The sequence below is a fragment of the Pseudoalteromonas sp. GW168-MNA-CIBAN-0100 genome (assembly GCF_040309225.1).
In the GTDB taxonomy this organism is placed as follows: Bacteria; Pseudomonadota; Gammaproteobacteria; order Enterobacterales; family Alteromonadaceae; genus Pseudoalteromonas; species Pseudoalteromonas arctica.
In genome coordinates this window covers 1-40,936 of sequence record NZ_JBEOOL010000037.1, presented here as the reverse complement: position 1 = coordinate 40,936, position 40,936 = coordinate 1, and the positions used below count along the sequence as shown (strand labels likewise).

General features: G+C 39.6%; 38 protein-coding genes and 2 tRNA genes. 17 read left to right on the top strand and 23 right to left on the bottom strand.

Features of this window, described 5'->3' with window-relative positions:
* From AAEY62_RS17985 to AAEY62_RS17965, 5 genes are all read right to left on the bottom strand, one after another.
* Positions 1–69 (bottom strand) — tRNA-Gly (locus AAEY62_RS17985).
* Positions 70–283: 214 nt separating this feature from the next.
* On the bottom strand, positions 284–829 hold the full coding sequence (pgsA, locus tag AAEY62_RS17980; protein WP_032827134.1) for a CDP-diacylglycerol--glycerol-3-phosphate 3-phosphatidyltransferase: 546 nt from the start codon (positions 827–829) through the stop codon (positions 284–286).
* A 41-nt stretch (positions 830–870) separates the two neighbouring features.
* Complete coding sequence (gene uvrC / locus AAEY62_RS17975) at positions 871–2,694, bottom strand: excinuclease ABC subunit UvrC (protein WP_165726639.1); 1,824 nt, start codon at positions 2,692–2,694, stop codon at positions 871–873.
* A 9-nt stretch (positions 2,695–2,703) separates the two neighbouring features.
* Positions 2,704–3,354, bottom strand: coding sequence for a UvrY/SirA/GacA family response regulator transcription factor (gene uvrY, locus AAEY62_RS17970; RefSeq protein WP_002963136.1), 651 nt, complete (start codon positions 3,352–3,354; stop codon positions 2,704–2,706).
* A 108-nt stretch (positions 3,355–3,462) separates the two neighbouring features.
* Positions 3,463–4,614 carry a dicarboxylate/amino acid:cation symporter gene (locus tag AAEY62_RS17965; RefSeq protein WP_076924381.1) on the bottom strand — a complete coding sequence of 384 codons (1,152 nt, stop codon included), beginning with the start codon at positions 4,612–4,614 and terminating at the stop codon, positions 3,463–3,465.
* A 362-nt stretch (positions 4,615–4,976) separates the two neighbouring features.
* Between AAEY62_RS17965 and cysK the strand changes: the two genes are divergently transcribed.
* Entirely contained in the window at positions 4,977–5,945 is a 969-nt protein-coding gene (gene cysK / locus AAEY62_RS17960; RefSeq protein ID WP_024599813.1) for a cysteine synthase A, read from the top strand.
* Positions 5,946–6,086: 141 nt separating this feature from the next.
* Positions 6,087–6,521, top strand: a complete 435-nt coding sequence (locus AAEY62_RS17955) for a hypothetical protein (RefSeq protein ID WP_350635614.1) — start codon at positions 6,087–6,089, stop codon at positions 6,519–6,521.
* A gap of 76 nt (positions 6,522–6,597) precedes the next feature.
* On the opposite strand, the gene AAEY62_RS17950 is transcribed toward AAEY62_RS17955, so the two are convergent.
* On the bottom strand, positions 6,598–8,874 hold the full coding sequence (locus AAEY62_RS17950; protein WP_350635612.1) for an acyl-CoA dehydrogenase: 2,277 nt from the start codon (positions 8,872–8,874) through the stop codon (positions 6,598–6,600).
* A gap of 167 nt (positions 8,875–9,041) precedes the next feature.
* On the opposite strand from AAEY62_RS17950, the gene AAEY62_RS17945 reads away from it, so the two are divergent.
* On the top strand, positions 9,042–10,889 hold the full coding sequence (locus AAEY62_RS17945) for a M2 family metallopeptidase (RefSeq protein ID WP_350635610.1): 1,848 nt from the start codon (positions 9,042–9,044) through the stop codon (positions 10,887–10,889).
* A gap of 67 nt (positions 10,890–10,956) precedes the next feature.
* Here the strand turns inward: AAEY62_RS17945 and AAEY62_RS17940 are convergent, their stop codons facing one another.
* The 8 genes from AAEY62_RS17940 to AAEY62_RS17905 form a co-directional block, all read right to left on the bottom strand.
* Entirely contained in the window at positions 10,957–11,760 is an 804-nt protein-coding gene (locus AAEY62_RS17940) for a putative porin (RefSeq protein WP_350635608.1), read from the bottom strand.
* Between the two features lie 664 nt (positions 11,761–12,424).
* On the bottom strand, positions 12,425–13,219 hold the full coding sequence (locus AAEY62_RS17935; RefSeq protein WP_350635606.1) for a putative porin: 795 nt from the start codon (positions 13,217–13,219) through the stop codon (positions 12,425–12,427).
* A 199-nt stretch (positions 13,220–13,418) separates the two neighbouring features.
* Positions 13,419–13,793 carry a PH domain-containing protein gene (locus AAEY62_RS17930; protein WP_007377979.1) on the bottom strand — a complete coding sequence of 125 codons (375 nt, stop codon included), beginning with the start codon at positions 13,791–13,793 and terminating at the stop codon, positions 13,419–13,421.
* On the bottom strand, positions 13,793–14,701 hold the full coding sequence (locus AAEY62_RS17925; protein WP_007377980.1) for an ABC transporter ATP-binding protein: 909 nt from the start codon (positions 14,699–14,701) through the stop codon (positions 13,793–13,795). The genes AAEY62_RS17930 and AAEY62_RS17925 overlap by 1 nt, the downstream gene beginning before the upstream one ends.
* Positions 14,698–15,525, bottom strand: a complete 828-nt coding sequence (locus AAEY62_RS17920; protein WP_350635604.1) for an ABC transporter permease — start codon at positions 15,523–15,525, stop codon at positions 14,698–14,700. Before AAEY62_RS17920 ends, AAEY62_RS17925 begins: the two co-directional genes overlap by 4 nt.
* A gap of 143 nt (positions 15,526–15,668) precedes the next feature.
* Positions 15,669–16,850 (bottom strand): cystathionine beta-lyase, encoded by a 1,182-nt coding sequence (locus tag AAEY62_RS17915; protein WP_350635602.1) that lies wholly within the window; start codon positions 16,848–16,850, stop codon positions 15,669–15,671.
* Positions 16,851–16,859: 9 nt separating this feature from the next.
* A complete protein-coding gene (nudC, locus tag AAEY62_RS17910; RefSeq protein ID WP_350635619.1) occupies positions 16,860–17,780 on the bottom strand; it encodes an NAD(+) diphosphatase in 921 nt (306 codons plus the stop codon).
* A gap of 174 nt (positions 17,781–17,954) precedes the next feature.
* The gene (locus AAEY62_RS17905) at positions 17,955–18,458 is read right to left on the bottom strand and encodes a LabA-like NYN domain-containing protein (RefSeq protein ID WP_002962844.1); all 504 of its coding nucleotides are present in this window, start codon (positions 18,456–18,458) and stop codon (positions 17,955–17,957) included.
* 150 nt (positions 18,459–18,608) lie between these two features.
* Between AAEY62_RS17905 and AAEY62_RS17900 the strand changes: the two genes are divergently transcribed.
* Together AAEY62_RS17900 and AAEY62_RS17895 are read left to right on the top strand one after the other, a co-directional pair.
* Positions 18,609–19,232 carry a hypothetical protein gene (locus tag AAEY62_RS17900; RefSeq protein ID WP_350635600.1) on the top strand — a complete coding sequence of 208 codons (624 nt, stop codon included), beginning with the start codon at positions 18,609–18,611 and terminating at the stop codon, positions 19,230–19,232.
* Complete coding sequence (locus AAEY62_RS17895; RefSeq protein ID WP_350635598.1) at positions 19,232–19,975, top strand: DUF3307 domain-containing protein; 744 nt, start codon at positions 19,232–19,234, stop codon at positions 19,973–19,975. The genes AAEY62_RS17900 and AAEY62_RS17895 overlap by 1 nt, the downstream gene beginning before the upstream one ends.
* Positions 19,976–20,102: 127 nt before the next feature.
* On the opposite strand, the gene AAEY62_RS17890 is transcribed toward AAEY62_RS17895, so the two are convergent.
* On the bottom strand, positions 20,103–21,497 hold the full coding sequence (locus AAEY62_RS17890) for a DEAD/DEAH box helicase (protein WP_007377987.1): 1,395 nt from the start codon (positions 21,495–21,497) through the stop codon (positions 20,103–20,105).
* A gap of 200 nt (positions 21,498–21,697) precedes the next feature.
* Positions 21,698–22,537, bottom strand: coding sequence for an isopenicillin N synthase family dioxygenase (locus AAEY62_RS17885; RefSeq protein WP_165735700.1), 840 nt, complete (start codon positions 22,535–22,537; stop codon positions 21,698–21,700).
* 528 nt (positions 22,538–23,065) lie between these two features.
* Between AAEY62_RS17885 and AAEY62_RS17880 the strand changes: the two genes are divergently transcribed.
* Positions 23,066–24,268, top strand: a complete 1,203-nt coding sequence (locus AAEY62_RS17880) for a bifunctional alpha/beta hydrolase/OsmC family protein (RefSeq protein ID WP_002959964.1) — start codon at positions 23,066–23,068, stop codon at positions 24,266–24,268.
* A gap of 58 nt (positions 24,269–24,326) precedes the next feature.
* On the opposite strand, the gene AAEY62_RS17875 is transcribed toward AAEY62_RS17880, so the two are convergent.
* Entirely contained in the window at positions 24,327–25,094 is a 768-nt protein-coding gene (locus AAEY62_RS17875) for an alpha/beta hydrolase (RefSeq protein ID WP_350635595.1), read from the bottom strand.
* Positions 25,095–25,223: 129 nt separating this feature from the next.
* Between AAEY62_RS17875 and AAEY62_RS17870 the strand changes: the two genes are divergently transcribed.
* Positions 25,224–25,547, top strand: coding sequence for a hypothetical protein (locus AAEY62_RS17870; protein WP_002959968.1), 324 nt, complete (start codon positions 25,224–25,226; stop codon positions 25,545–25,547).
* Between the two features lie 72 nt (positions 25,548–25,619).
* Here AAEY62_RS17870 and AAEY62_RS17865 read toward each other — a convergent pair whose 3' ends face one another.
* The 3 genes from AAEY62_RS17865 to aspS form a co-directional block, all read right to left on the bottom strand.
* The gene (locus AAEY62_RS17865) at positions 25,620–26,216 is read right to left on the bottom strand and encodes a pentapeptide repeat-containing protein (protein ID WP_050482467.1); all 597 of its coding nucleotides are present in this window, start codon (positions 26,214–26,216) and stop codon (positions 25,620–25,622) included.
* 14 nt (positions 26,217–26,230) lie between these two features.
* Positions 26,231–26,461, bottom strand: coding sequence for a hypothetical protein (locus AAEY62_RS17860; protein WP_002959972.1), 231 nt, complete (start codon positions 26,459–26,461; stop codon positions 26,231–26,233).
* A 119-nt stretch (positions 26,462–26,580) separates the two neighbouring features.
* Positions 26,581–28,359: an aspartate--tRNA ligase gene (gene aspS / locus AAEY62_RS17855; protein WP_350635593.1), complete on the bottom strand. Its 1,779-nt coding sequence runs from the start codon at positions 28,357–28,359 to the stop codon at positions 26,581–26,583.
* Positions 28,360–28,606: 247 nt separating this feature from the next.
* Between aspS and AAEY62_RS17850 the strand changes: the two genes are divergently transcribed.
* From AAEY62_RS17850 to AAEY62_RS17835, 4 genes are all read left to right on the top strand, one after another.
* On the top strand, positions 28,607–29,455 hold the full coding sequence (locus tag AAEY62_RS17850; protein WP_350635591.1) for a DUF72 domain-containing protein: 849 nt from the start codon (positions 28,607–28,609) through the stop codon (positions 29,453–29,455).
* A gap of 13 nt (positions 29,456–29,468) precedes the next feature.
* Positions 29,469–29,966: a M48 metallopeptidase family protein gene (locus AAEY62_RS17845; RefSeq protein WP_182195991.1), complete on the top strand. Its 498-nt coding sequence runs from the start codon at positions 29,469–29,471 to the stop codon at positions 29,964–29,966.
* A gap of 70 nt (positions 29,967–30,036) precedes the next feature.
* Positions 30,037–30,918, top strand: coding sequence for a hypothetical protein (locus AAEY62_RS17840; RefSeq protein ID WP_182195994.1), 882 nt, complete (start codon positions 30,037–30,039; stop codon positions 30,916–30,918).
* The gene (locus AAEY62_RS17835) at positions 30,911–31,300 is read left to right on the top strand and encodes a hypothetical protein (RefSeq protein ID WP_350635588.1); all 390 of its coding nucleotides are present in this window, start codon (positions 30,911–30,913) and stop codon (positions 31,298–31,300) included. The genes AAEY62_RS17840 and AAEY62_RS17835 overlap by 8 nt, the downstream gene beginning before the upstream one ends.
* Before the next feature lie 84 nt (positions 31,301–31,384).
* Here AAEY62_RS17835 and AAEY62_RS17830 read toward each other — a convergent pair whose 3' ends face one another.
* Positions 31,385–32,074: a DUF3334 family protein gene (locus tag AAEY62_RS17830; protein WP_341603938.1), complete on the bottom strand. Its 690-nt coding sequence runs from the start codon at positions 32,072–32,074 to the stop codon at positions 31,385–31,387.
* Positions 32,075–32,190: 116 nt separating this feature from the next.
* Here AAEY62_RS17830 and cmoA point away from each other — a divergent pair, with 116 nt between their 5' ends.
* From cmoA to AAEY62_RS17805, 5 genes are all read left to right on the top strand, one after another.
* The gene (gene cmoA, locus AAEY62_RS17825; protein ID WP_182672922.1) at positions 32,191–32,916 is read left to right on the top strand and encodes a carboxy-S-adenosyl-L-methionine synthase CmoA; all 726 of its coding nucleotides are present in this window, start codon (positions 32,191–32,193) and stop codon (positions 32,914–32,916) included.
* 12 nt (positions 32,917–32,928) lie between these two features.
* Entirely contained in the window at positions 32,929–33,897 is a 969-nt protein-coding gene (cmoB, locus tag AAEY62_RS17820) for a tRNA 5-methoxyuridine(34)/uridine 5-oxyacetic acid(34) synthase CmoB (protein WP_350635585.1), read from the top strand.
* Between the two features lie 190 nt (positions 33,898–34,087).
* Positions 34,088–35,140, top strand: coding sequence for a phosphoribosylformylglycinamidine cyclo-ligase (purM, locus tag AAEY62_RS17815; protein ID WP_350635583.1), 1,053 nt, complete (start codon positions 34,088–34,090; stop codon positions 35,138–35,140).
* Complete coding sequence (gene purN / locus AAEY62_RS17810) at positions 35,140–35,787, top strand: phosphoribosylglycinamide formyltransferase (RefSeq protein ID WP_350635581.1); 648 nt, start codon at positions 35,140–35,142, stop codon at positions 35,785–35,787. The genes purM and purN overlap by 1 nt, the downstream gene beginning before the upstream one ends.
* Before the next feature lie 16 nt (positions 35,788–35,803).
* On the top strand, positions 35,804–36,538 hold the full coding sequence (locus AAEY62_RS17805) for a DUF3108 domain-containing protein (RefSeq protein ID WP_350635617.1): 735 nt from the start codon (positions 35,804–35,806) through the stop codon (positions 36,536–36,538).
* Positions 36,539–36,576: 38 nt separating this feature from the next.
* Here AAEY62_RS17805 and AAEY62_RS17800 read toward each other — a convergent pair whose 3' ends face one another.
* Positions 36,577–37,341, bottom strand: coding sequence for a class II glutamine amidotransferase (locus tag AAEY62_RS17800; protein ID WP_024591316.1), 765 nt, complete (start codon positions 37,339–37,341; stop codon positions 36,577–36,579).
* A gap of 324 nt (positions 37,342–37,665) precedes the next feature.
* Between AAEY62_RS17800 and fadE the strand changes: the two genes are divergently transcribed.
* Positions 37,666–40,122 carry an acyl-CoA dehydrogenase FadE gene (gene fadE, locus AAEY62_RS17795; protein ID WP_121954353.1) on the top strand — a complete coding sequence of 819 codons (2,457 nt, stop codon included), beginning with the start codon at positions 37,666–37,668 and terminating at the stop codon, positions 40,120–40,122.
* 737 nt (positions 40,123–40,859) lie between these two features.
* On the opposite strand, the gene AAEY62_RS17790 is transcribed toward fadE, so the two are convergent.
* Positions 40,860–40,936 (bottom strand) — tRNA-Asp (locus AAEY62_RS17790).

Here is a 40,936-nt window from a genome sequence, read left to right as displayed (position 1 = left end):
CGGTACACGAGGCTCGAACTCGTGACCTCGACCTTGGCAAGGTCGCGCTCTACCAACTGAGCTAGTACCGCATTTTATTTATCAATTATTTGAATTAACACATGATGATTTATGTGAACATTCAGGTAACTGATTAATTACCGTTTTGTTTATCTCGGGGGCTATGCCCTCTCAACACGGACGCATTCTACAGAGATTATTAAACGCGTCAATACAAAAAATGCTAGTTTTGAACTGTTTGCTTGTTTTTTATCTAAAACGGTGCGTTATTATACATTTAGAGTTAATTTTTAGTCAATTCACCCCATGCTGCACGTAAATATTGCATCATAGAACTCAAGGTTAAAAAGGTCGCAATGTACAGTAGTCCAAAACTTAAATAGTTCATCCACGTATCATATTGCCAAATCAAACCGATAATGGCTAACATTTGTGCAGCCGTCTTTATTTTACCCATATTTGATACAGCTACATTACCACGCTTACCCTGCTCTGCCATCCATTCACGAAGTGCAGATATGATAATTTCACGGCTTATTATAATAAGAGCAGGTATTGTCATATACATTGACTGGTACTGATCAGATAACGCTACCAGTGCAGCACATACCATTACTTTGTCAGCAACAGGATCTAAAAAAGCACCAAAAGGAGTTGATTGCTCAAGCTTTCTTGCCAAATAACCGTCTAATATATCGGTGATCGATGCAAGCCAAAAAATAAAGGCGGCAGCAAAAAAAGCCCAGCTATAAGGCAAATAAAATATCACCAAAAAAACGGGGATAAGAAAAAGTCTAAATGTTGTGAGTGTGTTTGGAATATTCCACATAACTACTTGGATATGTCTTTTTGCTATATTCGCATGTAGGGCTAGCCCTTGTCATGCAAATGGTTAAATATCTTCTCAGCCATGTCAGGGCTGATCCCAGGAACTTTCTTTAACTGTTCTATATTAGCAGCTTTTACACCCTGCATGCCCCCTAAATATTTTAATAATGTTTGGCGACGCTTAGAACCTACTCCATTTATTTCTTCTAGTAGTGATTGTGTACGTTGTTTTTGTCGTTTATTACGATGCCCTGCAATAGCAAAACGGTGAGACTCATCACGTATATGCTGAATCAAATGAAGCGCAGGCGCATCTGAATCCATCGGAATGGTTTTGCGTCCACCGTCAATCAATAGTGTTTCAAGACCGGGTTTACGACTCGTTCCTTTTGCAACACCGACTAATAAAGGCATTTTAGTGTGCGGCCAATTAGAAAAGTACTGTTCAGCGCGTCCTAACTGCCCCTTACCGCCATCAATAAAGATAACGTCTGGAATTTTGTCTTCGTCTACTAACTTGTTATAGCGCTTATTAAGTGCAAATTCCATTGCAGCATAATCATCGCCACCTGTAATACCTGTTACGTTGTAGCGCCTATACTCTTTTGTATTTGGGCCTTGTGAGTCAAATACAACACAACTTGCAACGGTGTTCTCCCCCATAGTGTGGCTTATATCAAAACACTCCATTCGGGTAATATCGTCAAGTCGCAGTGTTGCTTTTAATTGTGCATAACGCTTATTAATAGAGTCTTGGGTACTTTGTTTAACCGCAATACTGTTTAATGCATTTTTATTTGCGAGTTGTAGGTATTGCGCACGCTCACCACGAGTAACCACTTTAAGGGTTACTTTGCGCTCACTTATTTGTGTAAGCGCTTCGCCGAGTGCCCCGCTCTCTTCTATTTCAAACGGTAATATGATTTCTTTTGCAATACGCCCTGTTGCTCCTGGCGCTAAATAGTACTGTCCTAAAAATGAAGTCAATATTTCTTGCTCACTCGAATCTTTAGGTACTTTTGGAAAATAGGTTTTACTACCCAGTACTTTATGATCGCGGATCATTAATAAATGAATGCCGTTTAACCCGTTTAAATGCGCAAAACCGACAACATCCATTTCTGCAAAGTTACCAGAAATAGACTGTTGCTCCTGCATTTTACGAAGTAGCATTATTTGGTCGCGAACTTTTGCCGCTAATTCAAAGTTTAATTGCAGGCTGGCTGCTTCCATTTTTTTTATTAAATCAGCAATAACTTCGTGAGATTTACCCGTTAAAAATTTACGAACATAGTCAACTTGCTCACTGTAATCATCATCAGTTACTTTATTTACACATGGAGCTGAGCAACGTTTAAGTTGATATTGCAGACACGGGCGACTTCTTGCGCGGTAATAAGCATCTTCACATTGACGAACAGGAAATATTTTTTGCATTAAGCGCAAGCTTTCAGATACCGCTCCTGCGCTTGGGAAAGGCCCAAAGTACTCACCTTTAATTTTACGACTGCCACGATGAAATGCTAAACGAGGGTGTTTATGGCTAGTTAGTAAAATATAGGGGTACGACTTATCGTCGCGTAATAATATGTTGTACCGAGGCTGATATTTTTTTATTAGATTATTTTCAAGCAGCAGCGCTTCGGTTTCAGTATTGGTGAGGGTGACTTCAATGTTACAAATATTACTCACTAAAACGCGTGTTTTGCTATCGGTAATGTTACTTCTAAAGTAACTGCTCACACGCTTTTTTAGATGCTTTGCTTTACCAACATAAATAACTTGGTTGTCACTATCAAGCATGCGGTATACGCCCGGCTCACTTGATAGCGTTTTGAGAAAATGTACGTGATCGAATTCAGACATAAATTATAGTTAGTACGAAACGTCTATATCAATCATTTTATGACGAATAGCTAAATGGGTAAGCTCAACATCACCACCTACATTTAACTTTTCAAACATACGGTAACGATAGCTATTTACTGTTTTAGAGCTTAGATTTAAGCGTTCAGCTATATTTTGTGCTTTTTCACCTTTGGTGATCATAAGCATAATTTGCAGTTCGCGCTCAGATAAACTCTGAAAAGGGTTTTCATCTGTGCGGCCTGTCACTTGTGCAAGCGCTATCTGCTGTGCAATTTCAGGTGCAATGTAACGCTGACCAGCATGAACACAACGAATGGCACGAACCATTTCGTCAGAGCCTGCACCTTTAGTTAAAAAGCCATGTGCACCAATTTGCATTACCTTGCTCGGAAACGGGTCTTCACAATTAACAGTAAGCACAATAATTTTTACATCTGGGCAGTAACGACAAATCTTTTTAGTCGCTTCTAATCCGCCCATGCCTGGCATATTCATATCCATTAATACTATGTTTGGCGCATGCTGACGACAAAACTGTACAGCCTCTTCGCCAGTTTTAGCTTCGCCAATTACTTTAAACCCTCGTACGTCATCAAGAATACGCTTGATTCCTGTTCGTACAAGTTCATGGTCATCAACTAAAAGTACATTAATCAATGGAACATCCTCACTTACCTAACAACATGCAATTTAATTAAATTAATTTGCCACAGTAACATACATAAAGCGAAACAATAATTAATATTATTGCCTCACCCTAATAGTTTAAGCTGACGATTTTTCGCTAAATCTGTCAACCCATAACGCAATGATACCATCACCCGTTACATTACACGCAGTACCAAAGCTATCTTGTGCTAAATAAAGTGCAATCATTAATGCTACAGCACCTTCATTAAACCCAAGCATGCTTGTTAATAAACCAAGCGCCGACATGACTGCACCACCTGGAGCACCTGGAGCTGCAATCATTACTAAACCTAACATCATAATAAATGGCAGCATACCCATTAATGAAGGAACTTCCATGCTTGGCGATAAAAACATAACAGCCATTGCACAGGTTACTATAGTAATAGTTGAGCCAGATAAGTGAATAGTCGCGCAAAGTGGCACTGTAAAGTTAGCTACATCTTCTTTAACGTTATTTGCTTTACTTGATTGAAGCGATACGGGAATCGTTGCAGCGCTAGACATTGTGCCCAAAGCGGTAAAGTAAGCTGGTAGCATATTTTTAACTAATTCGATTGGATTACGTTTTAACAATATACCTGTCGCTATATATAAAACGCTTAACCATAACCAATGCATAACAAGCGCAGCAACTAGTACTACACCAAATGTTTGCAATGTATCAACCACAGTGCCCGCTACCGTCATTTCGGCAAATACGCCAGCAATGTAAAATGGTAAAGCAGGTATAATTACTTTCGATAATAACCCGTCAATTACATCTCGCCCCTGATCAGACACCTTTTTAAGTGTATCAAGTTCTAATTGGCTCATGCCTATACCAAATACAAAAGCAGTCACTAATGCGGTCATTACACCCATCAGAGGTGGAATTTCTAAATCAATAAAACTGCCAATTTCAGTTGCAACTTCAGCTTCAAAAGTAATGCCACCACTTAAAAAAGGTATAACAGCACTTACTAATAGAAATGCAAGCGTACCTGCAATAATGGTAGAGCTGTAAGCAAACCCGACTGTTTTACCAAGTAAGTGACCAGACCCTTTTGGTAGGCCAGCAATACCCGATGCAATAAAAAACAAAATGATAAGAGGGATGGTAAAGGAGATAATTTGACCAATCAGCTCTTTTACTGTAAATAAAAGTTCAACACCAGTTATAGGTACATATAGTCCGACTAAGATACCGGCCACAATACCGGCAATTAATTTTAAGATTAACTTCATTGTGATTGCTTAATTGAATTTAGATACGTGTTTTTATCATGTTTTAGACGCATTGTGTGATAAAACTATTCAAGTTACATTTATATGCACAAATAACGAACAAATGCAGCTTGAGCTAGAGCTCTTTTGAACATTTTTTGACTAAACGAGTTTTTACTCTTTAAATCTCAAATTAAGCCCGCACCTACAATAACTAAAGCACCGTTAATAATTGATTTTTATTTCGACTGGTTATAAGCCCAATAAATATATGTTATAGCCAAACTTTACTTTAGTTTTTTTAAACTCACAGTAAAGTGTGTATGTATAGTTAGTAGCAAAGGCTATTAGCACGTTGATCAGATTGTATCCAAAGGAACATTATGTCTACTATTTTTGAAGATAACTCACTAACTATTGGTAATACGCCGCTAGTAAAACTTAATCGTGTTACGGGTGGGAATGTATACGCTAAAGTTGAATCTCGTAATCCAAGCTTTAGTATCAAATGCCGTATTGGTGCATCAATGATTTGGGAAGCTGAAAAGTCAGGTCAGCTTGTTGAAGGTAAAGAACTTATTGAGCCAACATCAGGTAACACTGGTATTGCACTTGCATTTGTTGCAGCTGCTCGTGGTTACAAGTTAACACTTACTATGCCAAACACTATGAGCCTAGAACGTCGCAAGCTATTAAAAGCACTAGGTGCAAACCTAGTACTTACCGACGGTGCTAAAGGTATGAATGGCGCAATTGAAAAAGCAAAAGAAATTCAAGCAACCGCACCTGATAAATATATTTTATTACAACAATTCGAAAACCCTGCAAATCCTAAAATTCACTTTGAAACAACAGGCCCAGAAATTTACGATGCACTTGACGGCAAAGTAGACTTTTTTGTAGCCGGTGTAGGTACAGGCGGTACTATTACAGGTGTTAGCCGTTACCTTAAAACAGAAAAAGGTCTAAACGTTAAATCTATTGCTGTTGAACCAACTAACTCTCCAGTCATTAGCCAAACGCTTGCCGGTGAAGAAATTAAACCAGGCCCTCATAAAATCCAAGGCATTGGTGCAGGCTTTATCCCTGGTAACTTAGATATGGACTTAATTGATGCAGCTGAGCTTGTATCTAACGAAGATGCAATTGCAATGGCGCATCAGTTAATGAAAAAAGAAGGTATTTTAGTCGGTATTTCGTCAGGTGCAGCGGTTGTTGCAGCTAAGCGAATTGCTGAAAAACCTGAAAACGCAGATAAAAATATTGTTGTTATCCTACCTAGTGCAACTGAGCGTTACTTATCAAGCCCAATGTTTGATGAAGAGTTTAGTGAGCAAGAGCTAGTGCAATAAGCAATTCTAAAATTTTAAAAGGATGCTTTAGGCATCCTTTTTTATTATTTATTATCCAATTTTCTATTTATTGCCCGCCATACCTTTACATCTTCATAGATAAACCACACACTTTAAAAAAACTAATTAATAATAATTAATATGAAAAAAATCACGAGTTTATTAAGTTTGGTTCTCTGTTTATTTTTATCAGCCTGTGGTGACGATATCAAAACACTTGGCGACACTCCTGGCGATACAGCAACCGCTTATTTTGATGCGCTTTATAACCAGCAAGACCTTCAAAAAGCCAGCACCATGGCAACACCCAATCTTACACGTATAATGAAATCCTACGGCACCGCTAAACAGTTTTCCCGTAACTTAGTAAACATGCAATACGATGAAGTAACCATTGAAGTTGATATGACCAATATGAGCATCCGTGAGCAATACGGTGATAACGCCAAAATAAACCTTATTTTTACCGGCTACTTAAATGGTGATAAAATTGACGAAATGCGCAGTGTGAAAATGCTTCGTAAAAAAGGCAAATGGTACATAGATAAAATAGTTGCCGACCCTTACGCTCGTTAAAATAAATGAATTAAACATAAAAAGGCCTTACATTTGTAAGGCCTTTTTCGTTTTAGTTAGTATTTAAAGTACTGCGCTACAGCTCACCTGGTTGAAAGTTATCAACTGCGATGGCTTTCTTTCGTAACTTATTAGCGTGATGCATTGCATCAGCATCCGTTTGCTCTAATAACTTATTCTCAAGTGCATAATTTATAGCGCCTTCAATATCAAGCGTTGCAGGCACACTGCCCTTACGCTGCCATTGTTTTAGATCTTTAAACTGCGCTTGCATATCATGCATAGCTAAAAATGCGCTTTCCATTACCCCTGTACCTGCATTTTCATCTACATAACATAAATGCGTTAAACGGTTTCTAAATACTCCAGGTTGAGTCATACGCTCGCAAATACTTTGTGCTATTTCGTCACTTGGTCTGTGGTAATGATTTCCAAGCGGGAACACGATACGTTTAAGGGTAAAATTAACAACCGGATTTAAAAAGTTTTTAAAGAAGCCATTAAACGCTTGGCCAATTTCAAATAATGAGTTCTCAATTGCATATTTTACAAATGGTAAATCAGCTTGTTGGCGCCCTTCGTCTTCATAACGTTTTAAAACAGTTGATGCTAAGTACAAATGACTTAATACATCACCCAAACGTGCCGATATCATTTCTTTTCGTTTAAGCTCACCGCCAAGCATTAACATAGCCACGTCTGTGCAAATAGCTAAGCCTCGGCTCATTCTGCTCAGTTGCTTATAATAAACAGCCGTTTCACCACCTACAGGCGCTTTAGCAAAGTAGCTACGTGTTAAGCCATGCACAAATGCCATGCCTGCATTACTTGCTGCAAATATAATATGGTTCATTAATAAACCATCAAATTGTTCAAGTGCTGCGTCGTCATCTTCCATTGCAGCGGCTTCCATTTCTTTTAAAACAAATGGATGACAGCGTGTTGCACCTTGGCCAAATATCATTAAGTTACGCGTTAAAATATTCGCGCCTTCAACCGTAATTGATACTGGGATACCCATATAGCCATGTGCCAAATAGTTATTAGGCCCTACTTGAATTCCTTTACCTGAATGAATATCCATTGCATCATTCATTATCGTACGACCCATTTCAGTCATATGGTATTTAGCAATCGCTGTTACAACCGACGGGCTTAATTTTAAATCAATCGCACCTGCGGTCATTAATCTGCATGACTCAAGTGTGTAAGTTAAACCACCAATACGCGCAAGTGCCTCTTGCACGCCTTCAAATTGCCCTATAGATACACCAAACTGCTGGCGTACCATGGCATATGCCGATGTCATTTTTGAAGCTAAATGTCCAGTTGCTGCACTCAATGCTGGTAGTGATATACCACGCCCTGCACTTAAACACTCAACAAGCATTCTCCAGCCACGCCCTGCACACTCTTGACCACCAATGATCCAGTCCAGTGGTATAAATACATCTTTACCGTAAGTGGTACCATTCATGAAGGCCATATTAAGCGGATAATGACGCTCACCCGTTTCGACACCCGGATGATCGGTTGGTATTAGAGCACATGTAATGCCTAGCTCTTTCTTATCACCTAATAAAGCATCAGGGTCATACATTTTAAATGCTAAGCCGAGTACAGTAGCCACGGGTGCAAGTGTAATGTAACGCTTTGACCAATTTAAACGCAGGCCCATTACTTTCTCGCCATTATGCTCACCCATACACACCACGCCTGAATCAGGAATACTGCCAGCATCAGAGCCCGCCTCAGGTCCCGTTAATGCAAAACAAGGAACATCTGTACCATTAGCTAAACTTGGCAGCCAACGATCTTGCTGCTCTTTAGTACCATAGTGAAGAAGTAACTCGCCCGGACCTAAGCTATTAGGCACCATAACAGTGACTGCGGCTGTTAAGCTTTTAGTCGAAATTTTTGATACTATCGTTGAATTAGCAATTGCCGAGAACTCACGACCGCCAAATTTTTCAGGAATGATCAGCGCAAAAAAACCTTCTGTTTTTAGGTAATCCCACACTTCTTTTGGTAAGTCTTTGTCTTTTTGTACAATTTGATAATCATCAAGCATCGCCAATAAGGTTTCTACTTGGTTAGCCATAAATGCGTTTTCTTTATCGCTAAGCTCTGGTTTAGGAAAGCGGTGCAGTTTTTGCCAGTCTGGGTTACCACTAAATAACTCACCATCCCACCAAACATCACCTGCTTCCATCGCCTCTCGCTCTGTTTGCGATAATGGCGGAAGCACCTTTTTGAACATTTTAAACGTAGGACGACTAATCAAGTTTAGGCGAATATCTTTAACCACAAAAATAACCACCACCACGACCAGCAATATTATAAATATTAACATGCGCACATTCCTTACACATTGAATGAAAATAGTAACTTAATTATGACCCATCTTAATTTAAATACAATCATTGCACGACGAGTCGTGAGCCTTAACGCATTCATTTTATTGTTTTAAACATCACTGCTATTATCAACGTTTTAATAACAATAAATTAAAGGAATAGCATGACCCCCTTTCGATTTAAACTAAGTATGAGCGCCTTAATGGTAGCAAGCACTCTTGCTTTAACGGCCTGCGATGCAGAAGTAACGATAGACACTACCGATTCAGCACACACTAAAAAAGCTGTAACAGCTAAAGATGCAAATACATTTATAACAAACACAGAAAAAGAACTGAGTGCATTTTATTTAGAATCGAGCCGTGCAGAGTGGATTTACGCAAACTTTATTACTCACGATACATCTGCTCTATCCGCTGAAGTTAACCGTAAAATGACCGAAACTGTCGTGCGTTTAGCAAATGAAGCTGCAAAATACGACGAACTAGAGCTTGATTACGATGCTCGCCGTAAGCTTGATAAACTAAAACTAGCACTTACACTTCCTGCCCCACAAGACGCTGATAAAACAGCGCAACTTTCACAAATTGTCGCAAAGCTTGGCGGGCTATACGGTAAAGGTAAATACTGTAAAGAAGACGGCAGCTGTTTAAGCCTTGGCGACATGACTTCAAAAATGGCCACCAGCCGAGATTACAACGAACTACTCGATTTATGGCAAGGCTGGCGTGAAATATCAAAACCAATGCGCTCACTTTACGAGCAACAAGTAGTGCTGACCAACGAAGGTGCAAAGGAGCTTGGTTATGCCGATACGGGCGCTATGTGGCGCAGTAAATACGATATGCCTGCTGATGACTTTACCACTGAGCTTGACCGTATTTGGGGCCAAGTTAAACCACTGTATAACTCGCTACACTGCCATGTTCGCGCAAAGTTAGGTGAAAAGTACGGCACCGACAAAGTACCTCAAGATCAGCCAATACCAGCGCACTTGCTTGGTAATATGTGGGCGCAAGCATGGGGTAATATTTACGATGTAGTTGCACCAGAAAACGCCGATCCGGGTTACGACGTAACCGAGTTATTAGCTCAAAATAATTACGACGAACTTAAAATGGTAAAAGGGGCTGAAAACTTTTTTACCTCAATGGGTTTTGACGCACTACCAGAGACATTTTACGAGCGTTCACTGTTTGTAAAACCAAAAGACAGAGATGTGCAGTGTCATGCATCGGCATGGAATATCGATAGCAAAGACGATTTACGCATTAAAATGTGTATTCAGCGCACAGGCGAAGAGTTTTCAGTTATTCACCATGAATTAGGTCATAACTTTTATCAACGCGCATATAACAAGCAGCCTTTATTTTATCAAGAAAGTGCAAACGATGGTTTTCATGAAGCCATTGGTGACACCATTGCCTTATCGGTTACACCGGGTTACTTAAAAGAAATCGGCTTACTTGAACAAGTACCTGATGAATCTAAAGATATTGGTTTATTAATGAAAATGGCACTTGATAAAGTCGCCTTTGTGCCGTTTAGCTTAATGGTTGATCAGTGGCGCTGGCAGGTATTTTCAGGGGAAGTAACACCGGAAAATTACAATAAAGCATGGTGGGAACTACGTGAAAAATACCAAGGAGTGCAAGCTCCTATCGCACGTAGCGAAAATGACTTTGATCCGGGTGCTAAGTACCACGTCCCGGGTAACACGCCTTATACTCGTTACTTTTTAGCGCATATTTTACAATTTGAGTTTCATCGCAGCTTATGTGAAATTGCCGGTAATGATAAAGCCATTCATCGCTGCTCTATTTATAACTCAAAAGAAGCAGGGGATAAGCTAAACGCTATGCTTGAAATGGGTTCGTCTCGCCCTTGGCAAGAAGCACTTGAAACTGTAACAGGTAAGCCGCAAATGGATGCAACAGCAATGCTCGATTACTTTGCACCATTACAAACTTATTTAGATAAACAAAACGAAGGCCGCAACTGCGGCTGGTAAATAGCGCTGAACAAAAAGCCCGCTCAAATGAGCGGGCTTTTTATTCATATTCTAATTTTCTGTAAAATTAGAACTGTAAGCTTACATTTGCAAAGTAAGCATCATAATCAGAATCATCCCAGTTATTGCCGTAACCTGCTTTTAAACCAACATTGTTGTTGAAAAAGTGTTGGCCACCAAGAGTGTAGTCATCATTTTTATTAACTGTAACAAAAACCGATGTTGCTTTGCTGAAATAGTAGTTAGATGCTAATTCCCAGTTACTTGAACCGCCATCAACATCTTCAAATTTACCTTCAACAGTCAAGAAGTTACCTTGCTGTAAATCAACAAAGTACTTAGCTGCTACTGCACGGTAATCAAACTCATCATCTGCTGTTACTGTAAAGCCGATATAATCAGTGCTGTTTAACTGATGGTTATATGCTAAGTCAAACACAAACTGATTGTCAGCATCTTCTACATCAACAAACGTTGCTTTTAATACAAGGTTTGGATTAAAGAAGTAACCCGCTGAAAGTTCAATTACATCCGTGCTTGAGCCAAAATCACTATCGAAATTATTGTACTGTGCACCTAATACAAAATCTTCTACAAAATACTCACCGCCAACGCTAGTAACATCTCCAAGATCATTATCACTGTATGCACCATAAACATTTGTTTGCTTATTGATGTATTCAAATTGATCGTAAGGACCTAAAGTCGCTTTTGGAGAAAAATAATACGTTGAGTCAACACTTAATGTGTCATCACCATCTACGTCCACATATCCTAAATGGCTAATTGATTGGTAAGTATCTGCGGCTATTGCAGTGGTTGCAGCGCTTGATAATAAAATGCTCGAAATGATAACGGCTAATTTTTTCATTTTAAATTCCCTATAAATATTACTTTTATGCTTCAGCTGTCTAGCCAAAGTCGGGGCGCATCCTAACGCCAAAAAAATGAATGAAAACTGAATAAAAGGCCAGATTAAAACCAATGTAATTGTAATAATTTATATGCAAATGTAAATACAAAGTATCCATCAAATCTACAAGACAATATCATGTCATCATTTAAATTTAAAAAGTAACAAATACGGTACAAACTGTCGCTAAATTGAACACAACTTAATTATTCGATAAACCTCATCAATATAATTTCCTCTCACTAAATTTTTTTAATTTTTCAAAAAAATTACTCTGTTTAATTCATTATCTCTGTATTTATAATGAAAAATAGATTTGTATCAGTGCATATTTTTATCTGTTTTTTCCCATAACCATTGTTTACTAGTAAAAATAACTCCAATACTTACTATTTTATAGCTATTATCATCGACTGCACTTAATGGCTTTAATAACAATTTAGCCATTCATGGCGACTCTATTTATAACTTAAAGGAGTTATTTAGATGAGTATAATAAAGGCCGTAATAATGGCTGGTAAAAGTTTATAGTTAAAAGCTCAAACGTTTAAAAACGACAAAGCCCGCTAAATTTAGCGGGCTTTTTAATATTACTTTTGTATTAACTAAGTACGGGACTTAATTAAAACTGAAAACGCATGTTAGCAAAGTACGCATCGTTATCAGAATCATCAGCATTGTTTTCGTAACCCACCTTTACACCAATATTTTTATTGATGAAGTGTTGAGCACCAAAGCTGTAAGTGTCTTGCTTGTTGTAGTTAGCAAATACAGATGTTGCCTTTGAAAAGTAGTAGTTAGTTTCTGCTACCCATTGGTTTTCTGCATCATCAATGCTTTCGTATTTACCTTCAAAAGTAAGGTAGTTACCTTGCTGTAAATCAATAAAGTATTTAGCAGCTACTGCACGGTAATCAAAATCGTCGTCTGATGTAAGTGTAACACCTACGTAATCTGTGCTGTTTAGCATGTAGTTGTAAGCTAAATCAAATAATGCGTAATCGTCGCCGTCTTTGTTTTCAACTAGTGTTACTTTTGCAAGTAAATCAGGGTTGAAAAAGTAACCACCCGTCAGTTTATAAAGCTCACTGTTAGAACCTGAATCTGGGTCTAGGTTTTCGTAAGATGCGCCAACAACAAATTCATTAATGAAGTATTCACCACCAACTGATGTTAAATCGCCAAAGTCGTCATCAGCATAGCCACCATATACGTTAGTTTGTTTATTGATGTATTCAAACTGATCGTACGGACCTAAAGTTTTTTTAGGAGATAAGTAGTAAATAGAATCTACAGCAACGGTGTCGTTGTTATCGCTATTTTTGTAGCTTAGGTTACTAATTGACTTATAGCTGTCTGCAGCAGCCGCAGTGCTAGATAATAAAATGCTCGAAATAATAACTGCTAATTTTTTCATTGTAAGACTTCCCTATGTACATTGCTTTTTATGCTCTAGCTGTATTGCTAAAGTCGAGGCACATGCTAACGTTAGGAAACTGAATGAAAACTTAACTAACCAGTTGTATTTATTAAGTTAATTGTAAGGAAGTGTTGTAAACTGTAAAATTAAAGTAGTTGCAACATCTAGTCAACAACTACTTAAAACATGTACCGTATTAAAGCGCGTGTTGGCTAATAATTCGGTAAACATCGTTAATATTATCGCCAGACTTAAACTCTTTACTAATTGGTGTTGGATCTGAGCCAACCCATATTTTTAGCTCGGCATCTAAGTCAAAATGGCCTGCACTTTCTTTACTAAACTTGGTAATTTTAGAGTAAGCAATACTCACCATTTCCATTTTAGAGCCGGTCATACCTTGCTTATCAATTAAGATTAAGCGCTTATTAGTAAAAATAAACATATCACGTACTACTTTATATGCTTTTTCTACTTGCTCGCCGTCAATTAATGTATTGGCGAGGATTTTCTCTAAATCAGAATCGTCAACTTCGCTTGCATTACCCATAAGTCCGCTAAGTAAACCCATTATACTTTCTCCTGTTTAAATATTTGATTCTCTAATGTGTGACCATTAACTAACTGTCGGTACTGCCAGTGTTGTTGATGACAAAAATTCAGTAGTGCAATATCAAGTGGATCGCTCGTTGGCTGATACTCAACTACATACTCTTTATGTTGGCTCATATACACACGACTCACACCTGCAATTGCTTGAAGCTGTTGCTCAACATTTTGATAAGCCTCGCTTAGCATTAATGTATAAAAGTGTTTATCGGTATTATTAGTTTTTGTTTGATGCTCGCTTAGTACGCCTTTATCTAAATGAAGTACCTGTGAGCATAGTCGCTCAAGCTCAGTTAAATCGTGAGAGCTTAAAATAAATGTAGCCTGTTCACTTAATTCTGATACCAGCTCACGTACTTCTCTGGCATGAATCGGATCAAGCCCTGCGGTTGCTTCATCAAGCATTACAATTTGTGGTGCGCCAATAAGTGCTTGCGCTATCGTAACGCGCTTGCGCATACCGTGCGATAAATCCCCCGCACGCTGCTTTGCAATTTCTTTTAAGCCAACTAAATCAAGTACACGTAGCGCCTCAGTTTGGCTTTGCTTAGCACCCATACCTTGCAGCTTTGCATAAAAGGCGAGTTGCTTATCTATATTAAAGCGAGGGTCAAGTTGCGCGTCTTGCGGTAATGCACTTACTTTATTAAATAAAGCAGCGCTACCAGGTTTGTGCCCTAATATTTCAAGGCTGCCTTTACTTGGCGCAATATAGCCGCACAACAAACTAAATAAGGTAGTTTTACCCGCACCATTTGGCCCAACAAGTGCCACTGGCGCGCCTTTGTTAATTTCAAAGTCCACATTATTAAGCGCAAGTTTTGCACCATACGATTTACTCAAACCGCTAGCTGTAATTAATGGTCTCATAGTGGGCTCCTTGCAAAAATACGTTGAGCAACGCTTAGTAATACCGCTGTTTGCACAAGGGGAATAGCCACAGCGCTCAATAATGGTAAATTTTGCCCCGCTAATAGCTCTATTTGCACACCCGGAAATAAATAATCAAGCAGGCCTAATGCGGGTATTTGCCATTGCAATAAACCAACTACAATACCGCCTGCTGCAAAATATAAAATTGCCAATACAATAGATAAACGTGATGAGCGAGCAAAGGTATTAATTAACGTCATTAGTGCTACAAATGGGCACAGAGTAATCACTAATATTAAAAATATAGAAAGCGCACGGGCAAAACCACCAGCCAGTAAACTTGGATCTCTAAAACCCAATACCGCGAGTGTAGCCACAAGCGTTATACCCACCAAACATGCTAATACTCCTAGCTGCCCTAAAAAACGGCCAAACAGTATTTCAAAGCGAGTGGAGCGCAGTGATAAAAACCTTAGTGTGCCGCGCTCTCTATCGCCTACCGTTTGGTCGCTACAAATAAATAAACCAAAAACGGGAAAGCTATAAAGGGCTATTAACCAGTACATAGCAAATTCGGCCTCAGGCCAATCCAATAATTTACTTAAACCAATAGAACCTGATATATCACGGGCTATTTGCTCAAAATCGGGCGCACTTACAATGCCTACTGCCTGCCCTATTGGGTAGCGCAGTATTATTAGCCACACCAATGCAAAGGCAGCTAATGCAATAAGTCCACGTTTAGTTAAAAACATACGTACAAGCTCAAATCCCGCTATTTGCGTTAATCGCCCTACGTTTATCGGTAATGGTGTTGCCATTGACTATCCTTAATGACTTTTTATTTTCTGTTTATTTATCCACACTAAGTGTAAACACCTTGAATTACCAGCAAAAAAAAGCCCACCTATGGTGAGCTTTGTAACAATACATTTAAATGTAACAGTATAAATTGCGATATAAATTATAAATGCTGCTTATAAACCTCAAGTGCTTGGCTTAAATCGCTAATTAAATCTTCTACATCTTCAAGGCCAATATGCAAGCGAATAACCGACCCTAAATCCCAACCTGTATTTGAGCGCAGCCCTTTCATGGTTAAATTAGCCGTTACCAAACTTTCAAAACCGCCCCACGAAAAGCCCATTTTGATATGCTCAAGGCTATCTAAAAATGCATCAATCGCTTTTTGATTGCCGGCTTTCATCACAAATGAAAACAACCCATTACTGCCATCAAAGTCACGTTTAAAAAACTCATGCCCTGGGCAGCTTTCAAATGCAGGGTGGCGAATATGATCAACAAGCTCATGTTGCTCAAGCCATTTAGCTACTTCTATTGCTGCTTTTTCATGTTGATTTAAACGCACACCCATTGTACGCAGGCCTCTAAGTGCTAAATACGCATCATCGGCACTGGTACATTGCCCTAGTAAGTATGAGTTTTCGCGCAAGGTTGGCCAATACTTTTTATTAGCAACAGCCACCCCCATCATCACGTCTGAATGGCCAACAATATACTTTGTTGCAGCTTGAATACTAATATCAACACCGTGCTCTAACGGGCGATAATGCAAGCCGTTACCGTAGGTATTATCAAGCATGGTCATTACGTTGTGCTCATTGGCTACTTTTACCATAGCGGGCACATCTTGCACTTCCATCGTAATAGAGCCTGGAGATTCTAAAAACAACACTTTAGTATTTGGCTGAATGTAATCTTTAATACCTGCGCCAATGGTTGGCGGGTAATAGGTTGTTGTAATACCCAGCCCCACTAAAATTTTATCGCAAAAATCACGAGTTGGTTCGTACACGTTATCAACCATTAAAATATGATCACCGGTTTTTAAAAACGATAAAAATACTTGGCTGATCGCCGCAGCGCCACAAGGGTACAATGCACACCCTTCGCCGCCTTCAAGTTCTGTAATCGCTTCTTGTAGCGCAAAGTGTGTTGTTGTTCCTCGGCGCCCATAAAATAACGTTTTATCGCCACGGGTTTTAGCTGCTTCTTTTAAATCGGCTACAGTATCAAATACAATGGTAGATGCACGCTGTACAACGGGATTGACTACGCCATGTGTATAGGCTTTTTTTCGCCCTGATGATACCAGCTGAGTGTTTTTATTACTTTTACTCGACATTATTAATCCTTAGGGGTTTGTGCGCCAATGCTCAATTAAATAACGAGAGATAGAATCGGTTCTAGGCAGCTTTAAATGCTCGCCTTCTTCGTGCCAATTACCAAATTGCTCTAAGTCTTCACGACTAAACCATTTTGCATCGTCTAGCTCTTCTTTATCTACGTTAATTTGCTCAGATGTCGCCTGTGCAAAAAAACCAAGCATAATTGACGATGGGAACGGCCATGGCTGAGATGCAACATAACGTACGTTATCAACTTCTATGCCTGCCTCTTCTTTAACTTCACGCGCAACAGCTTGTTCCAGTGTCTCCCCTGGGTCTACAAATCCAGCAAGCGACGAATACATACCAATAGGCCACGTAGCTTGGCGACCTAATAAACAGCGTTCTACTCCGTCAGCAAAGACTTTAGTAACGACCATAATTACCGCAGGATCGGTGCGCGGGAATGTAGGATGCTTACAGTTTTCGTTTTCACATACACGAGAATGCCCGGCTTCCACTGAACGGTTTTTACTACCGCAGCGCCCACAAAAACGGTGCGTGGCATGCCAATAACATAACCCTCTCGCAAGGGCGGCTATTGAGGCATATTTAATGGTTACTTGAGGCCCATATTGGCGAATATCAAAAAACTGAGCGCCCTCGATTAAAGGCGAAAGTACGCTTTCATCCAGATCAGAAACATCCAATGCAAACACACCATGTTTAGCATTGTTTAAACCAACAAAAATAGCACTCGTTAAATCTAAATGTGCCACTTGTTGATACGTTAAATAGCTTACTTTAGGAGTATCTTTAATAAATAGGGTTTGATTATTTTTAACTAAAACCCATTTACTTTGCGCCGACATTTGCGCTTTAAGCCACGATGGGTCTTTACGAAAATTTGAGCCTCTATCTAGTGGCATGTTGCTGTAATGAAGCATGTAAGTCCTTGGTAACTCGTTATGCTTTAAAATTACCATAATCATTTAGCAAACCCAATTGATTACAGTAATAAAAAAAGCCTATATAAGGCTTAATTCATCTATTACGGCTTTGTATTAAAATCTCTCATGTTGCAGGCACTTAGCTTGCACTTTTTTAACTATTTTTTACTGTTAAAGTAGCAAAGTATTATCAATTAAATGAAATTGCTCTGCGCTTTGTTTTAATACCTCAGCAGTTAACCTGTCAGCACCGTATACATCGCACGGTACATTATATTGATTTTTTAAATGCCCAAGTAACAAAGCAAAGTCACCATCGCCAGAGAGCAAAATAACTTTATCAAGATTTTTACCCTGCTCTAACATGTCTATTGTTATGCCTACATCCCAATCGCCTTTAGCACTTCCATCACGGCGTTGAATAAATGGCTTTAGCTTTACCTCAAAACCAATCGCACGCAAAATATTTTGAAACTGATTTTGCTTTTCATCTCCTCGATAAATTGCATACGCAAAAGCACACTCAATATTGTATTGCGCCTCCATCATTCGCCAAAACGCATTGTAGTCAAAATTTTTCCCGTAACTCTCACGGCACGTGTAATAAATATTTTGCACATCAACAAAAATACCGACCCGTGGTTTCGTGCTTTGCTGCTCGTTTTGTAAAGTCATTTAGTGTCCTAGTGAGGATTAATAGCAATAAAAGTAACGTTATAAAATAAGTGTACCTTGCAATTTATATTTAAGTAACCTAAATTAGTTACATACCCTTATGTAACCAATATTGGTTACATATTAAAAAGTAACCATTTTGAGATTTTTATGATTGGTGTGATCAGCGGCGATATTATTAAATCGCAAACAATCCCTAAGCAGCAATACGATGCCATGCTTTACGAACTAGAGCAAAGTTTGCGAAACATTTCGGGTGAGCAAACACTTTGGAATATATACCGAGGCGATGCCTTTCAGTTACAAGTTAATAATCCTGAGCTCCTTTTTAAAAATGCCATACTTGTATATTTACACCTTAAATCGTCAGGTTATGAGCTACGGCAAAGCTTGGCACTTGGGCAAATAGATAACCCACGCAGCGATATAAAAACAGCAACCGGCTCTGCTTTTACCCTTTCGGGGCAAGGCCTTGATAAAATAAGTAATCAACGCTTTGTTTTTAATATTAATGAGCAGCAGCTTGATGAAAGCTTAAATCTTAATTTAGCCTTTGCCGACGTATTACTCACTAAAATCACGCAAAAACAAGCAAATGCCCTGTATGTCTATTTAACATCACCAGACAACAGCCACGCGGCACTGGCTAAAGAGCTTAAAACAAGTCGCGAAAATGTAACAAAACTACTAAATTTAGCGCACTACCAACTTATAGAACGCTTTATTAAGCACACACAACACGTTATAAAAAATATAATTAAAGGAGGTGAATAATGGAGTTTTCACTTTTACTGGTCGCGCTTATTATTGGCCACTTACTCGCTGATTTTTACTGGCAACCTATGAGTTGGGTAAACGACAGAAATACCCGTCACTTTAAAGCCAGTAAGCTTTATTTTCATGTACTAGTGCATGGTGTAATAAGTGCACTCATTATTACCGTGTGGGAATACACATTCGGGTGGCAGCAACTAAGCAGTGTTTTAATTGCCACGGCGAGCATTATGCTGAGCCATTACTTTATTGATATAGCTAAATCGTATTCTAATAAAGGCGTGGTGCCTTTTTTACTAGATCAAATAGCGCACATACTCGTTATTATTGCGCTCAGTATTTGGCTAACTGATAACAATAGCTTTATGGCTGCAATTAATAATATGCTCACTGATCCCAAAATACTGTGGGTGGTATGCGGTTATTTAATTATTTTAAGTCCCAGCGCCGTATTTATAAGAATGATGTTAGAGCGTTTAACAAGTAACTTTTCAAGTACTGGTAGCTTACCGCTTGCAGGGCAAAGCATTGGTATGCTTGAGCGCGTACTTATGCTGAGCTTTATATTGCTTGACCAATTTGCAGGGCTTGGCTTTTTGCTTGCGGCAAAGTCAGTATTTAGGTTTGGCGATTTAAGTGCAAGCAAAGATAAAAAACTTACCGAGTACGTTATGCTCGGCACACTACTTAGCGTAAGTGTTACTTTATTTGTCGGCTTGGGTATTAACTATTTAATCAGGTAGGCAATACAGTAAGTACAAATTACAGACAATAAAAAACGCGCTGCTTCTATTTATTCAAAAGAAGAGAGCGCGTTTTTTGTATCAGCCTTTAACCAAGTTCTAAATTAATTAAACGCCAATATGATCATTAATCGTTATTTGTGCGACGACGGCGTTGGCCACTACCGCCAACAGATTCACGCTTTGCCCATGGGTTTTGCGCGCTGTCATCTGTTTTAGCAGCTGGCTTTTTAGAACCACCACGGCGTGGGCCGGTACCATTACCACCATTATTTGGCTTTTTACTGTTAGGCTTGCTGCTATCAGATTTAGGCTTATTAAAAGGCTGCTTTTTCTTAGGCTTTTTAGACGGCAGTGGGCGAGCATCTAATGCGCGCTCTGCTACTGGGTTAATAGGCTCAAAACCGTCTTCTTCAGCACGTGGAATAAGCTCACCAATAAAGCGTTCAATACCGTATAAATCAACAGCATCCTCTGTTGTTACAAACGAAATCGCATGACCCGATGCACCAGCACGGCCTGTACGGCCAATACGGTGAACGTAATCTTCATATACGTTTGGTAAGTCGTAGTTAACAACATGCGGTAATTCAACAATGTCTAAACCACGTGCAACAATGTCTGTTGCTACTAGTACGCGTACTTCACCACTTTTAAAACCATCAAGTGCTTTAACACGTGCGCCTTGTGACTTATTACCATGGATAGCCGCGCCTACAATGTCATCGCGCTCTAGTTGTTTAACTAAGCGGTTAGCACCGTGCTTTGTGCGGCTAAACACTAATACTTGTTGCCAATCGTTAGTGCGAATCAAGTGGCTTAGCAATGCTGTTTTACGTGTTTTATCTACCGCATAAACACACTGAGTAACACTTTTTGCAGTAGTATTTTTTGCAGCAACTGAAATTTCAACAGGGTCATTAATTAACCCTTTTGCTAATGCACGAATTTCGTCAGAAAATGTAGCCGAAAACATCAAGTTTTGACGTTTAGCAGGCATTTTAGCAATTAAGCGTTTAATGTCATGAATAAAGCCCATGTCTAACATGCGGTCAGCTTCATCGAGTACAAGCACTTCAACGCTATCAAATTTAACTGCATTTTGATTATGTAAGTCGATTAAACGACCCGGCGTTGCTACTAAAATATCAACACCTTTACGAAGACGCTGCATTTGTGGGTTAATTTTAACGCCACCGTAAACTACAAATGAGCTCACATCCGAATGCTTAGCGTACTCTTCAACGTTTTCGCTTACTTGCAAAGCAAGCTCACGTGTAGGCGTTAAAATAAGTGCACGTACGTGGTTACTTTTAGCTTTAGGGCCTGACGACAAACGCTCAATAAGTGGTAATGTAAAACCCGCTGTTTTACCTGTACCTGTTTGCGCTGCTGCCATAACATCACGGCGTTCAATAATTGCAGGAATTGCTTGAGCCTGAATCGGCGTTGGCGTTTCATAGCCCTTTTCTAAAACCGCATTAACCAAAGACTGTGATAAACCTAAACCTTCAAAACTCATATAAACTCTCTTTTAAATTAGGCTACGTTAGCCAGTTGCGCGCATTATACCTGTAGTAGCTAAGAATGCATGCCATTATTTACGTTGCGAGCAATTGAGCATAGCTTAATAAAATTAAACCTGTGCTCAAGTTGCTTAAAAATGCAAAAAACGGCCATAAGCCGTTTTATATTTATACTTAATTACTCTAAGTATAAGAGTTACTTAACACCTAACTCACGCAGGCGTTCTTGCAAGTAGCTATCTGCCGTGTAGCGCTCTGAAAGCACAACATCTGGATGCGGGTGTAAAAATAACGGTAGTGAAATACGCGATTTAGTAGATGCTTTACCCGTTGGGTTAATTACACGGTGAATTGTCGATGGGAAATACCCGCCCGACGCTTCTTGTAGCATGTCGCCGATATTAATAATTAAGCTGCCAAAATCACATGGCACGTCTAGCCAACCGCCATCTGTTTTTTGAACTTGTAAACCAGGCTCATTAGAAGCTGGTAATACAGTCAATAAGTTAATATCGCCATGGGCTGCTGCGCGAATAGCACCTGGCTCTTCATCACCCGTCATAGGCGGATAATGTAGGATACGTAACAATGTTTGCTCAGAGCCTGCAATCATGTCTTTTAAATCAATCGAAAACTTAGCACGTACATCAGCTGGAGATTCAGCCTGAACCCAGCTTAACAACGTGCCCGCAAATTCACTTGCTAAACGGTAGTATTCACGTACATCAGCTTCAAGCTGGGCAGGAACGCGACCTTTAGGGTACACATGGAAGTACTCTTTAATGTCTTTTATTGTAAAGCCTTTCGCTACTTCAGATACTGAAGGCGGAAAGTAACCGTCTTGAGTGTCTTTAGAGAATAAAAAGTCGTGCTTTTGCTCTGAGTTAAAAAAGTCTTGCCAATTTTTGTAAATAGACTCAACTAAAGACTGTGGGATTGGGTGGTTTTTTAAAACGCCAAATCCAGTATTTCTTAACGATTCAACAAATTGTGCAGCCGCATCGGGAGCTTTATAATCAACAGTAGGTAATTGCATTGTACGTTCCAGTGAATAGGTTGTGTGAAGTGAGTTGCTTTTAATAGTGCTAAATTACTTATATAAAGTAGCAAAGCCTTCATTATAGCGCTATGCGAGGATAGACAAATGACCTCAAAAACATAAGGACATATGTCCGCAAAGCATAGTCACCGCCACTTGGCTTGATCAAGATCAACTTATAAAAAAACGTTGAATTTGCAAGGTTTAGTGCTTATATATGGTCTACTAGGGCGTGCTGACCTTTGGTGGGTGAATTTGTAGCAGACTGTTTGGTATTTAAGCAAGGCAGAGCCTGTGATGTGTGGTTGTTCCCCATAAATAGGCGATAACGCAGCATAAATGCCAAACATGCGCTACCCTTTGGGTTCTTTCTAGGGACGATTAACTCTTTGTTGCTCGGTTTTTACTTAGTCCACTAGGTTACAAACCTCGCGCCGCGATTAAATCGCCCCTAGATTGAACAAATTTCAATCCACAACGGTCAACACGCCCTAATATATTTTATTTGTGTAAATAAGGCTCCCCATGCGACAAAAAGTATCTTTTAAAAGCGGCGATTTAGAACTTGCCGGCCAACTTGAACTACCCTCTGGTGACGTTAAGTTTTACGCGCTATTTGCACACTGCTTTACCTGCGGTAAAGACATTGCAGCAGCCACTCGTATTAGCCGAGCTTTAACACAACAAGGCATTGCCGTACTACGTTTCGACTTTACCGGTTTAGGTAATAGCGATGGCGACTTTGCTAACAGTAACTTTTCATCAAACATTCAAGATTTAGTATCTGCGGCAAATCATTTACGTGAGCATTTTGCGGCGCCGCAACTACTCATTGGCCACAGTTTAGGCGGGGCTGCCGTTCTTGCTGCTGCGGAGCATATTCCTGAAGTATCGGCTATTACAACCATTGGTGCACCGTCAGATGCGCAGCACGTAGCGCATAACTTTGAAGCACACCTTGATGAAATTAACGCAGCAGGTGAAGCTAAAGTAAACTTAGCCGGCCGTGAATTTACCATTAAAAAGCAATTTATTGACGATATAGCCAAGTACGATAAAAGCCACATAAGTAAACTTAAGCGCGCATTATTAGTAATGCACTCCCCTATTGATGCGACTGTAAATATTAGTGAAGCTGAAAAAATTTATGCATCAGCTAAGCATCCTAAAAGCTTTATTAGCCTAGATAACGCCGATCACCTTTTAACAAATAAAAACGATGCCGACTACGCAGCACAAATAATTGCAACGTGGGCAAACCGTTATGTTAAGTACGACAAAACTAAATACACGGCAAGTTTAACGGGTGGCAATGTACTCGTTGAAGAAAAAGACCATGTATTTACTCAGCACGTAAGTACAAAAGATCATACTTGGCTTGCAGATGAGCCAATAAAAGTAGGCGGTAAAAACTTAGGCCCAGATCCGTATCATCATTTATTAGCGGGGCTTGGTGCCTGTACGGCCATGACACTGCGTATGTACGCTACACGTAAAAACTTACCACTGGAGCATGTAAAAGTAGAGCTTGATCACACTCGCGATTACAACAAAGATTGCGACGATTGTGAGCAAACAGGTAACCTTGAAGCCATTACCCGTAAAATCACCTTACGTGGCGACTTAACAGAGCCAGAGCGTCAGCGTTTACTCGAAATAGCCGACAAATGCCCTGTGCATAAAACACTGCATAACAACCCGGTTATTGTAAGTGAACTGGTAGAATAACTGCCGTAAAATTAATATAGCGCAGGTAACACTGCGCTGTGATTTAACTTTTATAAACCTAATTTTTACTATCTAAAAATCCCTCTACTTCTTTACTCATTCTGTCCACCAGCCATTTTGGTCCACCATCGTACATATCGTTATGGCGCGATTTTTCTATTAGTGTTTGTGTAACAGGAAACTTATCCAGCTCTGAATCGTTTAACAACACATTCGCATCAGCTGGGTAATCACTACCGCGAAGTGTAAGTACGCGAATGCTTTTATTGCGCGGGATCAACATGCGGCGATGATCGAGCGTAATAATAGTGCTAACTTCGTTTGGATAAATAGAGCCATATAATGCGGAAATATCCCCGCCATTAGAATGCCCAAATAAGGTGAGTTTTGTAAAGTCGTACGCTGGGTATTTACTCGATAGCTCATTAACTAAAAACTTAAGCGTTACTACGCCACGGTGCCAGTTTTCCATACGCGTTGTTAAGTAAGGCTGCTCACTGTTTAAGTAAGGGTCGCTTTTTAGTTCATGTGCAACGGCTACTGTTAAGTATCCACGCTGATTAAACGCATTACTGGCAAACGTATACTTGTTATGGCTAATCCCATAACCTGCGTTAATGAACGCTACAGGGCACTTTACTTGTTCAGTGCACTTAGCATTGTTACTTGGTAGTGTGATATTGATAGGAATAGTGCGATTACGGCTTTCATCAGTTATAACGCCATCGTTTGCATAGCTTGTTGCGCTTATTGCTGATGTGCTTATAACTGATGCACTTAGAGCTAGTGCGCTTAACATAAAAAGCTTTTTAAGTGTTTTTTGCATATTTAAACTTATATAAATTATTGTTTTTAATTAAAAATAATTTTTACTTTATAGGTTTGCATTCTCTATTGTCAAACTATGCGATAATAGTCGCCATTGTTTAAATATATTTAGTAAAAGATCCAATAAATGAAATCATACAATAGCATTCAAGAACGTATAGAAATTTTAGAAGACAAACTAACGGCAATACATGACGAAATCGAAACACTAAAAACCCCTGCTAAAAACAACAATGAACGTATTATTTTTAAGTTTATTGAAACAGGCAGCACAGGTAAAACGAAGGATTTTGTTCGTGAGTTAGGTATTAAATCACCACGTGACGGTTTGTTTTCATCAGGTGACGTTACAAAACTAATTAAAGATGGCGCTGAAGATATTTCACCTGCGTTATTAGAAATCGCAAGACAGCTTGCCAGTGCACGTAATAAAAATGGCCCTAGCCGTTAATTACATAGTCACGCAGTATCTAGAAGCCCAGCCAAGCTGCCGCTTCTAGATATGTAATCATATTAAACTAAATTAATCACATAGTTCTATATTAAGGCTGGTAAGCAAGTTTAGTGCTTCGAAGCGATCAAACTTAGCATTCGCTAAAATATTATTATTCAAATCTATATTAAACGCTGTCGCACCTACAAAATCACATTTTGTTAAGTTAGTTTGAAAAAACTCACTATCGCGAAAATCTGTTCCTGTAAATTCACTACCGCTTAAATCAGCGTGTCTAAAATCAACATTTTTGGCAAAACAGTGTGTTAATTTGAGGGCTTTGAGGGTTAATTCAAAAAAAGAACTATTACTAAGCTCGCAATAATTAAAACTCACCGGTGCGTTAATACTAAGCGCTGGCCAATCCACGTCAGTCCATTGCAGACTATTTAATTTACAGTGGCTAAAAGTTACATTTTCAAGTGAACTGTAGTTCCATTTAAGTGACGATAAATTACAGTTTTTAAAACTGCATTCTATAAACCGGCAATTTTTAAACTGCCCGCCTGAAAAGTCGCAATCGGTAAATGTGCACTCTTCAAACTCAGAATTTTCAGTTAGTTGCTCTTCGTGCTGCAAAGCATTAAATTGCTCGTCGAAGTAGTGATTATTATTTGAAATTGACACTATTAACCTAGTTTTTAATGGGCATAGACGCTATTTTTAGGTAAATCTTTTTTAAGCGCAAGCACTGCAATAAAAATCAAAGCAAATAGTGGAAATAGCGCTAAACAGCCACCCACAAAAGCTAAAACCCCCGGCATAGTACTTTTACGCTTACCTATTTTGTAGCTAATTACAGCAAAAATAGGAATACTCAGCACAATAAAAAAAACTAAGAACTCACCAAATAAGGTTGCATTGATCGACATAATAATTCCTTTTTCGTCTATTCGGTTAAAATACACTCTGCTGTAAATTTAACCACAAAAAAACCCTTAAGCATATAACTTAAGGGTTTTTAAATTTAGCTCAATAAGCTAAATAAAAATTACTCTTCGCTAGGTATCGCTTTTTCAACAACACTAATTGCAAGCTCAGCTAACGAATCCATATTAGGCTTACTAGGCGCGTTAGTTAATAAACACGACGCTTGTGTTGTTTTAGGGAAAGCAATAACGTCACGAATGTTATCGGTACCACATAAAAGCATTGCTAAACGGTCAAGACCAAATGCTAAACCAGCATGTGGTGGTGTACCGTATTTAAGTGCGTCAAGTAAAAAGCCAAACTTGTCTTGTTGCTCTTGCTCGTTAATACCTAAAATTCTAAATGCAGTTTCTTGCATATCTGCATTATGAATACGTACCGAACCGCCACCCACTTCGTAGCCGTTTAATACCATATCGTAGGCATCTGAAATAGCCGCAGCTGGATTTGCTTCAAGCTCACTTGCAGTAATATCTTTTGGTGCAGTGAATGGATGATGCACAGCATGTAATGTGCCCTCGTCATCTTCTTCAAACATTGGGAAGTCTACAACCCAAAGTGGTGCCCAGCTATCAAGGTTAGTGATTTCTAAGTCAACACCAATCTTAACGCGCAGTGCGCCCATTGCTTCATTTACTGTGTTGCGCTTATCGGCACCAAATAAAATGATATCGCCAGACTGAGCATTAGTACGCTCAAGTAATTTAGTAATTACGTCTTCGCTTAAAAACTTAGCCACTGGTGATTGAACGCCTTCAGCGCCTGCAGTGTGGTCGTTTACTTTCATCCACGCCATGCCTTTAGCGCCGTAAATACCAATAAACTTAGTGTAATCGTCAAGCTGTTTACGAGAAAGCTTAGCGCCACCCGGTACAGTTAATACAGCAACACGACCTTTTTCGTCGTTAGCTGGACCTGAGAAAACATTAAACTCTACGTCTTTAACTAAATCTGCAACATCAACTAATTTCATTGGGTTACGTAAATCTGGCTTATCAGAACCGTAAAGGCTCATTGCCTCGCTGTAAGGCATGATTGGAAAATCGCCTAAATCAACGTTTAACAAAGTTTGCCACATCTCGCGGATCATTTTTTCAGTCATACCACGTACTTGATCAGAGCTCATGAACGAGGTTTCTATATCTATTTGGGTAAATTCTGGTTGACGATCGGCACGTAAATCTTCATCACGGAAACATTTAACAATTTGGTAGTAACGGTCAAAACCCGACATCATCAACAATTGCTTAAATAACTGTGGAGACTGTGGTAAAGCGTAAAAACTACCTTTGTGAACGCGGCTTGGTACTAAATAATCGCGCGCACCTTCTGGCGTTGCTTTAGTAAGTACAGGTGTTTCGATGTCTAAAAAGCCGTTTTCATCTAAAAAGCGACGAACAAAGCTGCTTGCTTTAGCGCGTAATTTAATACGGTCACTCATTTCTAGACGACGTAGGTCTAGGTAGCGGTATTTTAAACGACGCTCCTCTGAGTTTACTTGGTTAAAATCAAGCGGTAATGGCTCAGAGCGGTTAATAATATTAAGCTCTTTACCTAAAATTTCGATCTCCCCTGTTGCCATGTCTTTATTTACTTGGCTGTCTGGGCGTGCGCGAACAATACCTTTTAACTGAACACAAAATTCTTGGCGAAGTGTGTTAGCTGAACTCATTAACTCTTCAATGTCAGAGTCGAATACAACTTGTACTAAACCTTCTCTATCGCGTAAATCGACAAAGATAAGTCCACCAAGGTCACGTCGTTTGTTGATCCAGCCACATAGTTCAACTTCTTGATCTACGTGAGTTTTATTTAGCTGTCCGCAATATATAGAGCGCATAGTTTTCCTGTCAGATAAAAGGCTTAAACGGCTAAACTTATTTGTTTTAAGGCGTGTGATTTAAAAAACAGGTCACCACAATACAAATAAAGCCGCTAGCAATCTAAAAATAATCAAATTAAGCCCTGCATTATACTCAACTAACATTAAGATGCTAGGGCGTGTGCCGCTTTTGCCCTTGAATTTACAGCAGCTCGTTTTGTTATTTGCTACACTATCGCCACTTTATAATAAGGCGCTAGTTTGTATGTTATATATTGGATGCCCGCAGTGGTCGAGTAATACATGGAAAGGCAATTTATTTTCAAGCCAATGTAAAAACGCCGATATGCTTAGCCAATACGCACAACACTTTAATTCTGTGGAAGGCAATACCAGTTTTTACGCCGACCCATCGCCAAGCACAGTATTGCGCTGGGCAAACAGCGTACCCGACGATTTTAAATTTACGTTTAAGTTTAATCGTCGCTTTAGCCACGATCTGCATCTAACTAATATTCAAACCGAGCTTACTGATTGGCTTAACTTGTTCTCCCCTATTTTAGAAAAAACCGGGCAAATCATGCTGCAATTACCTAAAGCATTTGGTCCTAGTGACTTACCCAAGCTAGCCCAATTTATTAGCCTATTACCAAAAGAGGTTAATTACGGTGTAGAAGTACGCCATACTGCGTTTTTTCAAAAGGGTGAAGCCGAAATAGCGCTTAACCAATTATTAATGGCAAACAACATAAATCGCATATCGATGGATACTCGCGCCCTATTTGCGGTAAAACCAACAACCGAAGCGCTAATAGATGCACAGCAAAAAAAACCTCATTTACCAGTGCACGCTATTGCTACAGGCTCCCAGCCTATGGCGCGCTTTGTGATAGCTAACTTACAAAATGACTATAAATCCTTTTATAAACCGTGGCTAAGTAAAGTAAAACAATGGCTTGATGAGGGTAAAACACCCTATGTGTTTTTTCATACTGCCGATAATCGCGAATCGCCACTACTTGCACGTCAATTTTGTGAAGACCTAGGGTACAATCACCCAGTATTAAATCCATTCAGCGGTGAAAAAGAAGCCCACCAGTCTACGCTTTTTTAAATAGAGAATAAAAATGAGTGAATACGCACGTTACTTTACCGGCTACCCAGCTAACATTGTTGAGCAAGTATTAAGCCTTATAGATAACAACAAGGTATGTGACTACTTACTTAAAAAGTATCCGCAAGCACATACCATTACTAGCGATAAACTACTTTATAGCTACGCAACCGAGCTTAAAAAACAATATTTAAAAAATGCGCCACCATTTGGTCGTGCGGCGTTTAAAAAGCAAGGCGATATGGTCACCAATGCACTCGGTACACATACGTATCGAATGCAAGGTAAAACCCGAAAGCACGATTTAGCCATAAACAGTGATTTATTGCGCGCACCCGAACCATTACTAAAAGCATTAGTAGTACACGAACTCGCCCACTTTAAAGAAAAAGATCACAACAAAGGCTTTTATCAACTTTGCTGCCATATGGAACCGAGTTACCACCAATTGGAATTAGATTTAAGGATATTTTGTGTGGTAGTCGCAATGGGAGAGAATCCATATAATTAACTGATTTTGGCTGTGACAAATATCTATCCATTGAGTAGTATAAGTCACACATTAAAAAAGGAATTACCTAATGTCTCCTAGTTACTCTCTTAGAATAGATTTTGCTCGCAACGTAAGTAATCCCGAAAGAGTATTCAACTCTATGGGTTTACTCGTTGAAGGTTTTGATAAACTACACTCGTCCATATTGCTTGGCTTTGGTACAAAAATAGAGTTTAGTTCTGCACTTTCAGAAACAAGGAAAGGGTCTATAATTGCCGATATCAAACATAAAGTTATTGATAAAGTTAGGGGTGTCAACTTCAAATCTATCTGCGATGCAATTTATCGAGGCCTTGAAGAAGAAATTGCAATAACTAAAAAGATTGACTCTGAATCTGACGTTAGATTATTCGCAGAGAAAATTTATTCTCAAATAACCGCTGATAAAGTTGATCTAGATGAATTCACTTGTGAATCAAATATCAACTTATACGAAATTGCTGAAGCCCTGCACAAAATAAATAACGCATTGAACCTACTCTCCGAAGAAGATAAAGCACAATTTGGGAAGAAAAAGAAGTTTGTTGATATTAGTGATGAGTTTTCTTGTCCTCGGCCGGCATCCCAGATGTTCGAAAACGTAGAAATGACTTTCCCATGTCGAGAGGTTGTAATTATTCGACGTCCGTCTTATGTATTTGGTCTAAATTGGGACTTAGAAAGTAATAGCAGAAAATTTAGAAAATTTTCGGCTAAAATGTCTGATGAGGTTTGGTTTGAAAGCTGGAAAAATCATGACAAAGATGCACAACTGTGGCCAGGCGATGGTCTTTTAGCAGATATTAAAACCACTAAGAAAGTCAATAAACACCGACATACAACCTCTATAGAATGTGAAATTATTAAAGTTGTACGAGTGATACCGCAAGAAAAGGTGAAACAAACTGAATTGGATTTAAGTGATGAGTAAAATAAATTATGAGAGTGCAAAAAAGGAAGTTTTATTTATAGCTTTACCATTTCTTGTCCTTTTATTACTCAAAGTACTACAAGGCGATTTTATTGGTTTTATTAAACTTTCAGATTTTTCTTTAGCAACATCAATACTGTGGGGACAGTTGCTAGCAAAAACATTTGATGTGCCAGATAAAAATAAAAACAGAGATAAGTTCAGTACCAAACAAGTGCAAATTTTCATTTTTTCGTTTTTATCATTAACTCTCTATATTGGACTTAACTTTATAGAAGCTATTAGTGACACCGTATATTGGGCTCAATTCGCTTGGTACGGATTTTCCATCCTTTATTACATCCCCGTATCCACATTAATGAATGATTTAACTCGAAGATGACCATGTAATTTATTATATAGAAAAGCGAAATATAAAATCGCGCTTTTCTATTCCATCATTTCATTCAACTTAAAAAGTTTAATCTTAAAGCCCTAAGCCTGCCATAAAGTCGTCATCTGCGTCGTCTTGCACAATGTCTTTAGCCTTTGCGTTTTCTTTTTCAGCTTTCTTTTTAGCTTCGTTTTCAATTATGTCATCTGGGTCTAGTGCTTCTGCAATATCAAAGTCGTGTAATTTAATGAACTCTGTTTTATCCATCGCTAGTTCCAAGTAAAAAATATTTTGTTTACTTGTGGTGAATGTTACGCGGCGGGCTTGCGGGCGATCCATTGTGGTATCTACCGATATTTGCACTTGCTTATTGATTGCCATCATTTTTGGCTGGTTTTGCGTAATAGACGTATGTAATTGCTCACGCACTTTAGACGTAAAGTCGCCAACAATTTGATTCATCAACTCGCCTAGTACGTTTGATACGTCGTCTGATAAATGGCTATGCGCTATTTCATCTTCTGGCATTCCCATATTGCGCATGTAATCGCCATAAATTTCCATCGCCGCTTGCGAAGTAAAGTTGGTAATTACGAGCCCTGTAAAACCGCCGTCAAATAAAACAAAGCAACCAATATCTGGTCGCATACATGTACGTGTTATTTTTTGCACCATGGCTGAGTAGCTAATACCATTACCGCTGGCTGATGTGAGTACACCTGTCACTGAATGACAAAGGGTTGCTAATATATCGTCTGTGCTGATGACCTTACTTTTGCTCATTTAATCTTCTCTTTTATACTTATTATTCATAATTCTAGTCAAGCTACTGAATTTATCACTGACTATCCAGTATAAAATGTTAAAATAGCGCCATTATTTACAAAGAGACTGCCTTCGTGACCATAAAAGACAGTATTTATGCCTCTGAGCAACAAGTAAAAGATTTTAGCTTTGACCAAAATGTAGTCGAAGTTTTTCCAGATATGATTCAGCGCTCGGTACCGGGCTACGCAACTATTGTAAGTACAATGGGTAAGCTTGCGGGCGAATACGCACAAAGTAATTCAAACCTGTACGACTTAGGTTGCTCGCTTGGTGCAGTAACACTAAGTATGCGTCGTAATATTCGCACTGATAATTGCCACATTATTGCAGTAGATAACTCACAAGCCATGGTTGAGCGTTGTAAAATGCATTTACAAGGTTTTAAATCAGATGTGCCTGTTACTGTTACTTTAGGCGATATTAACGAGCTTGAGATTCAAAACGCCTCAGTAGTCGCAATGAACTTTACGTTGCAGTTTATTCCACACGCACAGCGCCAAGCCGTGCTTGAGAAAATATACGCTAATCTTAAACCTGGTGGCGTGCTACTACTTAGCGAAAAAATTAAAGCCGAAAACGAGCAATGCGATAACCTATTAATTGATTTGCACCACGACTTTAAACGACACAATGGTTACTCTGAGCTTGAAATAAGCCAAAAGCGTACCGCCATCGAAAACGTTATGCGCCCAGATACACTAAGCGCTCACTTTACTCGCTTACAAGATATTGGTTTTAGCCAAACTCAAGTGTGGTATCAATGTTTTAATTTTTGCTCAATGGTAGCAATTAAATAAAGAGAGTCATCCATGTCTCAATGGTTTAACCAATTTTACGCATCTATCGCACAAAGCCCACTTAGTCACTGGCTAGAAACCCTCCCTGCTCAATTAAAACATTGGCAGTTAGAGGCAAGCCATGGCGATTTACCTAAATGGCAAAAAGTACTTAAAAACTTACCAGTGGTGGCAACTTCGCATGTTGATATTTCTACTAAGGTAGAAATTGGCGCCCCAGGGGAGATGAGTGATGGCGAGCAAAAGCAAGCCATGCATTTATTAAAACGCATGATGCCATGGCGCAAAGGTCCATTTAGTGTGCACGGTATTGAAATAGACACAGAGTGGCGCAGTGATTGGAAGTGGGACAGACTCCTGCCTCATATTGAGCCATTAAAAGGCCGCACCGTTTTAGATATTGGTTGTGGCTCAGGTTATCATTTATGGCGTATGCGCGGTGAAGGCGCAGAGTTTGTAGTGGGTATTGATCCGTCTGATTTATTTTTATGTCAGTTTCAGGCAATTAAACACTACAACCCAGACGAAAACGTGCATTTACTGCCACTAGGCGTTGAAGCATTACCGGAACTTAAAGCGTTTGATACGGTTTTTTCGATGGGCGTACTTTATCATCGTCGCTCACCTATCGACTTTTTAGCACAGTTAAAAGCGCAGCTTCGCCCAGGCGGCGAACTCGTACTTGAAACGCTAGTAATTGAAGGTGATGAAAACACAGTATTAGTCCCTACCGACCGCTACGCTAAAATGCGCAACGTTTGGTTTATTCCAAGTACTGCAGCGTTAAAACTGTGGATGGAACGCGTTGGCTTTAAAGATGTGCAAATAAAAGATTGCGCTATTACCACGCTTGAAGAGCAACGCAAAACCGATTGGATGGAAAACGAATCGTTAATCGACTTTTTAGATCCAAACGATACAAGTAAAACAATTGAAGGCTACCCCGCTCCACTTCGAGCCATATTAACCGCAAAAGCATAGCTGTTAATTTAACGCCTTTAATACTAAAAAAACGCCTACGGGCGTTTTTTTGTTTATTTAAACAACAAACAGCGGACAAGTGTCCTTGTTAATTATTTCAAAATTACATTTGAGCTAGCCGCGACCTTGCAATTGTTGTAAAATACGCGCGTTTCTAAGCAACCCAAAACAACTATTTTGAGGAAAACCTGTGAGCGAACAAAAACAGTCTCTAAGCTATAAAGACGCGGGCGTAGATATCGACGCTGGTAATGCACTTGTTGAGCGTATTAAAGGCGTAGTTAAAAAAACTCGTCGTCCTGAAGTAATGGGCGGAATTGGTGGTTTTGGCGCACTTTGCGAAATTCCTGAAGGCTACAAGCAACCAGTATTAGTTGCAGGCACAGATGGCGTTGGTACTAAACTACGTTTAGCAATCGACTTAAAAAAACACGATACTGTTGGTATTGATTTAGTTGCAATGTGTGTAAACGACTTAATTGTTCAAGGTGCTGAACCCCTGTTTTTTCTAGATTACTATGCAACTGGTAAACTAGATGTAGACACAGCAGCTGACGTAGTTACAGGTATTGGCAAAGGTTGTGAAATTTCAGGTTGTGCCCTAATTGGTGGCGAAACAGCTGAAATGCCAGGTATGTATGATGGTGAAGACTACGACATGGCAGGCTTTTGTACAGGCGTTGTAGAAAAATCAAAAATTATTGATGGCACAAAAGTAGCAGCAGGCGATCAGCTTATTGCACTTGCATCAAGCGGCCCTCATTCAAATGGCTTCTCTTTAATTCGTAAAGTACTTGAAGTATCAAAAGCTGATACCAGCGCTGACTTTGAAGGTAAAACATTAGGCGAAACCTTACTTGAGCCTACTCGTATTTACGTAAAACCTTTACTTGAGTTATTCAAAAACGTTGACGTACATGCGCTTTCGCATATTACTGGCGGCGGTTTTTGGGAAAACATTCCACGTGTATTACCCGCTTCAGCAAAAGCTGTAGTTAAAGGTGATAGCTGGCAGTGGCCACCTATTTTTAACTGGCTACAAGAAAACGGCAATATTACTACACACGAAATGTACCGTACATTTAACTGTGGTGTAGGTATGGTTTTAGTAGTTCCTGCAGACAAACTTGAGCAAAGCTTAACAATGCTAAAAGACTTCGGTGAAAATGCATGGCACCTTGGTGAAATTCAAGATGCAGCAGCTGGCGAAGAGCAAGTTGAAATTGTAGGTGGTGCTAAGTAATGGCACCGACTCGTCTGGTAGTTTTAATCTCAGGTAGTGGCTCTAATTTACAAGCCATCATAGATGCCTGCGAACGTGGCGAGATAAACGGACATATAGCGGCTGTTATTAGTAACAAAGCAGACGCTTATGGCCTAGAGCGTGCAAGACAAGCAGGTATTGCTACAAAAGTGCTCAGTCATAAAGATTTTGACTCGCGCGAAGCGTACGATGCGCAATTAATGAACGTTATCGACTCTTTTATGCCAAATCTAGTTGTATTAGCTGGGTTTATGCGTATTCTTACTCCTGGCTTAGTGCAAAAATATGTTGGAAAAATGTTGAACATTCATCCATCTTTGTTGCCTAAGTATCAGGGGCTGAATACCCACCAAAGAGCAATTGATGCAAAAGACGATGTTCATGGCGTAAGTGTTCACTTTGTTACTGAAGAATTAGACGGCGGTCCCGTTATTCTTCAGGCGCAAATACCTGTACTCAAGGATGATACAGCAGAAACATTAGCAAAACGCGTGCATGAGCAAGAGCATATAATTTATCCTTTGGTGGTCAAGTGGTTCAGTGAACACAGACTTACTATGGAAGCAGATTATGCAGTTCTTGACAAAAAACAACTTCCTGCACACGGCGCGCACTACTCACAATAAAAAAATAAGTGCCCTGTTGTTATGTGCGGGCACTTTACTTCCAACTAGCCTAATTGCAGGCGAATTGACCCAATATCAAGCTAACTACGATATTTTACGCAAAGGTAAAAATCATGGTGAGGCTGTTCGTGAGCTCAAAAAAATGGGCGACGATACTTATGAACTAACATACCACAGCAATATTGAGTGGATGATTTTCTCTGATTCTCGTGAAGAAACATCAAAGTTTACCTTTAAAGATGGCAAGGTTACCCCGCATCATTACAATATGATCCGCACCGGTACAGGCCCAGATAAAGATTATAAAATTGATTTTGATACAACAAACAAAGTAGTGACTAGCAGCGCTAGCGAATACCCACTTAAATGCGAATGGACTGATGAATTTCAGGATGCTATTTCATACCAAGTGCAAGTGCGCGAAGGATTGAAAAAAGGCGAAACGAGCTTTTCATTCCCGCTTATAGACAAAAAAGGTAACCGCCGCGACTACAACTTTGAAGTTGTTGAAAAAGAGATGATCTCCCTACCTATCGGTAATGTAGAAGCCATTAAAGTAAAACGTTTATACGATAACGATAAACGCCAAGCAATTGCATGGTTTGCGCCAGAAATGGATTACATGCTGGTACGTATGTGGAAAGGCGAAAAAGGTATGGAGCAGTTTGAAGTTCAAATGAATTCATTTACTGTTACTGCGCCTACAGCTGTTGCGCCTGCAACAGCACAACAACCTCAAGAAGCTAACTAAATTTAATTAAACTAAAGTTAATATTTAAAATAGGTGGGCTAAATTAGCTCACCCATTTTAAACAATGCAAATTCCCCCGGCTCCATTTTTTGCCAACGCTCATCATTCGTCAAAGGCCTTGTAGCTATAACTGTTACTACATCGTTTGGTGTAGTCTCTTGTTGAAAATCAACCACCATGTCGGCATCAATCAACGTTGCTTTACCAAATGGCGCACGGCGCGTTATGTAATGTAAGTTATTAGTGCAATACGCTAAAACAAACACCCCGTCGGTCAATAACATATTAAACACCCCTTTTTCACGAAGGGTATGCGAAAGCTTAGCGGCGTATCTAAAAACCGACGCCATATTACTTGGACGCTTTGGGTATTTTTCACGAATTTTATCAAGTAACCAACAAAAAGCGAGTTCGCTATCGGTGTTACCTACTGGGCGATAGTACTGCGGTTTTAAATCATGATAATTAGATAGCTGCCCGTTATGAGCGTAAGTAAGCTCGCGCCCCCATAACTCTCGCGTAAAAGGATGAGTATTTTCAAGGCATACTCTCCCGCGGTTACCTTGGCGAATATGGCTAATAACCGAGACACTTTTAATGGGGTATGCTTTGACGAGCTTTGCAATTTCAGATTGATAACTCGGCTCAGGATCTTTAAAGGTTCTACAGCCTTTACCTTCGTAAAATGTAATACCCCAACCATCTTTATGTGGTCCCGTGTTTCCGCCACGCTCTAAAAGGCCTGAAAAACTAAAACAAATATCGGTAGGCACATTGGCTGACATGCCAAGTAATTCACACATTAATAAAATAACCCTTAAAAACCATACATTAAAATAAATAGCGTTATATTTGTGTATTAAGCGTACACTAATTTGCAGCCCGCTATAACGGCTATACTTACTTAAAAAGTGTCATTTTGCTATTAGATTTATTTATTTTTACGTTAACACTACTTACGGTTAATGCTTTGACTATACGATAGTTATTGTGCGTTCCTCTGTCGGGTAATTAAATATCGTATTTAAGTTACTTTCTACTACAATTTAACATCGTTATGTACTTGAAAATTACTGTTACTAGCGCTACTCTAAGTGAGGTGGTCTGACCTCTATTAAGGAATAAAAATGACACTCATATTTACACTGGTTCTAATCGCGTTGCTTTGCACTGCGGTTTACCACAGAGCAAGTTGGAACACAGCACTTGGTGTTTCGGCTATAACTTTATTAATTGGTACCTTTGCAGGTGCTTTTGGTTTAATTAGCTGGTTGATCTTTTTGATCATCGCGGTTCCTCTTTCTGTTACTGGCCTTCGTCAGCAATATATCATCAAGCCTATTTTTGCTACGTTTAAAAAAGTAACGCCAAGCATGTCTGATACTGAAAAATCAGCTATTGATGCCGGTACGACGTGGTGGGAAGCTGACTTATTTTGCGGTAACCCAGATTGGAAAAAACTTCATCAATACCCAGTTCCTAAACTTACTATTGAAGAGCAAGCCTTTGTTGATGGCCCTGTTGAAGTAGTATGTAGCATGTTGGACGATTGGGAAGCAACGCACGAACTAACCGACCTTCCTCAAGATGTATGGCAATATCTAAAAGATAATAAATTCTTTGCCATGATCATCAAAAAAGAATACGGCGGTTTAGAGTTTTCTGCATTTGCACAGTCATGTGTACTTCAAAAACTAACAAGTAAATCAACATTACTTTCGTCAATTGTTGGTGTACCGAACTCTTTAGGCCCAGGTGAATTATTACAACACTATGGTACAAAAGAGCAAAAAGATCATTATTTACCGCGCCTAGCGAGCGGTCAAGAAATTCCATGTTTTGCGTTAACTTCGCCAGAAGCGGGTTCTGATGCAAGCTCAATTCCAGACTACGGTGTGGTATGTAAAGGGCAATGGAATGGTGAAGAGGTTGTGGGTGTTAGTTTAACGTGGAATAAGCGTTACATTACACTTGCCCCAGTGGCTACCGTGCTTGGACTTGCGTTTAAATTACAAGATCCAGACGGCCTAATTGGCGACAATAAAGAGCCAGGCATCACCTGTGCACTTATTCCAACGGATACTCCTGGAGTTGAAATTGGTCGTCGACATTTCCCGCTTAACGTACCATTTCAAAATGGTCCTACTCGCGGTAAAGACATTTTCGTACCACTTGATTATATTATTGGTGGTCCAGATATGGCTGGTCAAGGCTGGCGCATGTTGGTGGAATGTTTATCGGTTGGTCGTGCAATTACATTGCCGTCAAACTCTGCCGGTGGCATTAAAATGATTGCTATTGCGACAGGTGCTTATAGCCGCATTCGTCGTCAGTTCCGTTTACCTATAGGTAAAATGGAAGGTGTTGAAGAGTCACTAGCTAAATTAGCTGGTTACGCTTACAGCTCTGATGCTGCGGTTAGCATGTCTACGGGTGCGGTTGATTTAGGCGAAAAGCCATCTGTTGTTTCTGCCATTATTAAATACCACCTGACAGAGCAAATGCGTGATGCAACTATTCATGCAATGGATGTACTTGGCGGTAAGGGCATCATGCTTGGGCCAAATAACTATTTAGGTCGTGGCTATCAAGGTGCACCTATTGCCATTACCGTTGAAGGTGCAAACATCTTGACCCGTAATATGATTATTTATGGTCAAGGTGCTATTCGCTGTCATCCATTTGTACTTACCGAGCTAGGTGCGTGCGAAATTGAAGACCGTGAAGAAGCGCTTAGCGTATTTGATAAAGCGCTAATGGGTCACATTGGTTTTACTATGTCGAACCTTGTACGTACTAAGTGGCTTGCTCTTACCGGCGCTCGTTTTACAAGTGTGCCGTACAACGACGAAACCGCTGAGTTTTACCGTATAGCGTCACGCTTTAGTGCATCACTTGCTCTTATGTCAGACATTAGCATGGCAGTATTTGGTGGTTCACTAAAACGTAAAGAACGTATTTCAGCACGTTTAGGTGACTTACTTAGTTACTTATACTTAGTGTCTGCAACGCTTAAGCGTTACAACGACGAAGGCCGTAAAAAAGAAGATTTTGCTCTAGTAAAATGGAGTTGCCAAGATCACCTTTACCATTGCCAACGTGCACTTGCTGATTTAATTAATAACATGCCTTCGGCTCCACTACGTGCCGTGTTAAAAGTATTGTTATTCCCGTTTGGTCGCCCGGTTCGTAAACCAACTGACCAACTTGAGCATAAACTTGCGCAACTACTACAAGTACCTAGTGAAACGCGTAACCGTTTAGCAAGCTATGTATACTTAACAAATGAGCCGCTTAACCTTGTAGGTCGTCAAGAGCAAACGCTTAAAGACGTACTTGCTGTTGAGCCATTATTTGACCGTGTATGCAAAGAAAAAGGTCTTAAACTGCCATTCTTCCAGCTTGATAAAGTAGCGCAAATGGGGCTTGAAGCAGGCATATTAAGCCAAGCAGAGGCTGATAAACTAGCTGCTGTTGAGCAATCTCGTTTAGATGTTATTAACGTTGATGACTTCGACCCTGCTGACTTACTTGCAGGCAAAGCCGCGCGTAATAGCGTTAAAAAAGAAGCTGATGCAGCTTAATTAACTAAGCTAAGCTAAGCATTTATAGACCAAAAGCCAGCACATAATGTGCTGGCTTTTTTGTGCAAAATAAAAAGTTTTAACAACCTGATGGAGTAGTTTAATTCGTTAGATTGCTGAAATAATTATACAGTTTGGTATAACAGGCAGCTCTGACATCTAATCAACCCTAAAAGCTCTGTATTGATTAAATACCCTTAATTCATCTCTATACTCCTGTAAAAACTTAAACCCTCTCAAGAGCTCTACAAGTACAACACTATAAAGTTAATGACTATACCAATTAGCAATAATACTTAGAGCCTGCCTAGCAGTGTTAAAAGTCTCTGATATACGACTGCATGGATGCAGGAGATAGAGCAATGCAGGATCATTTGCCGAAAACAACTAAATAACGAATTATTCCTTATTATCGACATGCTTTTCTTACATCAAAATAGATTACTTAATTAAGCGAATTGGGGTTAAACCTGGCGTTAAGTTAACTGCGGTAAAAGTTTCAAAGTTACGAAAGAAGGGATACAGCGCAATGCACAAGCACTTAACCAGAGCATCGGCAGATTGATATAGGTATTGATACGGATAATAAGGAATATTATCAGGTTCGTGCAAGGAATGTGTTTGATAGCTGATAGCTGATAGCTGATAGCTGATAGCTGATAGCTGATAGCCAAAGAATGTTTTACTAAATTATTTAATCAAGGATTTTATAAACTTGTTATTGAGGAAATAACAAGTGGCGGAGTGGACGGGACTCGAACCCGCGACCCCCGGCGTGACAGGCCGGTATTCTAACCAACTGAACTACCACTCC

Coding starts and splice junctions, on each gene's coding strand:
- pgsA (WP_032827134.1), bottom strand. CDS start 829: ATGTGGAATATTCCAAACACACTCACAACATTTAGACTTTTTCTTATC.
- uvrC (WP_165726639.1), bottom strand. CDS start 2,694: ATGTCTGAATTCGATCACGTACATTTTCTCAAAACGCTATCAAGTGAG.
- AAEY62_RS17965 (WP_076924381.1), bottom strand. CDS start 4,614: ATGAAGTTAATCTTAAAATTAATTGCCGGTATTGTGGCCGGTATCTTA.
- cysK (WP_024599813.1), top strand. CDS start 4,977: ATGTCTACTATTTTTGAAGATAACTCACTAACTATTGGTAATACGCCG.
- AAEY62_RS17955 (WP_350635614.1), top strand. CDS start 6,087: ATGAAAAAAATCACGAGTTTATTAAGTTTGGTTCTCTGTTTATTTTTA.
- AAEY62_RS17950 (WP_350635612.1), bottom strand. CDS start 8,874: ATGTTAATATTTATAATATTGCTGGTCGTGGTGGTGGTTATTTTTGTG.
- AAEY62_RS17945 (WP_350635610.1), top strand. CDS start 9,042: ATGACCCCCTTTCGATTTAAACTAAGTATGAGCGCCTTAATGGTAGCA.
- AAEY62_RS17940 (WP_350635608.1), bottom strand. CDS start 11,760: ATGAAAAAATTAGCCGTTATCATTTCGAGCATTTTATTATCAAGCGCT.
- AAEY62_RS17935 (WP_350635606.1), bottom strand. CDS start 13,219: ATGAAAAAATTAGCAGTTATTATTTCGAGCATTTTATTATCTAGCACT.
- AAEY62_RS17930 (WP_007377979.1), bottom strand. CDS start 13,793: ATGGGTTTACTTAGCGGACTTATGGGTAATGCAAGCGAAGTTGACGAT.
- AAEY62_RS17925 (WP_007377980.1), bottom strand. CDS start 14,701: ATGAGACCATTAATTACAGCTAGCGGTTTGAGTAAATCGTATGGTGCA.
- AAEY62_RS17920 (WP_350635604.1), bottom strand. CDS start 15,525: ATGGCAACACCATTACCGATAAACGTAGGGCGATTAACGCAAATAGCG.
- AAEY62_RS17915 (WP_350635602.1), bottom strand. CDS start 16,850: ATGTCGAGTAAAAGTAATAAAAACACTCAGCTGGTATCATCAGGGCGA.
- nudC (WP_350635619.1), bottom strand. CDS start 17,780: ATGCTTCATTACAGCAACATGCCACTAGATAGAGGCTCAAATTTTCGT.
- AAEY62_RS17905 (WP_002962844.1), bottom strand. CDS start 18,458: ATGACTTTACAAAACGAGCAGCAAAGCACGAAACCACGGGTCGGTATT.
- AAEY62_RS17900 (WP_350635600.1), top strand. CDS start 18,609: ATGATTGGTGTGATCAGCGGCGATATTATTAAATCGCAAACAATCCCT.
- AAEY62_RS17895 (WP_350635598.1), top strand. CDS start 19,232: ATGGAGTTTTCACTTTTACTGGTCGCGCTTATTATTGGCCACTTACTC.
- AAEY62_RS17890 (WP_007377987.1), bottom strand. CDS start 21,497: ATGAGTTTTGAAGGTTTAGGTTTATCACAGTCTTTGGTTAATGCGGTT.
- AAEY62_RS17885 (WP_165735700.1), bottom strand. CDS start 22,537: ATGCAATTACCTACTGTTGATTATAAAGCTCCCGATGCGGCTGCACAA.
- AAEY62_RS17880 (WP_002959964.1), top strand. CDS start 23,066: ATGCGACAAAAAGTATCTTTTAAAAGCGGCGATTTAGAACTTGCCGGC.
- AAEY62_RS17875 (WP_350635595.1), bottom strand. CDS start 25,094: ATGCAAAAAACACTTAAAAAGCTTTTTATGTTAAGCGCACTAGCTCTA.
- AAEY62_RS17870 (WP_002959968.1), top strand. CDS start 25,224: ATGAAATCATACAATAGCATTCAAGAACGTATAGAAATTTTAGAAGAC.
- AAEY62_RS17860 (WP_002959972.1), bottom strand. CDS start 26,461: ATGTCGATCAATGCAACCTTATTTGGTGAGTTCTTAGTTTTTTTTATT.
- aspS (WP_350635593.1), bottom strand. CDS start 28,359: ATGCGCTCTATATATTGCGGACAGCTAAATAAAACTCACGTAGATCAA.
- AAEY62_RS17850 (WP_350635591.1), top strand. CDS start 28,607: ATGTTATATATTGGATGCCCGCAGTGGTCGAGTAATACATGGAAAGGC.
- AAEY62_RS17845 (WP_182195991.1), top strand. CDS start 29,469: ATGAGTGAATACGCACGTTACTTTACCGGCTACCCAGCTAACATTGTT.
- AAEY62_RS17840 (WP_182195994.1), top strand. CDS start 30,037: ATGTCTCCTAGTTACTCTCTTAGAATAGATTTTGCTCGCAACGTAAGT.
- AAEY62_RS17835 (WP_350635588.1), top strand. CDS start 30,911: ATGAGTAAAATAAATTATGAGAGTGCAAAAAAGGAAGTTTTATTTATA.
- AAEY62_RS17830 (WP_341603938.1), bottom strand. CDS start 32,074: ATGAGCAAAAGTAAGGTCATCAGCACAGACGATATATTAGCAACCCTT.
- cmoB (WP_350635585.1), top strand. CDS start 32,929: ATGTCTCAATGGTTTAACCAATTTTACGCATCTATCGCACAAAGCCCA.
- purN (WP_350635581.1), top strand. CDS start 35,140: ATGGCACCGACTCGTCTGGTAGTTTTAATCTCAGGTAGTGGCTCTAAT.
- AAEY62_RS17800 (WP_024591316.1), bottom strand. CDS start 37,341: ATGTGTGAATTACTTGGCATGTCAGCCAATGTGCCTACCGATATTTGT.
- fadE (WP_121954353.1), top strand. CDS start 37,666: ATGACACTCATATTTACACTGGTTCTAATCGCGTTGCTTTGCACTGCG.